Annotated in this window: 42 protein-coding genes; 29 read left to right on the top strand and 13 right to left on the bottom strand. The window is 74.3% G+C overall.

Features of this window, described 5'->3' with window-relative positions; translation table 11 throughout:
• Positions 1 to 100 precede the first annotated feature (100 nt).
• On the bottom strand, positions 101 to 871 hold the full coding sequence (locus WIS52_RS31570) for a hypothetical protein (protein ID WP_349302097.1): 771 nt from the start codon (positions 869 to 871) through the stop codon (positions 101 to 103).
• 190 nt (positions 872 to 1,061) lie between these two features.
• Positions 1,062 to 1,472 (bottom strand): secondary thiamine-phosphate synthase enzyme YjbQ, encoded by a 411-nt coding sequence (locus WIS52_RS31565; protein ID WP_349302096.1) that lies wholly within the window; start codon positions 1,470 to 1,472, stop codon positions 1,062 to 1,064.
• 113 nt (positions 1,473 to 1,585) lie between these two features.
• Here WIS52_RS31565 and WIS52_RS31560 point away from each other — a divergent pair, with 113 nt between their 5' ends.
• Entirely contained in the window at positions 1,586 to 2,590 is a 1,005-nt protein-coding gene (locus WIS52_RS31560; RefSeq protein WP_349302098.1) for an aminotransferase class V-fold PLP-dependent enzyme, read from the top strand.
• Between the two features lie 166 nt (positions 2,591 to 2,756).
• On the opposite strand, the gene WIS52_RS31555 is transcribed toward WIS52_RS31560, so the two are convergent.
• The gene (locus WIS52_RS31555; RefSeq protein WP_349302095.1) at positions 2,757 to 3,230 is read right to left on the bottom strand and encodes a ferritin-like domain-containing protein; all 474 of its coding nucleotides are present in this window, start codon (positions 3,228 to 3,230) and stop codon (positions 2,757 to 2,759) included.
• A 25-nt stretch (positions 3,231 to 3,255) separates the two neighbouring features.
• Entirely contained in the window at positions 3,256 to 3,717 is a 462-nt protein-coding gene (locus WIS52_RS31550; RefSeq protein WP_349302094.1) for a hypothetical protein, read from the bottom strand.
• Positions 3,718 to 4,083: 366 nt separating this feature from the next.
• On the opposite strand from WIS52_RS31550, the gene rimP reads away from it, so the two are divergent.
• From rimP to WIS52_RS31505, 9 genes are all read left to right on the top strand, one after another.
• The gene (rimP, locus tag WIS52_RS31545) at positions 4,084 to 4,653 is read left to right on the top strand and encodes a ribosome maturation factor RimP (protein WP_349302093.1); all 570 of its coding nucleotides are present in this window, start codon (positions 4,084 to 4,086) and stop codon (positions 4,651 to 4,653) included.
• Positions 4,650 to 5,690: a transcription termination factor NusA gene (gene nusA / locus WIS52_RS31540; RefSeq protein WP_349302092.1), complete on the top strand. Its 1,041-nt coding sequence runs from the start codon at positions 4,650 to 4,652 to the stop codon at positions 5,688 to 5,690. The genes rimP and nusA overlap by 4 nt, the downstream gene beginning before the upstream one ends.
• 53 nt (positions 5,691 to 5,743) lie before the next feature.
• Entirely contained in the window at positions 5,744 to 6,121 is a 378-nt protein-coding gene (locus WIS52_RS31535; RefSeq protein WP_349302091.1) for a YlxR family protein, read from the top strand.
• A 96-nt stretch (positions 6,122 to 6,217) separates the two neighbouring features.
• Positions 6,218 to 9,247 (top strand): translation initiation factor IF-2, encoded by a 3,030-nt coding sequence (infB, locus tag WIS52_RS31530; RefSeq protein WP_349302090.1) that lies wholly within the window; start codon positions 6,218 to 6,220, stop codon positions 9,245 to 9,247.
• Between the two features lie 79 nt (positions 9,248 to 9,326).
• Positions 9,327 to 9,620 carry a DUF503 domain-containing protein gene (locus WIS52_RS31525; protein WP_349302089.1) on the top strand — a complete coding sequence of 98 codons (294 nt, stop codon included), beginning with the start codon at positions 9,327 to 9,329 and terminating at the stop codon, positions 9,618 to 9,620.
• Between the two features lie 92 nt (positions 9,621 to 9,712).
• The gene (gene rbfA, locus WIS52_RS31520) at positions 9,713 to 10,159 is read left to right on the top strand and encodes a 30S ribosome-binding factor RbfA (protein ID WP_349302088.1); all 447 of its coding nucleotides are present in this window, start codon (positions 9,713 to 9,715) and stop codon (positions 10,157 to 10,159) included.
• Positions 10,156 to 11,190, top strand: a complete 1,035-nt coding sequence (locus WIS52_RS31515) for a DHH family phosphoesterase (RefSeq protein WP_349302087.1) — start codon at positions 10,156 to 10,158, stop codon at positions 11,188 to 11,190. Before rbfA ends, WIS52_RS31515 begins: the two co-directional genes overlap by 4 nt.
• Before the next feature lie 129 nt (positions 11,191 to 11,319).
• Complete coding sequence (locus WIS52_RS31510; protein WP_349302086.1) at positions 11,320 to 11,940, top strand: class I SAM-dependent methyltransferase; 621 nt, start codon at positions 11,320 to 11,322, stop codon at positions 11,938 to 11,940.
• Positions 11,941 to 11,948: 8 nt separating this feature from the next.
• Positions 11,949 to 13,319, top strand: a complete 1,371-nt coding sequence (locus WIS52_RS31505; protein WP_349302085.1) for an MATE family efflux transporter — start codon at positions 11,949 to 11,951, stop codon at positions 13,317 to 13,319.
• Positions 13,320 to 13,493: 174 nt separating this feature from the next.
• Here the strand turns inward: WIS52_RS31505 and WIS52_RS31500 are convergent, their stop codons facing one another.
• Positions 13,494 to 15,362 (bottom strand): sensor histidine kinase, encoded by a 1,869-nt coding sequence (locus tag WIS52_RS31500; RefSeq protein WP_349302084.1) that lies wholly within the window; start codon positions 15,360 to 15,362, stop codon positions 13,494 to 13,496.
• A gap of 98 nt (positions 15,363 to 15,460) precedes the next feature.
• On the bottom strand, positions 15,461 to 16,915 hold the full coding sequence (locus tag WIS52_RS31495) for a cation:dicarboxylate symporter family transporter (protein WP_349302083.1): 1,455 nt from the start codon (positions 16,913 to 16,915) through the stop codon (positions 15,461 to 15,463).
• 118 nt (positions 16,916 to 17,033) lie between these two features.
• Here WIS52_RS31495 and WIS52_RS31490 point away from each other — a divergent pair, with 118 nt between their 5' ends.
• The 8 genes from WIS52_RS31490 (at position 17,034) to WIS52_RS31455 (ending at position 25,809) form a co-directional block, all read left to right on the top strand.
• A complete protein-coding gene (locus WIS52_RS31490) occupies positions 17,034 to 17,693 on the top strand; it encodes a response regulator transcription factor (protein WP_349302082.1) in 660 nt (219 codons plus the stop codon).
• Between the two features lie 4 nt (positions 17,694 to 17,697).
• Entirely contained in the window at positions 17,698 to 18,600 is a 903-nt protein-coding gene (gene truB / locus WIS52_RS31485) for a tRNA pseudouridine(55) synthase TruB (protein ID WP_349302081.1), read from the top strand.
• 29 nt (positions 18,601 to 18,629) lie between these two features.
• Positions 18,630 to 19,646, top strand: a complete 1,017-nt coding sequence (locus tag WIS52_RS31480; protein WP_349302080.1) for a bifunctional riboflavin kinase/FAD synthetase — start codon at positions 18,630 to 18,632, stop codon at positions 19,644 to 19,646.
• Positions 19,647 to 19,710: 64 nt separating this feature from the next.
• A complete protein-coding gene (locus WIS52_RS31475) occupies positions 19,711 to 20,454 on the top strand; it encodes a helix-turn-helix domain-containing protein (RefSeq protein ID WP_349302079.1) in 744 nt (247 codons plus the stop codon).
• A gap of 250 nt (positions 20,455 to 20,704) precedes the next feature.
• The gene (locus tag WIS52_RS31470) at positions 20,705 to 21,262 is read left to right on the top strand and encodes a 2'-5' RNA ligase family protein (protein ID WP_349302078.1); all 558 of its coding nucleotides are present in this window, start codon (positions 20,705 to 20,707) and stop codon (positions 21,260 to 21,262) included.
• 379 nt (positions 21,263 to 21,641) lie between these two features.
• Entirely contained in the window at positions 21,642 to 21,911 is a 270-nt protein-coding gene (rpsO, locus tag WIS52_RS31465) for a 30S ribosomal protein S15 (protein ID WP_349302077.1), read from the top strand.
• 251 nt (positions 21,912 to 22,162) lie between these two features.
• A complete protein-coding gene (locus WIS52_RS31460) occupies positions 22,163 to 24,436 on the top strand; it encodes a polyribonucleotide nucleotidyltransferase (protein WP_349302076.1) in 2,274 nt (757 codons plus the stop codon).
• 62 nt (positions 24,437 to 24,498) lie between these two features.
• Positions 24,499 to 25,809, top strand: coding sequence for a M16 family metallopeptidase (locus WIS52_RS31455; RefSeq protein ID WP_349302075.1), 1,311 nt, complete (start codon positions 24,499 to 24,501; stop codon positions 25,807 to 25,809).
• 96 nt (positions 25,810 to 25,905) lie between these two features.
• Here WIS52_RS31455 and WIS52_RS31450 read toward each other — a convergent pair whose 3' ends face one another.
• Genes WIS52_RS31450 through WIS52_RS31435 form a run of 4 tightly spaced genes read right to left on the bottom strand, consistent with a single transcriptional unit; the run spans position 25,906 to position 31,649 of the window.
• Entirely contained in the window at positions 25,906 to 27,597 is a 1,692-nt protein-coding gene (locus WIS52_RS31450; protein ID WP_349302074.1) for an ABC transporter family substrate-binding protein, read from the bottom strand.
• 44 nt (positions 27,598 to 27,641) lie between these two features.
• Complete coding sequence (locus WIS52_RS31445) at positions 27,642 to 29,717, bottom strand: ABC transporter ATP-binding protein (protein WP_349302073.1); 2,076 nt, start codon at positions 29,715 to 29,717, stop codon at positions 27,642 to 27,644.
• Positions 29,714 to 30,655 carry an ABC transporter permease gene (locus tag WIS52_RS31440; protein ID WP_349302072.1) on the bottom strand — a complete coding sequence of 314 codons (942 nt, stop codon included), beginning with the start codon at positions 30,653 to 30,655 and terminating at the stop codon, positions 29,714 to 29,716. Before WIS52_RS31440 ends, WIS52_RS31445 begins: the two co-directional genes overlap by 4 nt.
• Before the next feature lies 1 nt (position 30,656).
• Positions 30,657 to 31,649 (bottom strand): ABC transporter permease, encoded by a 993-nt coding sequence (locus WIS52_RS31435; protein WP_349302071.1) that lies wholly within the window; start codon positions 31,647 to 31,649, stop codon positions 30,657 to 30,659.
• 239 nt (positions 31,650 to 31,888) lie between these two features.
• On the opposite strand from WIS52_RS31435, the gene WIS52_RS31430 reads away from it, so the two are divergent.
• From WIS52_RS31430 to dapB, 5 genes are read left to right on the top strand one after another with little or no spacing between them, the layout of a single operon-like run.
• Positions 31,889 to 32,368 (top strand): DUF456 domain-containing protein, encoded by a 480-nt coding sequence (locus WIS52_RS31430; RefSeq protein WP_349302070.1) that lies wholly within the window; start codon positions 31,889 to 31,891, stop codon positions 32,366 to 32,368.
• A gap of 48 nt (positions 32,369 to 32,416) precedes the next feature.
• Complete coding sequence (locus tag WIS52_RS31425; RefSeq protein WP_349302069.1) at positions 32,417 to 32,764, top strand: PadR family transcriptional regulator; 348 nt, start codon at positions 32,417 to 32,419, stop codon at positions 32,762 to 32,764.
• A 29-nt stretch (positions 32,765 to 32,793) separates the two neighbouring features.
• Positions 32,794 to 32,952, top strand: coding sequence for a hypothetical protein (locus tag WIS52_RS31420; RefSeq protein ID WP_349302068.1), 159 nt, complete (start codon positions 32,794 to 32,796; stop codon positions 32,950 to 32,952).
• Positions 32,949 to 33,509, top strand: a complete 561-nt coding sequence (locus WIS52_RS31415) for an HAAS signaling domain-containing protein (RefSeq protein ID WP_349302067.1) — start codon at positions 32,949 to 32,951, stop codon at positions 33,507 to 33,509. Before WIS52_RS31420 ends, WIS52_RS31415 begins: the two co-directional genes overlap by 4 nt.
• A 39-nt stretch (positions 33,510 to 33,548) precedes the next feature.
• Positions 33,549 to 34,298 (top strand): 4-hydroxy-tetrahydrodipicolinate reductase, encoded by a 750-nt coding sequence (gene dapB / locus WIS52_RS31410; protein ID WP_349302066.1) that lies wholly within the window; start codon positions 33,549 to 33,551, stop codon positions 34,296 to 34,298.
• Here the strand turns inward: dapB and WIS52_RS31405 are convergent.
• A complete protein-coding gene (locus WIS52_RS31405; RefSeq protein WP_349302065.1) occupies positions 34,295 to 34,825 on the bottom strand; it encodes a GNAT family N-acetyltransferase in 531 nt (176 codons plus the stop codon). The two genes, dapB and WIS52_RS31405, sit on opposite strands and share 4 nt — an antisense overlap.
• Before the next feature lie 105 nt (positions 34,826 to 34,930).
• Between WIS52_RS31405 and WIS52_RS31400 the strand changes: the two genes are divergently transcribed.
• Positions 34,931 to 35,857 (top strand): intradiol ring-cleavage dioxygenase, encoded by a 927-nt coding sequence (locus tag WIS52_RS31400; protein ID WP_349302064.1) that lies wholly within the window; start codon positions 34,931 to 34,933, stop codon positions 35,855 to 35,857.
• A 461-nt stretch (positions 35,858 to 36,318) separates the two neighbouring features.
• Positions 36,319 to 37,581, top strand: coding sequence for a winged helix-turn-helix domain-containing protein (locus WIS52_RS31395; RefSeq protein WP_349302063.1), 1,263 nt, complete (start codon positions 36,319 to 36,321; stop codon positions 37,579 to 37,581).
• A 66-nt stretch (positions 37,582 to 37,647) separates the two neighbouring features.
• On the opposite strand, the gene WIS52_RS31390 is transcribed toward WIS52_RS31395, so the two are convergent.
• Positions 37,648 to 38,910, bottom strand: a complete 1,263-nt coding sequence (locus WIS52_RS31390) for a DUF4097 family beta strand repeat-containing protein (protein ID WP_349302062.1) — start codon at positions 38,908 to 38,910, stop codon at positions 37,648 to 37,650.
• Positions 38,907 to 39,506, bottom strand: coding sequence for a toxin-antitoxin system HicB family antitoxin (locus WIS52_RS31385; protein ID WP_349302061.1), 600 nt, complete (start codon positions 39,504 to 39,506; stop codon positions 38,907 to 38,909). Before WIS52_RS31385 ends, WIS52_RS31390 begins: the two co-directional genes overlap by 4 nt.
• A 110-nt stretch (positions 39,507 to 39,616) precedes the next feature.
• On the opposite strand from WIS52_RS31385, the gene WIS52_RS31380 reads away from it, so the two are divergent.
• From WIS52_RS31380 to thyX, 4 genes are read left to right on the top strand one after another with little or no spacing between them, the layout of a single operon-like run.
• A complete protein-coding gene (locus WIS52_RS31380) occupies positions 39,617 to 40,576 on the top strand; it encodes an MBL fold metallo-hydrolase (protein ID WP_349302060.1) in 960 nt (319 codons plus the stop codon).
• A 5-nt stretch (positions 40,577 to 40,581) separates the two neighbouring features.
• Positions 40,582 to 42,303 carry an FAD-dependent monooxygenase gene (locus tag WIS52_RS31375; RefSeq protein WP_349302059.1) on the top strand — a complete coding sequence of 574 codons (1,722 nt, stop codon included), beginning with the start codon at positions 40,582 to 40,584 and terminating at the stop codon, positions 42,301 to 42,303.
• Positions 42,278 to 43,477 (top strand): homogentisate 1,2-dioxygenase, encoded by a 1,200-nt coding sequence (locus WIS52_RS31370; RefSeq protein WP_349302058.1) that lies wholly within the window; start codon positions 42,278 to 42,280, stop codon positions 43,475 to 43,477. Before WIS52_RS31375 ends, WIS52_RS31370 begins: the two co-directional genes overlap by 26 nt.
• Positions 43,478 to 43,524: 47 nt before the next feature.
• Positions 43,525 to 44,277: an FAD-dependent thymidylate synthase gene (thyX, locus tag WIS52_RS31365; RefSeq protein ID WP_349302057.1), complete on the top strand. Its 753-nt coding sequence runs from the start codon at positions 43,525 to 43,527 to the stop codon at positions 44,275 to 44,277.
• Positions 44,278 to 44,367 lie beyond the last annotated feature (90 nt).

Genomic DNA, 44,367 nt, shown 5'->3' with positions numbered 1-44,367 from the left:
CCCCATCTGGAACCCCACTCATGACGCTTTAGTTCGGCCATACCGAACTAAAGCGTCATGAGTCGCAGGTGGGGTGGGGGTGCCGGGCCGCCGACGGGGGTCAGTCGGCCGGCGGTGGGACGGCGGAGGTCGCCAGGTCGGTCAGGTCCTCGCGGGGGAGGGCGTCGCCCGGCCCACCGCCGACGTCGGCCGCGACGACGAGCATCGCCACCCCCGTCGACCCGTCCTGCGCCTCCGTGCGCGGCACCGCGAGCACCCCGACCGACCCGTCGGTGGCGCGGCAGCCGGTGACGCCCTCGGCGGTCCCGTCGGTGCGCACGGTCGCCTCGATCCAGATGCCCTGTTCGGCGTCCTCCGCGCCCGGCCGCGGGACCGGTGCCCCGACGGCGACCTGCGGGTTCGCGCCCGCGTAGGCGGACTCACCGGCGCCGCGGGCGAACGCCTGCGCCGCGTCCTCCACGGTGGTCCCGTCGGGGACGGCGACCAGCGCGGCCGCGGCGACCCCGCGCGGCGCGGCCTCCGTGGGGCACTGCCCGGCCACGAACGGCGGCGCCTCGGCCAGCCGGGTGAAGGGCACCCCGAACACGTCGAGCGGGGGAGCCTGGGTGGTCGCGGCCGTCCAGCCGCCGGGCGGGGTGAGGGCGAACGCCTCGCTCGCCGCGGGTGCCGCGTCCGCCCCGGCCGCCGGATCGGCGGTACCGGTCCCACGGGCGGTGAGCGCGGCGACGGTCCCGGCCACCAGCAGCACGACGACCGCCGCGGCCAGCGCGGGGCGCCGGTAGCGGTCCACGGGGCGGGCGGGCTCGTCCGGGCGGGGCTGCGGGGAGGCGCCCGGACGGCGGTCCGGCGACGTCCGGCCGGGGGAGATCACCGGCGCAGCCTACGTCCGGCCACGAAACGGTCCGCGCACCGGACGGTGGGCGGGCCGCCCTCGTCGCCCGGCGGTCGGCACCCGTTCCGGTCCTCGCCGCCTCACGCCGGCCCGGACGGACCGTCGGGTGCGGGGGGCCGGGCGCCGTCGCACGGCTGCCCGCGGTGAGCACCGCGGGCGGGGAAGCGGGTCAGCCCGGCAGCAGGGACAGCCGCACCGACCGGGTCGGGTTGTCCACATTGGTGTCGACCAGGCAGATCGACTGCCAGGTCCCCAGTGCGGGCCGGCCGCCGAGCACCGGCACCGTCGTCGACGGCGGTACGAACGCCGGCAGCACGTGATCACGACCGTGCCCGGCACTGCCGTGCCGGTGGTGCCACCGGTCGTCGGCGGGCAGCAGCTCGCGCAGCCGCGCCAGCAGGTCGGAGTCGCTGCCGGCGCCCGTCTCGATGATCGCGATGCCGGCCGTGGCGTGCGGGACGAACACGTTCAGCAGACCGTCTCCGGCGTCCGATTCGGACAGGAAGCGCTCGATCGCGTTCGTCAGGTCGACGACCGACTCCTCGGACCCGGTGCGGATCTCGATCAGCTCGCTGTGCACGGACGCCGACCCTAGGCCCGCAGCTAGGGTCGGGCAGCGTGGGAGCGACGGTGACGGCTTTCGGGTGGGATCTTCCCTCGCGGCCGGGTTATCTGAACACGGCGAGTATCGGGGTGCCGCCGTTGCGCGCCTCCGAGGCCGTGACCCGGGCGGTGACGGACTGGGCCGCGGCCCGGGCGTCGCCCCGGGACTACGACGACGCGGTCGAGACCGCCCGCGCCGGGTTCGCGGCGATCACCGGTGTCCCGGTGTCCGATGTGGCCCAGGGCGCCACGGTGTCCGGCCTGGTCGGACCGCTCGCCGCCGCCGTGCCGGACGGCACCCGGGTGCTCGTCGCGACTGGCGAGTTCTCCAGCGTCACCCGCCCGTTCGCGATGCAGGCCCACCGCGGGGTGCGGATCACCGAGGTCGGGCTCGACGAGCTCGCGGCGCACGCCGGCGGGCACGACCTCGTCGCGGTGTCGGTGGTGCAGTCGCTCGACGGGCGGGTCGCCGACGTCGACGCGCTGTGCGCGGCCCGGGACCGGCACGGGGTCCGGCTGCTGTTCGACGTCACCCAGGCCGCCGGCTGGCTCCCGCTGCGCCTGGACCGGGCCGACGCCGTCGTCGGCGCCGGGTACAAGTGGCTGCTCTGCCCGCGCGGCGTCGCCTGGCTGGCCCAGCGGGCGTCCTGGGTGGACGGTCCGCCCGGCGCCGGGTGCTGGCCGGACGTCGTCCGGCACGGCGCAGGCTGGTACGGCACCGCCGACCGCTGGGGCGACGGTCTCTACACCCCGGACCCGCCCGGCCGACCCGGTCCGGCCGGCGGCGAGGAGGCCCCGGTGTGGTTCTCGCACGTCGGCGCGGCCGTCAGCGTGCCGTGGCTGGCCTCGCTCGACGCCGACGCGGTGCGCGCGCACTGTGTGGGCCTCGCCGACGGGCTCCGCGAACGTCTCGGGATGCCGCCCGCCGGGTCGGCGATCGTGTCGGTCCCGGCGTCCGCGGTGCCGGACGCGGCCGACCGGCTCGCCGCGGCGGGGATCTCCGCGGCCGTCCGGGGTGGGGCGGTCCGGCTGTCGTTCCACCTCGCCACCACCGCCGACGACGTCGAGGCCGCGGCCGTCGCTCTGCGTCCGTGACCCGGCACGGCCCTGCCGCCGCGATCACCCCGACGTCGCGCGCCCCGGCCGGTGATCACCAGCCGGGTGCCGATCCGTGCCGGGGACGGCACCGGCCGGCACCCGGCGGACGATCATCGACCGGACGCGCGCCGGGCCGGGCCGGGTGTCGCCCCGGCCGTCGGGCTCAGTCGCGTCCCGGGAACACCGGGACGATCGGCGAGCGCTCGGTGACGGTGCGCCAGTAGGCGAGGCGGCCGGTCGCCTCGGTCATCGCGCGCAGCCCCGCCTCGCGCAGCGGGGCCTGCGACGAGCGCTCCAGCACCGAGCGCCAGGCGGCGATGGTGTCGGTCTCGGCGGAGACCAGCAGCGCGCCGGCCGACACGGCGTCGACCACCGGCTGCGGAGCCTGGTAGGCCGGTTGCGCCGAGACCGGCCGCTGACCGACCTCGGTGAGGGTCTGCGCGATCTGGCCGCGCAGGGTGGTGTGCGCCTCGACGTCCTGCCGGGCCTGCCGGGCCCACTCCACGGGCACGAACGCCAGCGCGAGCGAGTAGGCCCACAGCGCGGCGTGCTCACCGGCCAGCGCCCGCTGCAGCGCCTCCACGGTCACCGCCGGTACGACGGGCTCGTCGTCCGGCTCCTGCATGCGCAGTGTCATCGCCCGCCCGCCCCACTCGGCCCGGTCACGCCAGCACCGTCGCGTAGGTCGCGCAGCAGGCGGCGATCTCGGCCACCAGCCCGATCTGCAGCGCCGGGGCGTTACCGGCCACCTCGGTCGCGGTCCGGGCCGACGCGGCGACGGCGTCTCGGATCGCGACGACGTCGGCCGCCGGCGGCGTGGCCGGGGGCACGACCTCCTCGGGGGCGCGCCCGCCGGCCGAGTCCAGCGCCCTGGCGTGCTCGATCCGGGCCGCGCGCAGCGGCTCGAGCCGCTCGGCCAGCCCCGGGTCGGCGGTCACGGCGGCGACCACCATCGCCGCGTCCATCCGGGCCGCGTCGGACATCGCGAGCAACGCGTCGTCCACGGCGCCGGGCTGGTCGGTCGCGGCCGTGCAGGCGCCGAGCAGCGGGGGGAGGACGACGGCGGCAGCCCCGGCAGCCAGCGCCCGGCGGCGGCTGAGCGCGAAGCCTGCGGAGCCGCGCATCGACACTGCGGCGAAGCCTGCGGAGCCGCGTGTCGGCGCTGCCGCGAAGCCTGCGGAGCCGCGCATCGACACTGCGGCTGCGCCCGGCAGGCGTGGCGATACCGCGTGCATCCGGTCCCTCACGACCGGTCATGCTGCCAGCCCGCCCCGCGGGCCCCGTCACCGACCGGTGCGCGGTGCGGCCGGAGGGCGGGTACCGCCGCCGACCGGATCCCGGGTGAACGCGCTAGGCTCGTCGGCCGTCCCCGTCGTCGACCCGTTGCCGTTTGTCGCCCGTCGCGACGCACGGCACCGCACCCGTGCCGCGGGAGCGGTTCCGGGGTCGCCGGGCGGGGCGAGCACGCGACGAACGAGGAGAGTCACCCCATGCGCAGTCCGGACCCCGTGCAGCTGGCCGACCAGCTGCGCGGTGTGCTCGAGCCGGTGGTCCACGGAGCCGGGCTGGAGATCGACGCAGTGGAGGTGCGCACCGCCGGACGGCGGCACGCGGTGAAGCTCGTCGTCGACCTGCCCGAGACGTCGACGGCGGCCGGGATCGACCTGGACGACATCGCCCGGCTCTCGCGGACCGCCGCGGCCGAGCTCGACCCGCACGAGCACCTCATCGAGGGCTCCTACACCCTCGAGGTCACCTCGCCGGGCGTGGACCGCCCGCTCACCACCCCGCGGCACTGGCGGCGCAACCACCTGCGCCTGGCGCGGATCCGGTTCACCGACGGCGACACCGTCGAGGCCCGGATCGGCGACGCCTCCGAGGACCGCGTGGTCGTCGCCGTCCCGGGCAAGAAGCAGCCGGAGCGCCGCGAGATCGCCTACACCGACGTCGAGCACGCCCAGGTGCAGGTCGAGTTCAAGGCCCCGCCGCAGAGCGAGGTCGACCTGCTGGCGGCGACCGACGGCACCGACAGCACCAGCGCGAACGAGGAGAACCGGTGAACGTCGACATCCCCGCGCTGCGGGCCATCGAGCGGGACAAGGAGATCCCGTTCGAGACGGTGCTGGAAGCGATCGAGACCGCTCTGCTCACCGCCTACAAGCACACCGAGGGCCACTTCTCCGACGCCCGTGTCGACATCGACCGCAAGAGCGGCGTCGTCCGGGTGCTGGCCCGCGACCCCTCCGACGCGGCCGAGGACGGCACGCCCGGCCCCGAGTTCGACGACACCCCGGAGGGCTTCGGCCGGATCGCGGCGACCACGGCCCGGCAGGTCATCGTGCAGCGGCTGCGGGACGCCGAGCACGAGCGCACCTACGGCGAGTTCGCGACCAAGGAGGGCGAGGTCGTCGCCGGCGTCGTCCAGCGTGACGCGCGCGCGAACGCCCGGGGCGTGGTGGTCGTCGAGCTCGGCGGCAGCGGCGGGATCGAGGCGGTGCTCCCGGCCGCCGAGCAGGTCCCCGGCGAGGTCTACCGGCACGGGGACCGCGTCCGCGCCTACGTCATCGGTGTGCACCGCGGCCCGCGCGGCACCTCGATCACGTTGTCGCGCACGCACCCGAACCTGGTCCGCAAGCTGTTCGCCCTGGAGGTCCCGGAGCTGGTCGACGGCTCGGTGGAGATCGTCTCGGTGGCCCGCGAGGCCGGGTTCCGCTCGAAGATCGCGGTGCGCTCGACCCGGTCCGGGCTCAACGCCAAGGGTGCCTGCATCGGCCCGATGGGTGCCCGGGTGCGCGGGGTGATGGGCGAGCTGGCCGGCGAGAAGATCGACATCATCGACTGGTCCGAGGACCCGGCCGAGTTCGTCGGCAACGCGCTGTCCCCGTCCAAGGTGGTCTCCGTCACGGTGCTCGACGAGAAGGCCCGGGTGGCCCGCGTCGTCGTCCCGGACTTCCAGCTGTCGCTGGCCATCGGCAAGGAGGGGCAGAACGCCCGCCTCGCCGCCCGGCTCACCGGCTGGAAGATCGATATCCGGAGCGACGCCGACCCGCACGACCCGGTCGGACCGGGTGGCGACCCGGTGGAGGTGTCGTCGTAGACGCGCACGACGACCGGGACGCGGACCGGCAGTGTGATCGGCCGGGCGAGGGAATGCCCGATCGGGGTCCTGCGCTACACTCGGTACCGGTCCGCGATCGCGGTCCGATGTCCGCGCGTCCCCGGTCGGTTCCGATCCGGACCTGCGTCGGGTGCCGGACCCGGGAACGGGCCGACCGACTGTTGCGGGTGGTCGCGGAGCACGGGAGTCTCCTCCCGGACCCACGCCGCCGCCGCCCCGGCCGGGGTGCGTGGTTGCACCCCGTGACGGGGTGCCTGGACACCGCCGAGCGCCGCTCGGCGTTCGCCCGGGCGTTGCGTCTCCGGGGTCGCCCCGGGACCGACGCCGTACGGCGATGGCTCCGGGATCAGCAGGACACGGGGAGCCTCTCCGTGTCGTCATCGGAAGAAAGCCAGGTCGACCAGTCATGAGCCAGCAGTGAAGATCGCACCATGAACGTGCTTCGACACTAGGTTCGAGGTCGAGCGGATCCTGCCGCCCGGCCTCCGGTCAGGATGAGGAGAGCAGTGGCAGGCAAGGCCCGCGTGCATGAGCTCGCGAAAGAGCTCGGTATCAGCAGCAAGCAGGTCCTGAGCAAGTTGCAGGACCTCGGGGAGTACGTGAAGTCTCCCTCCTCCACCGTCGAGGCCCCGGTCGTGCGCAAGCTGCGCGACTCGCTGGCCGACGGTGCGTCCGGCGGCGGCAACGGCCAGCGCCGCGGTTCCGGTGCTCCCGGCGGCGGTCGTCCGCGTGCCGGTGGAGCGGCGCCGCGCGGTGGCTCCGGTGCCCCGTCCCCCTCCCGCCCCACGCCGAAGCCCGGCCCGACGCCGGGTGCGTCGCCGTCCGGGCCCGCGCCCAAGCCGGGCCCGCGTCCCGGGCCCTCCGGCCCGGCGTCGCCCGCGCAGCCGGCCGCCGGTCGTCCGGAGGCTCCGAAGCCGGGGCCGGCCGCGCCGAAGCCCGCTCCGCAGCCGCAGGCGCCCGCCGCCGACGCCGGTACCTCGGCGGCGGCCGGCCCGGGTACCGCCGCGCCCAAGCCCGGACCGGCCGCACCGAAGCCGGGTCCGAAGCCGGCTCAGCCCGCCCCGCAGAACCGTCCCGCGCCCGGTCAGGGCGGTGGCGCTCCGCGCCCGGGTGGCGACGGTCCGCGTGGCCCGAGGCCCGGTCCGCGCCAGCCGCGGGTCGGCAACAACCCGTTCGGTGTCGGCCAGGGTTCCCCGAAGCCGGCGGCCCGCCCGGGCCCGCCGCCCCAGCAGGGTGGCGGTCAGCAGGGTGGTGGCGCGAGCGCGCCGGCCGCCCGCTCCGGTGAGGCCCCGCCGCGTCCGCCCCGTCCCGGTGGCGGTGCGCCCGGCGCCGGTGGCCCGCGCCCGAACCCGGGCAACATGCCGCCGCGTCCGAACCCGGGCATGATGCCCGCCCGTCCGGCGGCCGGCCGTCCCGGCGCCGGTGGCGGTGGCCGTGGTGGCCCCGGCGGCGGTCGTGGTGGCCCCGGCGGTGGCCGTGGTGGCCCCGGTGGCGGCGGTCGTCCCGGTGGTGGCGGCGGCGGTTTCCGTCCCGGTGGCGGCGGCCCCGGTGGCCCGCCCCCGGCCGGCGGTTTCCGCGGTCGTCCCGGTGGTGGTGGTCGTCCCGGTGGTCGCGGCGGTGCCGCGGGTGCCTTCGGCCGTCCCGGCGGACCGGCCCGTCGTGGCCGCAAGTCGAAGCGGCAGAAGCGCCAGGAGTACGACGCCATGGCCGCGCCGTCGGTGGGCGGCGTCCGCCTGCCCAAGGGCAACGGCGAGACGATCCGGCTGCCGCGTGGCGCGTCGCTGACCGACTTCGCGGAGAAGATCAACGCCAACCCGGCCTCGCTGGTACAGGTGTTGTTCCACCTCGGCGAGATGGTCACGGCGACCGCGTCGGTCTCCGACGAGGTCCTGGAGCTGCTCGGCCAGGAGATGAACTACCGGGTCCAGGTCGTGTCCCCCGAGGAGGAGGACCGCGAGCTGCTCGAGTCGTTCGACATCGAGTTCGGCGACCTCGGCGACGAGGACGCCCTGATGGCCCGGCCGCCGGTCGTGACCATCATGGGTCACGTCGACCACGGTAAGACGCGGCTGCTGGACACCATTCGCAAGGCGAACGTCCGCGAGGGCGAGGCCGGCGGCATCACCCAGCACATCGGCGCCTACCAGGTCCCCGCCGAGCTCGAGGGCGTCGAGCGGAACATCACGTTCATCGACACCCCGGGTCACGAGGCGTTCACCGCCATGCGTGCCCGCGGTGCGAAGTCCACCGACATCGCGGTGATCGTGGTGGCGGCGGACGACGGCGTGATGCCGCAGACCATCGAGTCGGTGAACCACGCCCAGGCGGCCGGTCTGCCGATCGTGGTCGCGGTCAACAAGATCGACGTCGAGGGTGCGAACCCGCAGAAGATCCGTCAGCAGCTCACCGAGTACAACCTGGTGGCCGAGGAGTACGGCGGCGACACGATGTTCGTCGACATCTCCGCCAAGCAGGGCACCAACATCGAGGGTCTGCTCGAGGCGATCCTGCTGACCGCGGACGCCTCGCTCGACCTGCGGGCCAACCCCGACATGGACGCCCAGGGCGTCACCATCGAGGGACACCTGGACCGCGGTCGCGGTCCGGTGGCCACGGTGCTGGTCCAGCGCGGCACGCTGCGGGTCGGTGACTCGGTCGTGGCCGGCGACGCCTCCGGACGTGTCCGGCGGATGGTCGACGAGCACGGCGCGGACGTCACCGAGGCGCTCCCGTCGCGTCCGGTGCAGGTCATCGGTCTGACCTCGGTGCCGGGTGCGGGCGACACGTTCCTCGTCGTCGACGAGGACCGGGTGGCCCGCCAGATCGCCGACCGGCGGCGCGCCCGCGAGCGGAACGCCGAGCTGGCGTCCCGTCGCAAGCGCGTCAGCCTGGAGGACCTGGACGCCGCGCTGAAGGAGACCAACACCCTCAACCTGATCATCAAGGGCGACAACTCGGGCACCGTGGAGGCGCTCGAGGAGGCCCTGATGAAGCTGGACGTGGGTGAGGAGGTCGACCTGCGGGTCATCCACCGCGGCGTCGGTGGGATCACCGAGGGCGACATCAACCTCGCCATCGCGGACAACGTCATCGTCATGGGCTTCAACGTCCGTGCCGAGGGCAAGGCCACGGAGCTGGCCAACCGCGAGGGCGTGGAGATCCGCTACTACTCGGTGATCTACGCGGCGATCGAGGAGATCGAGGCGGCCCTGAAGGGCATGCTGAAGCCGGAGTACGAGGAGGTCGAGCTGGGCCGCGCGGACGTCCGCGAGGTCTTCAAGTCCTCCAAGTTCGGCACGATCGCGGGTTGCCTGGTGCAGTCCGGGGAGATCCGCCGGAACGCCCGGGCGCGCCTGCTGCGCGACTCGCGGGTGGTCCACGAGAACCTCCCGATCTCGTCGCTGCGCCGGTTCAAGGACGACGTGGTCGAGGTCCGCGAGGGCTTCGAGTGCGGTCTGACGCTGGGCAGCTACTCCGACATCAAGGTCGACGACGTCATCGAGACGTTCGAGATGCGCGAGAAGCCGCGTAGCTGATGTCCCACGAGGCGGGGCGGCCGGAATTCCGGCCGCCCCGTTCTCGTCTGTGTCGTCGGTGTCGGATTCGGGAGGCGTGATGTACGTCGGGGCGCTGGAGTGCGACGTGCTGCTCGGTGACGTCTCGTCGCTCAAGCAGAAGCGCTCGGTGGTCCGCCCGTTGCTGGCCGAGCTGCGCCGGTTCGAGGTCGCCGTGGCCGAGGCCGGCCACCAGGACCTGTACCGCCGCGCGCTGATCGGCGTCAGCTGTGTCTCCGCCGACGCCGGGCACGTCCGGACCGTCCTGGAGCGCTGCGAGCGCCTGGTCGCCGCCCGCCCCGAGCTGGACCTGCTGTCGGCCCGCACCCGCCTCTTCGGCCCCGACGACGAGTAACCCCCTCCGGGCCCTCCGGGCTCCGGGAGCGATCGAACCCAGGTCCGGTCTTGCTTAGACTCGGGCCGGTAAGTCGGTGGAAGGAGCACGACATGGTCGACCACGCGCGCGCACGCAAGCTCGCCAAGCGGATCTCGCAGATCGTCGCCGAAGCCCTCGAGCACGAGGTCAAGGACCCGCGGCTGGCGATGGTGACGATCACCGACACCCGGGTCACCGGCGACCTGCGGGAGGCCACCGTCTACTACACGGTGATGGGGGCCTCGCTCGAGGAGGCGCCGGACACCGCCGGAGCCGCCGCCGCGCTGTCCAGTGCCTCCGGGGTGCTGCGCAGCCGGGTCGGGCAGCAGACCGGCGTCCGGCACACCCCGAGCCTGGCGTTCGTCCTGGACCAGGTCCCGGACGAGGCACGCCGGATGGAGGAGCTGCTGGCGCAGACCCGGGCGTCGGACGCGGAGGTGGCGCGGCTGGCCGCGTCGGCGTCCCCGGCGGGGGAGGCGGACCCGTACCGCACCCCGCGGGACGACGAGTCCGAGTGAGTTCCTCGCACGTCCCCGGCCCCGGCCCGGTCGATCCGGCCGGGGCCGCGGCATTGCTACGGCAGGCCCGCGACGCCCTGGTCGTCGGGCACGTCCGCCCGGACGCCGACGCCGCCGGCAGCGCGATCGCGATCGCCACCGCGCTGCGCCGGTCCGGGATCGACGCCGTGGTCTCCTTCGGCGGGCCGGAGCCGGTCCCGTCGTCGTTGTCGGTGCTCGACCCGGACGGCCTGGTCGTGCCGTCCGCGGACGCGCCGGCGGCCCCGGACCTGCTGGTCTGCTGCGACATCTCCTCGGCACGGCGGCTGGGCGACCTGGCCGGCCGGCTCGACACGGCGTCGGTGTCGCTGGCGATCGACCACCACGTGTCGTTCACCCCGTTCAGCACCCACCAGCTGGTCGACGCGACCGCGCCGGCCACCGTCGTGCTGGTCCGGGCGGTGCTGGCCGAGTTCGGCGTCGCGCTGGACCCGGTGCTGGCGCGCGCGCTGTTCGCCGGGCTCTACACCGACACGGGCGGGTTCCGGCGGGGCGGCGCGGACGCGCTGCGGCTGGCCGCCGAGCTGGTCGACGCCGGCGCGGACCCGGCATCGTTGCTGCGCCGGCTGTCCGGGACCCGGCCGTTCGCCTGGCTCGCCGCGCAGGCCGAGGTGCTGGCCGCAGCCCACTTCGAGCCCGACGTCGCCGCCGGGGCCGGGCTGGTGTGGGCCACCGTGGACGTCGCCACCGCGACCCGGTTCCGGGACGAGGCGGTCACCCTGGTCGGCCAGCTGACGGCGACGGCCGGCGACGGCGTCGCGGCACTGCTCACCGAGGTCGCCCCGGGGGACTGGTCGGTGTCGTTGCGCGGCACGGGGACCCCGGACCTGTCGCGGGTCGCGACCGCGCTCGGCGGCGGCGGCCATCCGGGCGCCGCCGGGTTCGAGCGCGCCGGGACCCGGGACTCGTTGCTGGGGCTCCTGCGGGCCGAGCTCGCCTCGGTGACCGCCGGTGCCGCCGCCCCGCCGTCGTCACGAACGGACCGTTCGTGAAGCCGGCCGGTACGAAGGGTCCGTTCGTGGCGGTGGGACCGGAGGCCCGGGGCGGTCGGGGCGATCGGGCCGGTCCGGTGTGACCCGTCCGGGGGCCGTAGCGTGTCCGGTGATCACAGGAGGTGTGTCGTGAGTTCCGAGTCCACTCCGGGTCCCGGGGACGATCGGGCGTGGCGGGAGTTCCTCGGTGCATGGGTGCGCAACCCGCTGCGGGTGGGCGCCGTCTGGCCGAGCTCGACGCGGTTGTCCGAGAAGCTCGCCCGGATCGCGCCACGGCACGGAGCACCCGTCGTCGTCGAGATGGGGCCGGGAACCGGCGCGGTCACCGCGCAGGTGGCGGCGCGGTTGCCACCGGAGGGCCGGCACCTGGCCGTCGAGCTGGACCCGGCGATGGCCCGCTACCTGCAGCGCACCCACCCGGGCGTCGAGGTGATCAACGGTGACTGCCGCAAGCTGACCGAGCTGCTCGCCGAGCGGGACGTCCGCACCGTCGACGCGGTCATCTCCGGCCTGCCGTGGTCGCTGTTCGACCGCGGGACCCAGCGGGAGATCCTCGGCCAGGTCGTCGGTGCGGTCGGGGAGACCGGCGCGTTCGCCACCTTCGCCTACTCGCACACCATGCCGATGCCCTCGGCCCGGCGGTTCAAGGCGACCCTGCAGGAGACGTTCGACGAGGTCGTCGTGACCAGGACGGTGTGGCGCAACATGCCGCCGGCCTACTGCTACCTCTGCCGCCGCCCGCGCGCCTGAGCCGGCCGGTGCCGAGGAGCACCCGTACCCCGGGCGGGGCCCGGGACATCGCGCGGCTGGCGGTGCCGGCGCTGCCGGTGCTGGCGGCCGAGCCGCTGTACCTGCTGGTGGACACCGCCGTCGTCGGACGGCTGGGGGCAGTCCCGCTGGCCGGCCTGGCCGTCGCGGGGGTGCTGTTCGCGCAGGTCACCACCCAGCTGACGTTCCTGTCCTACGGGACGACGGCGCGTGCGGCCCGGTTCCACGGCGCGGGCCGCCGGTCGGCGGCGGTCACCGAGGGGATGCAGGCGACCTGGCTGGCGGTCGTGGTCGGGCTGGCCGTGCTCGGGCTGGGGCAGCTGCTGGCCGCCCCGGTCGCCCGTGTGCTGGCGGGCAGCGGGGAGATCGCCGACGGCGCCGTCGGATGGCTGCGGATCGCGTTGTTCGGCGCCCCGATGGTGCTGATCACGCTCGCCGGCAACGGCTGGATGCGTGGCGTGCAGGACACCGTCCGCCCGATGCGCTACGTGCTGGCCGGCAACGCGCTGTCCGCCCTGATGTGCCCGTTCCTGGTGCACGGTGCGGGCGACTGGGACGGCTGGGGGCTGGAGGGCTCGGCCGTCGCCAACGTCGCGGCGCAGACCGTGTCGGCGACGTTCTTCCTGCGGGCGCTGGCCGTGGAACGGCGGCGGGCGCCCGCGTCCGACCCGATCCGGCTCGCCCCGGACACCGCGGTGCTGCGCGCGCAGACGACGATGGGCCGCGACCTGGTGATCCGCTCGCTCGGCTTCCAGGCCTGCTTCCTGTCCGCGACGGCGGTGGCCGCCCGGTTCGGCGCCCCGTCGGTGGCCGCGCACCAGATCGTCCTGCAGCTGTGGGTGTTCCAGACCCTGGTGCTCGACGCCGTCGCGATCGCCGCGCAGGCCCTCGTCGGCTCCGCGCTCGGGGCCGCCCGGTCGGACGGCCCGGAGGGCACCGCGCACGCCCGCGCCGTGGCGGCCCGGGTGACCCGCTACGGCCTGGTGCTGGGCTGCCTGTTCGCGATCGTGTACGCGGCCCTGTTCCCGGTACTGCCGGGGGTGTTCACCGCCGACCTCGCCGTGCTCGCGACGATCCCGGTCGCCTGGTGGTTCTTCACCGCGCTCCAGCCGGTCGCCGGGGTGGTCTTCGCGCTCGACGGCGTGCTGCTCGGCGCGGGGGACGCGGCCTTCCTGCGCACGACGACGCTGCTCGCCGCGATCGGCGGGTTCCTGCCGATGATCTGGCTGTCGCTCGTGTTCGGCTGGGGGCTGGCCGGGATCTGGACCGGGCTCGCCGCGTTCATGCTGGTGCGCCTCGTGGCCGTCGGCCTGCGCGCCCGCTCGGGCCGCTGGGCGGTCCCCGGCGCGGTGCGCCCCTGAGCCGGCCTCCGTCTCCGCCGACGGGTACGTGAGCGCTGTTCCGGGAGCTGCCGGCGACTCTCCTGTACCCCTCGGCGCCGGCGCGCCGGGCGGAGGGCGGCCGGTGTCGGCCGAGGGCATGTGAGGGCGTCGTCAGGGCTCGGGGACGGCGCTGTGGTGCCGCTCGTCCGGCGATCAGGGCGTGGCCGGCGGGGCCGGGGCGTCCGGGGCCGGGGCGTCCGGGGCCGGGAGCGGGAGGCGCACGGTGAAGACCGTGCCGGTGCCGTCGTCGCGCGGGCCGACGGCCACCGTTCCGCCGAGCCGCCGCGCGATCCGGTCGACCAGGGCCAGCCCGATGCCGCGGGGGCGGCCACCGGGCGTCGCCCGGGTGCTGAAGCCGAACGTGAACAGCTCGCGGGCGGTCTCCTCGCCGACGCCGGGCCCGCTGTCGGCCACCTCCAGCACGACGTCCCCGCTCTCGCAGCGCACCGTCACGGCGACCGCGCGCTCGGGGCCGCGCGGGCCCCCGGCGCCGTTCCCGCTCGCGCGACCCGCCGGGGTGTCGTCCGCGCGACCCGCCACGGCCTCGATCGCGTTGTCCACCAGGTTCCCGGCGAGCGAGACCAGGTCGTCGGCGGCGAACGGGAGCCGCAGGTCGGGCAGGCAGCGCTCGTCGCAGGCGTCGACGACGGTGAACGCGACGTCGTTCTCGGCGGCCGCCCACGCCTTGTCCGCGAGCAGCGCGGCGAGCACCGGGTCGGCGACCTCGGACACCACCCGCGAGCCCGGACCCCGGGTGCGGTCGAGGGCGGCGCTGCCGGCGGCCGCCGCGTCGGAGGTGTCGCCCAGCTCGATCAGGGTGAGCACGGTCTGCAGGCGGTTCGCGAACTCGTGTGCCTGGCCGGACAGCGCCGCGACCCGGTCCCGGGCGTCGTCGCGCTCGCGCAGCGCCCCGGCCAGCTCGGTCCGGTCGCGCAGCGTGAAGACCCGGGTGTCGGGGCCCGCCGCGGGACCGGCGGCCCGGCTGTTGACCAGCAGCACCCGCTCCCCGGCCAGCGCCGGCTCGTCGTGCAGGTCCTCGCGCAGGCCGCGGGCCAGCACGGCGCCCACCGCGGGATCGACGCCGAGCCCGGACAGCGGACGGCCCGGTGCGGCGGGATCGAGGTCGCCGCCGGGAGACGGGACACCGACACCGGCCGGCAGGACCGCCCCCGGCGAGGCCGGGCCGGAGCCGCCCGCCCGACCGTGCCCCCCGGGCCCGGCCCCGGCGGTACCCGCCGGGGATCCGGCCCGCCCGGGCGCAAGCAGGCGTCGTGCCTCGGCGTTGACCACCACCAGCCGGCCGCTGCCGTCGACGACCAGCAGTCCCTCGCCGACCGCGTGCAGCACGGCGTCGTGGTGGGTGTAGGCGGCGGTGATCTCCTCGGGCTCCAGTCCGAGGGTCTGCCGGCGCAGCCGCCGGGCCAGCAGCGCGGCGAGCCCCAGCCCGATCAGCAGCGCCCCCGCGGCCGCGGCCAGGATCGCCGGCAGCCACCGGAACACGAGGTCGCTGATCCGGGTCTCCAGCACCCCGACCGAGACGACGCCGGCGACGCGACCGTCCAGCACCACCGGGGTGACCGTGCGGATCGACTGTCCCAGCGTGCCGGTGTAGATCTCGGTGGAGGTCTCGCCGGCCAGCGCGGGCGCGATGTTGCCCTGGTAGATCCCGCCGATCTCGGCCGGGTTGTAGTGGCTCCAGCGCACGCCCTGCGGCGACATGACCACGATGAAGCTCGTGCCGGTCGCGACCCGGGTGCGCTCGGCGACCGGCTGCAGCCGCGCCGACAGGGTGGCGACGTCGCCGCCGGAGCGGATCGCGTCGACGACCTCGGGGTCCGACGCCAGGTTCACCGCGGTGGCCCGGGTGAGCCGGCCCGCGGCGTCGTGCTCGAGCTCCCCGGCGCCGTAGAAGGCCAGACCGGTCAGCCCGCCGACGGTGAGCAGCACCGTCACGACCTGTAGCACGAACAGCTGCCGGACCAGGCTCGACCGGCGGCGGAGGATGAGCAGGGGCCGGCGCACGGTCCCACCCTGCCACCGGGGGAGTGGCGGGGTGGGCCGTGCGCCGGCCGGTGGGGGCCGCGGGGGCGCGACCGTCACGAGGGGGGAGGCCGGCCGGGTCAGGACCCGGCGCCGACCTTCTCGCGACGGGCGACCTCGTCGGCCTCGGCGGTCGGCTCGTCGCCGGCGGCGGGAGCGGAGCCGTGGGCGGCCTCCATGTCGGCGTCGACCAGCGTCGGGTCGTCGAGCACCGCGGCGAGCCGCTCGCGGTCGAGCTCGCCGTTCCAGCGGGCGACGACCAGGGTGGCGACGACGTTGCCGATCGCGTTGGTCAGCGCCCGGCCCTCGGACATCATCCGGTCGATCCCGACGATCAGCGCCAGGCCGACCACGATCGCCTCGGGGGTGAAGAACTCCCCGCCGAAGGCCTGCAGCGACGCGGCCAGGGTGACCAGACCGGCACCCGTGACACCGGCGGCGCCCTTCGAGGTCAGCACCATCAGCAGGGCGAGCGCGATCTGCGCGCCGATCGGCAGCACCTCGCCACCGGCCTGGATGATGAACAGCGCACCCAGGGTCAGGTAGATGCAGGTGCCGTCGAGGTTGAACGAGTACCCGGTCGGGATGACCATGCCGACGGTCTGCTTGGACGCACCGGCCGACTGCAGCTTGGTCAGGAAGCGCGGCAGCACCGACTCCGACGACGACGTGCCGACGATGATCAGCAGCTCGTCCTTGATCAGCCGGATGACCTTGAAGACGTTGAACCCGGCGGCCCAGGAGACGGCACCCAGCACGACGAGGACGAACACCGCGCAGGTGCCCCAGAACACGCCCATCAGCGACAGCAGGTTGGTCAGCGACGCGGACCCGAACTGGCCGACGGTGTAGGCCATGCCGCCGAACGCGGCGACCGGCGCCGCCCACATGATGATCTTGATGATCCCGAAGATCACCTGGGCGATCGACTCGATGCCGGAGACCAGGCGGGTGCGCAGGCCGTCGTTCAGCGACGAGATCGCGCAGGCGGTGAGGATCGCCAGCACCAGCACCTGCAGCACGGAGTTCTCGACGAACGGGCCGAAGAAGCTGTGCGGGAGCAGCGAGTCCTGGATGAAGGGGATCAGGCCGGACTCGCTGCCGCCGGTCGCTGCCTGCTCACCGGCCTTCTCGACGTCGGCCGGGTTGGGCGCGCCCTCGAAGCCGGCTCCCGGCTGGAAGACGTTGCCCGCGACCAGCCCCATCGTCAGGGCGATCACGGTCATCACCAGGAAGTAGCCCAGCGCCCGCAGCGCGAGCCCGCCGGCCCGGGCGAGGTTGCCGAGCGAGGCGATGCCCACCACCACGGTGCAGAAGATGACCGGCCCGACGATCACCTTGATCATCTGGACGAACGTGTCGGCGAGCCACTTGGTCTGTCCGGCGAATCCGGGGGCGAACAGCCCGACCAGGATCCCGGAGGCGATACCGATGAGCACCCAGAACCAGAGCTGGGTGTAGACCTTCTTCTTCCGCCGGACCGGGGTGTGCGTCCCGTTCCCGGACGATCCGTCAGCTCCTGCGACCTCGGCCATGCCCGTCCTCCTCGACGTGTTGCGGTGCGAGAACGATGGGGCGTCGTCGTTCGGGCGAGCAATGATCCGGGGGTCGGGCTTGAGGAAGCCTTGAGGAAACCGACTACCCTCACTCGGCGTGCAGGTATTGCTCGTCGAGGACGATCCGGTCCTCGGTGACGCGTTGCGGCGCACGCTGGTGAAGCACGGCTACCCGACCGAGCTGGTCGGCAGCGGCACCGCCGCGCTGGCGGCGGTCGCGGAGCGGGAGCCGGACGTCGTGCTGCTGGACATGGGCCTGCCCGACCGCGACGGCCTCGGCGTCTGCCGGGAGATCCGGGAGCGCTCCCGGGTGCCGATCATCGCCATCACCGGCCGCGGGGACGTCGCGGCGCGGGTGCAGGGGCTGCGTTCCGGAGCGGACGACTACCTGGTCAAGCCGGTCTCGACCGACGAGCTGCTGGCCCGGATCGACGCGGTGCTGCGCCGCGCGACCGGCGCCGCGATGTCGCCGACCGTGACCGTCGGCGACGTCGTCGTGGATCTGGACCGGCGGTCGGTCACCGCCGCCGGGGACCCGGTCGGGCTGACCCGCAAGGAGTTCGACCTGCTGGCCGCGCTCGCCCGCCGGGAGGGCGCCGTGCTGCCGCGCGCCGAGCTGCTGGAGCAGGTGTGGGGGGTCGCCGACGCCTCCGCCGCGCGCACCCTGGAGGCGCACGTCGCGTCGCTGCGCTCCAAGCTGGGGGAACGCGAGGTCGTGGTCACGGTGCGGGGGGTCGGGTACCGCCTGGCACGCTAGGCGCGTGCCACCCCGTCAGCCCCCGCCGCCGCCCGGACTCGTGATCGTCGACAAGGACCGCGGACCGACCAGCCACGACGTCGTCGGGAGGCTGCGCCGGATCATGGGCACCCGCAAGGTCGGCCACGCCGGGACCCTGGACCCGATGGCGACCGGCGTCCTGGTGATCGGCATCGAGCGGGCCACCAAGCTGCTCGGGCACCTGTCGCTGGACACCAAGGCCTACACCGCGACGGTGCGGCTCGGCGCCGCGACCGACACCGACGACGCCGAGGGCACGCCGGTCGGCGCACCCGCCGACACCTCCCGGATCGACGACGAGGCCGTCCGCGCCGCGATGGCGCCGCTGACCGGCGACATCGAGCAGGTGCCCAGCGCGGTGTCCGCCGTCAAGATCGACGGGAAGCGGGCCTACCAGCGGGTGCGCGACGGCGAGACCGTCGAGATCCCGGCCCGGCCGGTGACGGTGTCGGCGTTCGACCTTCACGCCCTGCGGCGCTCGGAGGACGGGTTCCTGGACCTCGACGTCGTCGTGGAGTGCTCGTCGGGGACCTACGTGCGCGCGCTGGCCCGCGACCTCGGCGCCGCGCTCGGCGTCGGCGGGCACTTGACCGCGTTGCGGCGCACCCGGGTCGGCCCCTTCACCCTCGCCCACGCCCGGACGGTCGAGCAGCTCGCGGAGTCGCCGGGACTGTCGCTGGACCTGGCCGGCGCGGTCGCGACCGCGTTCCCCCGCCGGGATCTCGGTGTCGACGACGCGGCGGCCGTGCGCTACGGCAAGTCGCTGCCCGCCGCCGGGATCGGCGGCACCTACGGGGTGTTCGGCCCGGACGGTGCGGCGCTGGCGCTGATGGCCGACCGCGGGGAGGCGGCGCGCCCGGTGGTGGTGCTCGCCCCGGCGGGCTGATCGGGGCGCCGCCTGCGTAGGCTCGCGCCGTGCAGCGCTGGCGTGGTCTGGAGGCCGTCCCGCCCGGCTGGGGCCGGTGCGTCGTCACCATCGGGGTGTTCGACGGCGTGCACCGCGGGCACCGCATGCTGATCGACCGCGCGGTGCGGCGCGCCCGTGAACGGGGACTGCCGGCCGTCGTCGTGACGTTCGACCCGCACCCCGCCGAACTGATCCGTCCCGGCACGCACCCGGCCCGGCTGTCGACGCTGGACCGGCGCGCGGAGCTGATCGCCGACGCCGGCGCGGACGTGTTCTGCGTCATCCCCTTCACCGAGCAGCTGTCCACGATGGAGCCCGCCGGGTTCGCGCACGAGATCCTGGTCGACCGGCTGCACGCGGCCGAGGTCGTCGTCGGCAGCAACTTCACCTTCGGTCACCGCGCGGCCGGCGACGTGACGGTGCTGGCCGAGCTCGGCCGCCGGTTCGGGTTCACCACCGAGGCGCTCGACCTGATGTCCGACGACGGCGCCGACGGGAGCCTGGGGTCGGTCACCTTCTCCTCGACCTACATCCGGTCCTGCATCGACGCCGGTGCCGTCCGCGACGCGGCGCACGCGCTGGGCCGCTGGCACCGGGTGGACGGCGTGATCGTGCACGGCCACAAGCGCGGCCGGGACCTCGGGTTCCCGACCGCGAACGTCGCGTGCCCGCCCTACACCGCGATCCCGGCCGACGGCGTCTACGCCGGCTGGTTCGGCATCGGTGACCGCCGGTTGAAGGCGGCGATCTCGGTCGGCACGAACCCGACGTTCGCCGGCCGGGTCCGGACCGTCGAGGCCTACGTCCTCGACGTCGACGAGGACTTCTACGGGCACGAGGTCCGGGTCGAGTTCGTCGCCCGGCTGCGTGGGCAGGAGCACTACGACGGCGTCGAGCCGCTGATCGCGCAGATGCACCGCGACGTCGACCGCACCCGGGAGATCCTCACCGCATCCGGTTCCGCGTCGGGCCCCGATGACGAGCCCGACGGCGCCGCTCGCGCGCTGCCGGACGGCTCCGACTGAGTGGAAACCCCCACTCCGCGCCGAACCCGCCCGGCGGGACGGGGTGCGGTTCGACGATCGCAAGATGACAGATCCCGCCGGTCCCGCCGCGGTCACCGGGTCGACCGCACCCGCCGGCCCCGCTGCACCTGCTGACCCGGCCGCACCTGCTGCACCCACCGATCCGGCTGCGGAGGCCGGCGCGCCCGCACCCGCGGGCCCGACGGCACGTGCTGATCCGGCCGTCCGGGCCGGGGCCGCGCCGGCAGGCGACCCGGTGGCGGAGAACCGCAGGCGCCAGCGCGAGCTCTACGGCGAGCCGCTGGGGGAGCGGGTGCGCCGGCTGACCTCCGGGCTGGGGATCACCCAGGCCCGGCTGGCGTCGGCGCTCGGACTGAGCCCGGCGATGCTGAGCCAGCTCGCCGGCGCGCGCCGGGTGAAGATCGGCGATCCGGCGGTGCTCGGCCGGCTGCTGGCGCTCGACCGGCGGGTGCGACGCGGTCCCGTCCCGGCCGGTGACGTCGAGTCGCTGCTCGACGGGGTGCGCTCGGGATCGACGCCGTGGGGGCCGGGTGCGGTGTGCGGGTGCGGAGCGGCCTCGTCCGGTCCGCAGGTGCCGGCGCCGCGTCCCGCGGACGGTGTTCGCGTCCTCGCGGTGCCGGTCCGGCCCACGCCGGGTTGGGCGGGCCGCCAGGAGCGGGCCGCCGCTGCCGACGACGCGTTGCGCGGGGTGAGCGCGCCGGCCCGCCTGGTCGCCGCCGCCGCGGTGCTCGCGCCGTCGTTCCCGGAGGTCGCCGAGGTGCTCCGGCGCGCCGCCGCCCGCCGCTGACCCGGCTCGCCCGATGGCGATCGTGAGCCGGGTTCCGGTTGGTGCCGCGGATGGCACCGCCCGGAACCCGGCCGACGATCACCGCCGACGGTGGGACCGTGCGGCCCGGCCCGCCGACTGTGATCACTGGCCGGGTTCCGGCAGGTGCCATCCGCGGCACCTGGGGGAACCCGTACGACGATCACGAGAGGGTTGCCTGCGGCGGCACCGACGGAGTCGTCGGGCGCGGTCGTCGGGCACGATGAGCCGTGTGGAGGAGGGGGACCCGGTCCGGTTGTTCACCGCGTTGTGGCCGACCCCGGAGGCCGACGCCGCCCTCACCGCCGCGCTCGCGGCGTCCCCGCCCTGGCACCCGGACGGCGAGTGGCGGCCCGTCCCGCCGGAACGCCGGCACGTGACGCTGTGTTTCCACGGCCTCGACCGGATCGGCCCACGTGCCCGGGCGCTGGACGACGCACTCGCCGGAACCCCGCTGCCACGCCTGCGGCTCGCTGGGCTGGGCACCTTCCCCGGAGTGCTCTGGGCCGGGGTGCGGGACGATCCGCCCGGTGCGCTGGCCCGGCTGGCCGTGGCGGCGGGGGCGGACCCCGCGGGGTTCCGGGCGCACCTCACGCTGGCCCGTCGCGCACGCGGCGCCCGGGGGCGTCCGGAGTTCGCCGAGGGTGCGGCGCTGCCGGCCGGGCCGTGGTGGCGGCCCGGGGCGGTGCTGCTGGTCCGCAGCGACCTCGGTCCCGCGGGGCCGGACCACACCCCCGTGCACCGGGTCTCGCCGGGACCGTCGACCCGGCGTCGCCTCGGCGAGCGGTGATCATCAGCCGGGTCCCGTACGGTGCCGGCGGTGGCACCGGCCGGCACCCGGACGATGATCACTGACCGACGGCCGGGGCCGGGGCGGTGGTGACCGGTGCCGGTGCCCGGCCGCACGCGTCCGCCGTGCCACCGTTCCCGGGTGCGCACCGCACGGGTTCCGGCCGCTGCCACGGACGGTGCCGGGCGGGCCCGCGCCCCGGGTCGGCGGCGGTCACGGACCGTGCCGCTGGTACCGTTTCACACCGGGTCCGGCTGCAGTTCGCGGCGGCCGAGACCGACCACCTGCCGCTCCACCGGTTCGTGCGCTCCGGCGCGCGTTCCCCGGGAGTCCGAGCGGCACGGCCCCGCGGACCGTCGCAATTGATGAAGGAGATGCAGTGGCACTGACCACCGCCGAGAAGAAGACCACGCTCGAGACCTACGGCGTGCACGAGACCGACACCGGGTCCCCCGAGGCCCAGGTCGCGCTGCTGACCCAGCGCATCGTCGGCCTGACCGAGCACCTCAAGCAGCACAAGCACGACCACCACAGCCGGCGGGGCCTGCTGCTGCTGGTCGGTCGTCGTCGCCGGCTGCTCAAGTACCTGCGTGCGGTCGACGTGGCGCGCTACCGCGCCCTGATCGAGAAGCTGGGTCTGCGCCGCTGACCCGCCGCGACCCGGTACCGGAGCTACTCCGGTGCCGGGTCGCCCCGCATCGGGCACACGGCCCGGTGCAGCACAACTGAATCGGCCCACCGCGGCCGGCGTAGGGACATCCGCCGGTCCTCGGTAGTGGTTCCCGGGACGAGCGTCCCGGGGGCTTCGATCGAAGACCGGCTCGGCAGGGGATCCCCGGGCGTCGACGGTGGTGCGGCACGAGAGCCATCACTGTCGAGTTCGAGGAGAACTTTCCACCTATGACCGATCAGATCGTCACCAGCGAGGACGGCGTGCACGAGAGCACCGCCGTCATCGACAACGGCGCCTACGGCACCCGCACCGTCCGGTTCGAGACCGGCCGGCTCGCGCGCCAGGCCGCCGGGTCCGTCGTCGCCTACCTGGACGACGAGACCATGCTGCTGTCCGCCACGACCGCCTCGAAGCGGCCGAAGGACCAGTTCGACTTCTTCCCGCTCACCGTCGACGTCGAGGAGCGGATGTACGCCGCGGGCCGGATCCCCGGCTCGTTCTTCCGTCGTGAGGGCCGTCCGGGCACCGACGCGATCCTGACCTGCCGGCTGATCGACCGCCCGCTGCGCCCGTCGTTCGTCGACGGTCTGCGCAACGAGATCCAGGTCGTCGTGACGGTCATGTCGCTCGACCCGAAGGACCCCTACGACGTCGTCGCGATCAACGCCGCGTCCGCGTCCACCCAGCTCGCGGGCCTGCCGTTCTCCGGCCCGGTCGGCGGCGTCCGCGTCGCGCTGATCGCCAACGAGGCCGGCACCGACACCCAGTGGGTGGCGTTCCCGACCCACGACCAGCTCGAGCGCGCCGCGTTCGACATGGTCGTCGCGGGCCGCACCGTCGGTGACGACGTCGCGATCATGATGGTCGAGGCCGAGGCCACCGACAAGACGATCGACCTGGTCGCCGGCGGCGCGAACGCCCCGACCGAGGAGGTCGTCGCGGACGGGCTGGAGGCGGCGAAGCCGTTCATCCGCAGCCTGTGCCTCGCGCAGCAGGCGCTGGCCGACGTCGCGGCCAAGCCGACCGCCGACTACCCGGTGTTCCCGGCCTACCAGGCCGACGCGTTCGACGCGGTCTCCGAGGCCGTCGAGCAGGAGCTGGCCCAGGCGCTGACCATCGCCGGCAAGCAGGAGCGCGAGGCGAAGACCGACGAGGTCAAGGCCTCGGTGCTGGAGAAGCTGGGCGAGCGCTTCACCGGGCGCGAGGCCGAGCTCGGCAACGCGTTCCGCGCGCTGAACAAGAAGCTGATCCGCCGCCGGATCCTGACCGACCAGGTCCGGATCGACGGCCGCGGGCTCACCGACATCCGGCCGCTGTCCGCCGAGGTCGAGGTCGTCCCGCGGGCGCACGGCTCGGCGCTGTTCGAGCGCGGCGAGACCCAGATCATGGGTGTCACCACGCTGAACATGCTGCGCATGGAGCAGACGATCGACTCGCTCGGTCCGGAGACCTCCAAGCGCTACCTGCACCACTACAACTTCCCGCCGTACTCGACCGGTGAGACCGGCCGGGTCGGTTCGCCGAAGCGCCGCGAGATCGGCCACGGCGCGCTCGCCGAGCGGGCGCTGCTCCCGGTCCTGCCGAACCGCGAGGAGTTCCCCTACGCGATCCGCCAGGTCTCCGAGGCGCTGGGCTCGAACGGCTCGACCTCGATGGGCTCGGTCTGCGCGTCGACGATGTCGCTGCTCAACGCCGGCGTGCCGCTGAAGGCGCCGGTCGCGGGCATCGCGATGGGCCTGGTCTCCGACGAGGTCGACGGCCAGACCCGCTACGTGGCGCTGACCGACATCCTGGGCGCGGAGGACGCGTTCGGCGACATGGACTTCAAGGTCGCCGGCACCAAGGAGTTCGTCACCGCGCTGCAGCTCGACACCAAGCTCGACGGCATCCCCTCCGAGGTGCTGGCCGCCGCGCTGAACCAGGCCAAGGACGCCCGCCTGACCATCCTCGAGGTGATCGGCGAGGCCATCGACGGCCCGGACGAGATGTCGAAGTACGCGCCGCGGGTCACCGCGGTGAAGGTCCCGGTCGACAAGATCGGCGAGGTCATCGGCCCGAAGGGCAAGATGATCAACTCGATCACCGAGAAGACCGGTGCGGACATCTCGATCGAGGACGACGGCACGATCTACGTCGGCGCGAACGACGGCCCCTCCGCGGAGGAGGCGATCGGCATGATCAACGCGATCGCCAACCCGCAGCTGCCCAAGGTCGGCGAGCGGTTCCTGGGTACGGTGGTCAAGGCCGCCGCGTTCGGCGCCTTCGTCTCGCTGGTCCCCGGCAAGGACGGCCTGATCCACATCTCGAAGCTCGGCAACGGGAAGCGGATCGGCAAGGTCGAGGACGTCTGCAAGGTCGGCGACAAGATCCGCGTCGAGGTCACCGACATCGACAACCGCGGCAAGATCAGCCTGGTTCCGGTCCAGGAGGGCGGCGAGGAGTCCGCCCCCGAGGGTGTGGACGCCGAGGCCGCCCCGGCCGAGGCCGCCAACCCGAGCTGACCTTGGCTCTGGAGAACGACCACGCAGCGGCGGCTCGGGACTCGTCCCGGGCCGCCGCCCGTGTGTCCGCACCCGACACCTTCCCCGAGACGGTCCGCCGCAGCGATCTCCCCGGCGGGGTCCGGCTGGTCACCGAGGCCGTCCCCGGGGTCCGCTCGGTGGCGCTCGGCATCTGGATCGGTATCGGCTCGATCGACGAGGTCGGCACCCAGGCCGGCGCCGCGCACTTCCTGGAACACCTGCTGTTCAAGGGCACCCGGCGGCGGACGGCGGCCGGGATCGCCGAGGAGATGGACGCGGTCGGTGGTGAGCTCAACGCCTTCACGGCCAAGGAGCACACCTGCTACTACGCGCACGTCCTGGACACCGACGTCGCGCTCGCGGTGGACCTGCTCTCCGACGTGGTGACCGACGCCGAGCTGGCGCACACCGACGTCGAGCTGGAGCGGGGCGTCGTGCTCGAGGAGATCTCGATGCGCGACGACGACCCGGAGGACCTGCTCGGCGACCTGTTCGACCAGACCCTGTTCGGGGACCATCCGCTGGGCCGCCCGGTGATCGGCACCGAGGACTCGGTCCGGGCGATGAGCCGGGACACCCTGCACACGTTCTGGCGGGGCGAGTACACGACGCCGCGGATGGTCGTCGCGGCGGCCGGGAACCTGGACCACGCGCAGCTGGCCGACCTGGTCGCCACCGCGCTCGGTCCGGCCGCGCACCGGCACGACGGGGCCCGCGCGGTCCCGCCGCGTGCCGCGACCGGCGTCCGGCCGGCGCGCTCCGGGGCGCTGGCCCTCGAGACCGACGACTCCGAGCAGGCACACGTGATGCTCGGCGTCCCGACCGCGGGCCGGCAGGCCCCGGGGCGCCCGGTGCTGGCCGTGCTCAACTCCGCCCTGGGCGGAGGCCTGTCGTCGCGGCTGTTCCAGCAGGTCCGCGAGCAGCGCGGGCTGGCCTATCAGGTCTACTCGTCGACGGTCCGCTACGCCGACGCCGGCTCGCTCTCGGTCTACGCCGGGTGCGCGCCGGAGCGGCTCGGTGAGGTCGTCGCCGTCGTGCGGGACGTGCTGGGTGAGGTCGCCGCGCACGGCCTGACCGACGCCGAGGTGGCCCGGGCGAAGGGCTCGCTGCGCGGGGGACTGGTGCTGGGCAGCGAGGACACCGCGTCGAGGATGAACCGGCTCGGCCGCGCCGAGCTGGACCACGGGAGGCAGCGGTCCCTGGCCGAGAGCCTGGCGAGGATCGAGTCCGTGACCCCGGACGAGACCGCCACCCTGGCCGCCGAACTCCTCGACCAGTCCCTCACAGCGTCCGTCGTAGGCCCCTACGAAGAGCCCGACGACCTCCCCGCCCCCGTCCGCGACCTGGCCTGACGGCCCCTCCGGGGCCCCACTCATGACGCTTTAGTTCGGTATCACCGAACTAAAGCGTCATGAGTCAGCGGTGGTGGGGGTGGTGAGAAGCCGCCGTCAGGCGCCCTCCTCCACGAAGCCGACGGTCTCCGGCAGCGGGAACTCGAAGATCGCGGACCCGAAGTTCGCCACGTTCGGCTGGGTCACCCAGATCTCCGGTCCGCCGTAGGTCGGCAGCAGGCCGTAGGTCTCGAACGCGGCCCGCTCGGCCTCGTTGGCCGCGGTGATCTGCTCCTCGGCGGTCGGCAGGGTGTTCACCGCCCGCATCTGCTCGTCGAGCTCCGGGGTGCCGGTGCCCGAGAGGTTGAGGTTGCTGTCCGAGCAGAAGAGCTGGCACATGTTCGACACGCCGAACGGGTTCGACGACCGGAAGCCCAGCGGCACGATGTCGAAGTTGCGCTCGGCCATCACGGACGAGAACTCCGACGCCGGGACCTGGGTGACCTGCAGGTCGATGCCGACCTCGCGGAGCATCGCCACCATCGCGCCGGCCCGGGCCCGCTGGGTCGGGGAGTCCCCGGTCTGGGTGTAGCCGACGCTCAGCGTCTCGCCGTCCTTGGCGCGGATGCCGTCCTCGCCGGCGACCCAGCCCGCGGCCTCCAGCTCCTGCCCGGCGGCCTCCGGGTCGTACTGCACGACCTGGCCGAAGTTGTCCTCGTAACCCTCCTGGTAGGTCTCCAGGGTCATCGAGCCGGCCGGCTCCTCGCTGTAGTCGAGACCTTGGAACTCGATCTCGAGCATCTGCGGCCGGTCCACCGCCATCATGATCGCCTTGCGGACGGCGATGTCACCGAGGTTCGGCGCCTCCGCGTTGAGCATGAACATGTAGGTGGCCGGGACCGCGGAGGTGCGGATGTCGGCGTCCGGGGTGTCCCGTGCCTGCGCCATGTCCTCGGCGTTGCGCACCTCGGCGGCGTCGATCTGACCGTTGCGGAATGCGTTCACCGCGGCGGTCGGCTCGATCTGCACCAGCGTGCGGGAGTCGAGCTTGCCGGGCTTGCCCCACCAGTTCGGGTTGCGCTCGAAGGTGATCGTGCGGTTGTTCTGGTCGAAGTTCGCGACCGTGTAGGGCCCGGCGCCCCACTGCTCGTTCGGGGTGTTGAGGTAGCCCTGGTTGAACGTCTCCGGGTTCGCCGCGGCCGGGTGCAGGATCTCCTTGAACGGGGCGTCCCACCACACGAAGACGCCGTCGTAGGTGACGACGACCTCCTTGTCGTCGGCGCCGGCCTCGACCGAGGTGATCCGGTCGTAGTACTCGGTGGAGTTGTTGATGAACTCCTCGTTGGTCCCGTTGTTCGCCTGCCAGGTGGCCTCGAAGGCCCGCCAGTCGATCGGGGTGCCGTCGTTGAACACGGCCTCGGGGTTGAGCGTGTAGGTGACGACGGTGTTGCCGTCGACCTCCTCGGTGCCCGCGTCGACGATGTAGTCCGGGTTGAGCTGGGTCTCACCCGTCGGGCTGTAGTTGATCAGGATCGGGTTGTACCACATCCACGCCAGGCGGGTGTCCGTCGTCATGTCGCCCTGGAAGATGTTGAACTGCGGGTTCAGGTCGCTGCGGAACGGTGTGGTGAGGGTGCCGCCCTCGGCCACGTCCTCGTAGGCGGTCTGGTTGTAGGCAGGCGCGGTGGACAGGCCCTCGCCGGTCTGCTGCTCACCCGTCGTCCCACCCCCGCCGCCACAGGCCGCGAGGCCGAGAGCGAGGACGGCGACGGTCGCGGTCAGCGCCCCCCGTCGGATCGGTCTGCGCATGTCTCTCCTTCTCTCGGCCCCGGGGAAGTCGGGGCACGGCAAAGTCACCGGAAGTGGCAGGCGTTGCGGTGGTCGGAGTCGCCCTCGGCCGCGCCGTCCTTGATCGTCAGCAGCGGGATCTCCCCGCGGCAGGTGCCCCGCTCGTGCTCGCTCAACGTGCGTGCCAGCGGACAACGGCCGAGGAACGAGCACCCCGACGGCTCGTCGGTCGGCGTCGGCAGGTCGCCGGAGAGCACCACCCGTTCCCGGGTGCGCTCGGCGACCGGGTCGGGCACCGGGATCGCCGACAGCAGCGCCTGGGTGTAGGGGTGCTGCGGGTTGCCGAACACCTCCTCGACGGCGCCGGACTCGACGATCCGGCCCAGGTACATCACCGCGACCCGGTCGGCGACGTGCCGCACCACCGACAGGTCGTGCGCGACGAACAGGTAGCTCAGCCCCAGCTCGCGCTTGAGCTCGTGCAGCAGGTTCAGCACCCCGGCCTGCACCGAGACGTCCAATGCGGACACCGGCTCGTCCAGCACCAGCAGCGACGGCTCGGTCGCCAGCGCCCGTGCGATGCCGATCCGCTGCCGCTGCCCGCCGGAGAACGCGGCCGGGAACCGGTCGGTGTGGTCGGGGTCCAGGCCCACCAGGCGGATCAGCTCGTCGACCCGGTCGGAGATCGCGGACCGGTCGGTCCAACCGGCCGCGTGCAGCGGCTCGGCCAGGATGTCGGCGACGGTCATCCGCGGGTCGAGGGCGCCCATCGGGTCCTGGAAGACGATCTGCAGCTGCGTCCGCAGCGCCGCCCGGGCGGCCCGGTCCCGCGCCGTCGCGACGTCGGTGCCGCCGATCGCGACCGTCCCACCCTCCGGCGGGACCAGGTTCATGATCTCCAGCAGGGTGGTCGTCTTCCCGCAGCCCGACTCGCCGACCAGGCCGAGGGTCTCGCCGCGGCGGATGTCCAGCGAGACGTCGGAGACCGCGTGCACGGTGCCGACCCGGCGGCGGAACAGCGAGCCCTTCATCAGCGGGAACGTCTTGCGCAGGCCCTCCACGGTCAGCACGGGCTCGCGGGTGAGGCGTCCGGCCGGGGAGGCGTGGTCCACCTCCGGCACGTCCGGCACGCCGAAGACCGGCTCCCCGCCGAGCGCGCCGTCGACGATCTCCCCGGTGCGCACGCAGGCGGCCGCGTGCCCGGCCCGGTCCGAGAGCGGGACCAGCGGCGGTTCGTCGCCGCGGCAGGCGTCGACGGCGATCGGGCAGCGGGGCAGGAACGGGCAGCCCGGCGGCAGGTCCACCGGCGTCGGCGGTACACCGGGGACGGGGACGAGCGGGCGCCGCTCGACGCTGTCCACCCGCGGCACGGCGCCGAGCAGGCCGATCGTGTACGGCATCCGCGGCGCGGCGAACAGCTCGTCGACCGGAGCGGTCTCCACCGGGCGTCCGGCGTACATGACCAGCACGTCGTCGCAGGTACCGGCCACCACCCCGAGATCGTGCGTGATCAGGACGACGGCGGCGCCGGTCTCCTCCCTCGCCACCTTCAGCACATCGAGGACCTGGGCCTGGACGGTGACGTCCAGCGCCGTCGTCGGCTCGTCGGCGATGATCACCTTGGGGTCGTTGGCGATCGCCATCGCGATCATGACGCGCTGCCGCATGCCGCCGGAGAACTCGTGCGGGAACGACCGCACCCGGCGTTGCGGGTCCGGGATGCCGACGAGCTCGAGCAGCTCGACGGCGCTCGTGCGGGCGGCGGCCTTCGAGATGCTGCGGTGGATCTGCATCGCCTCGACCAGCTGGTCGCCGACCGAGAAGATCGGGGTGAGCGAGGACAGCGGGTCCTGGAAGATCATCCCGATGTCGTCGCCGCGGATCCCCGACATCGGCCCGTCACCGAGGCCGAGCAGCTCGTGGCCGTCCAGGGTGACCGAGCCGGACACCGCGGCGGTCTCGGGCAGCAGGCCCATCACCGCCATCGACGTGACCGACTTGCCGGAGCCGGACTCGCCGACGATGCCCAGCGTGCGCCCGGGGTACAGGTCGAAGCCGACCCCGCGCACCGCGGCCACCCGGCCGGCCTCGGACGGGAACGCGACCTGCAGGTCGCGCACGGACAGCACGGGTGAGCTCATGCCCGGCCTCCGGAGTTCGAGGTCGGGTCCAGCGCGTCGCGCAGGCCGTCGCCGATCAGCGCGATGGAGATCGTGAGGAACAGCAGCAGGACGGTCGGCGCCCAGAACACCCACGGCAGGGTGGTCATCGAGTTGCCGCCCTCGGCGAGCAGCACGCCGAGCGACACGTCCGGGATCTGGATGCCGAGCCCGAGGTAGGACAGTGCCGTCTCGGCCTGCACCGTCACCACGAGCTGGATCGTGAAGGACACGATCAGCATCGAGCTGATGTTGGGGATGATGTGCCGGGACACGATCCGCCATCCGGGCACGCCCATGTAGCGGGCGGCCGCGACGTACTCCCGCTCGCGCAGGCTGGTCGCGATGGTCCAGGTGATGCGGGCGGTCGTCATCCAGGAGACCGCGGCGAGGGCGACGGCGAGCACCCGCCAGTCGCCGCCCGCGCTCTGCGTGAGCAGGGCCAGCACCAGGAACGTCGGGATCACCAGCAGGAAGTGGATCAGTCCGATCAGCGCGCGCTCGCCGCGCAGGCCCAGCCGGCCGCCGAACCCGCCCATGTAGGCGGCGCCGGCACCGATGGCGGCGGCGACCAGCGTGGTGACCACGGAGACGAAGGCCGCGATGAGCATCGACCGGCGCAGGCCGTGCACGGCCTGGGCGTAGACGTCGTTGCCGCCCGCCGTCGTCCCCAGCGGGTGCTCGGCCGAGGGGGCCTGGGAAAGCGCGGTGAAGTCGACGTCGGTGTAGTCGTAGGCCCAGAAGGCGTCGCCGAGCAGCGCGAACAGCGTGAGCAGGGTGAGAACGACCAGGCCGGCCATCGCCGCGGTGTTGCGGCGGAACCGGCGCCAGATCAGCGCGGCCCGGCTGGTGCGCCGCCGGGTGGCGACCGGCGCGTCGACGCCGACGGCCGGGGTGAGGTCGGGGATTCCGGTGCTCATGTCAGCGCACCCGCACTCTCGGGTCCAGGGCGACGACGGCGATGTCGGCGAGGATCGCGCCGATCGCGGTCATCACCGCGGCGAACGCCGCCGCGGCGACGACGCCGTGGATGTCGTTGGTGAGGATCGTCCGGACCGTGTAGTCGCCCATGCCCTGCCAGGAGAACACCCGCTCGGTGATGATCGTCCCGGTGAACAGCGCCGGGATCGCGAACGCGACCTGGGTGGCGATGGGGATCAGTGAGGTGCGCAGGCCGTGCCGGCGGATCGCCCGGTTCCGGGTGAGTCCCTTGGCCCGCGCGGTGCGCACGAAGTCGGAGTTCACGACGTCGAGCAGCATCGAGCGCTGCAGCAGGTAGTAGGTGACGTAGCCGACCAGGATCAGCACGAAGGTCGGCGGAACCAGGTACTGCAGCCGGTCGACCAGCACCGGCCAGAAGCCTTCGACGCCCGGGGTCTGTGCCCCGGCGACGTAGAACAGCGTGTTCCCGAACGCCCGGTTCACCGAGATCACCAGGCCGATGACCAGCAGCCCGATCACCGGGGTCGGGGTGTTCAGCAGGACCACCGAGACGCCCTGCGCGATCCGGTCACCGGGCTTGTACTGGCGTGCCGCCGAGTAGACCCCGAGCCCGACGCCGATGAGCACCGACAGCACCAGCGCGGTGACCGCGAGCTGGGCCGAGACCCCGACCCGGAACGCGACCTGGGCGTTCACCTCGTCGCCGATCGGGCTGGCGCCCCAGTCCCAGCGGGTGACGATCCCGGTGATCCACGTCCACCAGCGCTCGAACACCGAGACCGTCGGGTCCAGGTTCCACTGGGCCAGCGAGCGGGCGATCTGCTCGTCGCTGGGCTGCGGGCGCAGCCCCAGGTAGTTCGCCCGCGGGTCGAGGAAGGCGTTGGCGAGGAAGTACGTCAGGTTCGTCGCGACGACGATCATCGCGAGCCAGCCGACGCCCCTGCGCAGGACGTAGCGAAGCACCGTGCTCACTTTCTCCGCCGCCGCGTCCGGTGGTGACCGGGTACGTCAGGACGGGGCCTTCCCGCGTGGTGGGGCGGCGGGTCTCATGTCGATCCGGACACAGCGGACAGTGGCACGCTGGTACCAGAAATCGGTAGACCCAGATCACCTCGTTTACCCATTTGTGATGATGCGCTCCGCGCTCGTGAGTGGTTGTCGCGGTCCAGGCCGCGATGACCACTCACGAGCGCGTAGCGCATCCTGTGGTCATGGAATGGCTCGCGGTGCTCGCCGGACTGATGATCGCGATCGGCCTGGCCGGGATCGTGCTCCCGGTCCTGCCCGGCCCGATCCTGATCGTCGGCGGAGTGGCGGTGTGGGCCGTCCCGCGCGGGGACGCCGTCGGCTGGTGGGTGCTGGGGATCGTGGTCGCCGTGACGGTCGCCGGGCAGGTCGCGAAGTACCTGCTCCCGGGGCGCCGGCTGAAGGCCTCCGGGGTGCCGACCCGGACGCTGTTCGCCGGCCTGGTGCTCGGCGTCGTCGGGTTCTTCGTCGTCCCGGTGGTCGGGCTGTTTCTGGGCTTCGTGCTGGGGGTCTGGCTGGCCGAGCTGGTCCGGCTGCCGGACGCGGCCACCGCCCGGCGCTCGGCGAAGGAGGCACTGACGGCGGTCGGCTGGAGCATCCTCATCGAGCTCGCGGCGGGGATGCTCGCCGTCGCCGTGTGGATCGGTGGACTGATCGCCGCCTGACGTGCGGCCGGTTGGTGGATCGAGGCCGTCACAGGTACCTTGCGATGCATGGAACCCGGCCGTGCACGGAAGTCGATGAGCGAGCTGCGCCGCGGCACCGTCGCCTTCTGCGTGCTGGCCCTGCTCGACGTGCGCGAGCGCTACGCGGTCGAGCTGGTCTCCGAGCTGGCCGCCAGCGACACCCTCGCCGCCGGCCAGGGGACGATCTACCCGTTGCTGTCCCGGTTGCGTTCCGACGGGCTGGTCAGCACGACCTGGCAGGAGTCCCCGTCCGGACCGCCGCGCCGCTACTACCGGCTCACCGACTCCGGGGCCGCCGCGCTGGTTGCGTTCCGGCAGGAGTGGTCCCGGTTCCGCGACGCCGTGGACGGCCTGCTGCTGGAGGGACGCATATGACGGCACACACCACGACGACGGGACGACGCGTGACCACCCCGACCCCCACCGGCGATCTCGTCGACCGCTTGCCGGTCCGGCTGCGCTACGCGACGGCCGACCTACCCGAGCGTGCCCGGGCCGAGACCTCGGGGTCCCCGCTGATGCTGTTCCTGGCCGCGGTGCGGCGCCGGGCGGTGATCGCGTGACCGGCGAGCCCACCCCCGCTCACGAGCTGGTCGCCCGCTACCTGCTGCGGCTGAGCTCGGCGACCGCCGACCTGCCCGGCGCCCAGCGCGACGAGCTGATCGGTGACATCACCGCGCACCTGGCCGAGGCCGTGCCGCCCGGTTCGGACGAGCTGACCGCACGACGCGTACTGGACGCACTGGGCGCGCCGGAGCAGATCGCGGCCGCGGCGCGCGCGGAGACGGAGCCCGCCCGGCCCGGCCCCGCCCCGACCCGGACCCACGACCTGATCGCCCTGCTGCTGCTGATGCTGGGCGGGTTCGTCGTCCCGATTCTCGGCTGGGTCGCCGGGGTGGTGATGCTCTGGAACAGCCCGCGCTGGTCCGATGAGGACAAGTGGCTGGGGACGCTGGTCTGGCCCGGCGTGATCGCCGTGGGGATCGCGGCACTCCTCGCCGGCGGCTCCATCCCGCTGGTGATCGGTCCGGCCGGTCTCGCCGTCCTGGCGTGGACGTTCTGGCGGCTGTTCGTCCGGAGCCGCGACGCACTGGGCGGGAGTGCCGGGGCGGCTGCCTAGACTCGGCGCCCGAGTACGACGAGACAGGAGGGTGTGCCGGTGAGTCAGACGATCCGGGTGGCGGTACTCGGTGCGAAGGGCCGGATGGGCAGCGAGGTCTGCCGGGCCGTGCAGGAGGCGCCGGACACCGAGCTGGTCGCCGCCCTCGACGCCGGCGACGACCTGTCCGCACTGGACGGTGCCGACGTCGCCGTCGACTTCACCCACCCCGGCGCGGCCCTGGACAACGTGCGCGAGTGCGTCACCCGCGGGGTCGCCCCGGTCGTCGGGACCAGCGGGTTCGACGCCGCCAAGTTCGACGAGGTCCGGGCGATCCTCGACGCGCACGGCTCGGGCAGCGTGCTCGTCGCGCCCAACTTCGGGGTCGGTGCGGTGCTGATGATGCACTTCGCCGCGCAGGCGGCCCGCTTCTTCGACTCGGTGGAGATCGTCGAGCTGCACCACCCGGGCAAGGTCGACGCCCCGTCCGGGACCGCCGCGCGCACCGCGTCCGTGGTCGCCGCCGCCCGCGCCGAGGCCGGGCTCGGGCCGGTCCCGGACGCCACCACCACCGACCCGGACGGCGCCCGCGGCGCGGTCGTCGACGGCGTCCACGTGCACGCCGTGCGGATGCCGGGGATGGTCGCCCACCAGGAGGTGATCCTGGGGACCGACGGCGAGGTGTTCACCATGCGGCACGACTCGATGAACCGGGCGTCGTTCATGCCCGGGGTGCTGCTGGCGGTGCGCGCGGTGCGCGTGCGGCCCGGCCTCACGATCGGCCTCGAGCCGCTGCTCGGCCTCGGTTAGTCGACCAGCGTGAGGTCCAGGGTCCCGGTGACCCGGACCTCGCGGACGGTTCCGGTGCCGGTGTCGAGGGTGCGGACGGCGCCGTCGGGCTGCCAGCCGGCGCGCGCGTAGAACGCCCGGGACGCCGCGTCGCCCTCCGGGACCCACGCCCGGCCGGTCTCCGATCCCGCCTCGCGCAGGGCCGCGGCGGCGGCGGCGAGCAGCCGCCCGCCGTGCCCGCGCCGGCCCCACCGGGGCTCCACCAGCAGCGTCGTGACCTCCGCGATCGACAGGCCGTCGGCACCCGCGTAGTACGCGGCGGCGCAGAAGCCCACGGTCTCGGCGCCCTCGGCGGCGACGAACACGTGGAAGCCGTCGCCGGCGTGCACCGCGTCGGTCCAGTGGGTGCGGGCGGCGTCGGACTCCAGCCCGTCGAGCGCCTCGGCGGGGACCAGCCCGGCGTAGGCGGTGCGCCAGGTGCGGGCCTGGATCCCCACGATCGCGTCGACGTCGTCGTCGGTGGCGGGGCGGACGGTCGCGGTGGCCATGCCGCCATACCTACCCTGCCGGTCGCGGGGCCCGCACACCGGCTCACAGCAGGCGCACAGCCGGACCAGGGTGGAGGCACAGATCGTGGGACGAACCTCGTGGACGTGAACGAACGACGCCCCACCTACCAGGGACGCTCCTTACCGCGTCCGGACGACGAACTGGTCGATCAGGGACTCGCCTTCGACGTCGGGACCCTGCTCAGCCGCCGCCGGGTGCTGACCGTGCTCGGCCTCGGCGCCGTGACCGCGGGGCTCGCCGCGTGTGGGACCGGGTCCGGGACCACCACCTCCGAGGGCGAGATCCCGGACGAGACCGCCGGCCCCTATCCCGGCGACGGGTCGAACGGCCCGAACGTCCTGTCCGAGAGCGGCATCGTCCGCAGCGACATCCGGTCGAGCTTCGGCACCGGCAGCGCGACGGCTGCCGGAGTCCCGACGACCCTGGAACTGACGATCACCGACCTGGCGAACGGGGGCACGCCGTTCGCCGGGACCGCGGTCTACGTCTGGCACTGCGACCGGGACGGCGACTACTCGATGTACTCCTCGGGCCTGGAGTCGGAGAACTACCTGCGCGGCGTGCAGATCGCCGACGACGCCGGGACGGTCCGCTTCACCAGCGTCTTCCCGGCCTGCTACGAGGGGCGCTGGCCGCACGTCCACTTCGAGGTCTACCCGGACCAGGCCTCGATCACCGACGCGTCGAACGCGATCGCCACCTCGCAGCTCGCGCTGCCCCAGGACGCGTGCGAGGCCGTCTACGCGACCGACGGCTACCAGGCGTCCCCGGCGAAGCTCGCCCGGCTCACCCTGCAGACCGACGGGATCTTCGGCGACGACGGCGGCGCGTCCCAGCTGGCGACCGTCACCGGCGACGTGAGCTCCGGCTACACCGTCGCGCTCACGGCGGCCGTCGACACCCGCACCGAGCCGAGTGGCGGGGACATGGGCGGGGGCCCGGGTGGCGGGGCACCTCCGGAGGGTGGTCCGGGTGGGGGAGGCCCGGGCGCTCCGCCGTCCGGTGGCTGATGCGGCGGCTCCTGCCGGCGCCGGCGTGCCCGGCGATCGCCGGGCAGGTTCCGGTCGGTGCCACATCCGGCACGGGCCGGAACCGGCCCGATGATCACCGGGGTCCGGGGTCCGGGGTCCGGGGTCCGGGGTCCGGGTCCGGGTCATGGGCCGGGGCCGGGGTCGGCCGGGTCGAGCTGGGCGGGTCGAGCTGGGCGGGTTGAGCCGGGCGGGTTGAGCCGGCGCGGCTGATCGTCGTCCCGGCTCCGGCAGGTGCCATGCCCGGCACCGGGTGGAACCCGATCGACGATCACGAGGCCGGCTGCGGCCGGCGCCGATGGATGATCGCCGTCCCGGTTCCGGGAGGTGCCGTGGCCGGCACCGGGCGGAACCGGTTCGGTGATCATCGGCTGTGAGCGCACCCCCTCCCGGGCGCGCGGGTGAGGCCGGGACTGTCGGTGCCCCGTGGCAGCATCCCGGACGTGCGGACGATCTCGGCGGACGTGGCGCGGCGGACCTTCCTCGCGGCCCAGGGCTTCACCGACCCCCGGCCGTCGGGCCCGGCGACCCGCCGGCACCTGCAGCGGGTGCTGGACCGGGTCAAGCTGCTCCAGCTGGACTCGGTGAACGTCGCGGTGCGCGCGCACTACATGCCGCTGTTCAGCCGGCTCGGCGCCTATCCGGCGGCGCTGCTCGACGAGGCGGCCTGGTCGCCGTCGGCCCGCCGGCCGCGGCTGCTCGCCGAGACCTGGGCGCACGAGGCCAGCCTGGTCCCGGTCGCCGACTGGCCGCTGCTGAGCCACGAGACGCTCCCGCGGCGCTGGTGGAAGCACTACGGCCCGCTGCTGGAGAAGCACCCGTCGCTGGCCGGGGACATCCGTGACGTCGTCGCCGAGAGCGGGCCGATCGGCGCCGGGGCGATCGAGAAGGCCCTCGCGCCGAACGCGCGGGCCGGGACCGTGCGGCCGCGCCCGCCGGGAGCGACCTGGTGGGAGCGGTCCGAAGTCAAGCGGGTCTGCGAGTACCTGTTCGCGGTCGGCGAGCTCGCCGTCGGCACCCGCCGGCACTTCGAGCGGCGCTACGACCTGCCCGAACGCGTGCTCCCCGCCGAGGTGCTCGCCGCCCCGGCCCCCGACCCCGCCGACGCGGCCCGTGCCCTGGTCGCGCGTTCCGCGTCCGCGCTGGGCGTGGCCACCGAGACCGACCTGCGCGACTACTACCGGCTCGGTCCCGAACGCACCCGGACCGCGATCGCCGAACTCCTCGACGCCGGCGCGCTGGAGCCGGTCGCGGTGCGCGGGTGGGCGAAGCCCGCCTACCGCGACCCGGCCGCCCGGGTGCCGCGCGCGGTGACCGGCCGGGCACTGCTGTGCCCGTTCGACCCGCTGGTCTGGGAACGCGAGCGCACCGAGCGGATGTTCGGGTTCCGCTACCGCATCGAGATCTACGTCCCCGAGCCGAAGCGCGAGTACGGCTACTACGTCTTCCCGTTCCTGCTCGACGGCGAGCTCGCCGGCCGGGTCGACCTCAAGGCCGACCGGGCCGCCGGAGTGCTCCGCGTCCCGGGCGCCTTCACCGAACCGGGCACCGCGATCCCGGAGCCGCGGCTCGCCGCCGAGCTGGCCGCGGAACTGCAGCACATGGCCCGCTGGCTGGAGCTCGACGGCGTCGAGGTGGGGGAGCGGGGCAACCTCGCCGCCGCCCTGCGCGCAGCCGTGCGCACCCAGCCGGAACCGGACTCATGACGCTTGAGTCCGGTCATGCCGGACTGAAGCGTCATGAGTCGGGCCGCCGGAGGCGGAACGGCACAGTCAGGCGACGCTCGCGGCGCGGGTGACGAGCACGTCCCCGCTGCCGGTGCGCCCGGAGAGCCGCAGGCCCGGGGTGCCGGGCGGGGCGTCGTAGCGGACGTCGAGCTCGCTGCGGGCGCGCCCGGAGCCGGTGGACAGGTCCAGGACCGCGGCGACGCCCGAGTGCACGCCGACGCGGACGGTCCCCGACCCGGTGCTGAGCCGCACGTCGCCGGAGACGGCGTCGGCGAGCACGACGTCGCCGGACCCGCTGCGCACCTCCAGGTCCCCGGTGAGCTCGCCGAGCCGCACGTCACCGCTGCCGGTGCGGACCTGCGACGGCCCGCCGAGCGCGCCGACCTCGACCTCGCCGGTGCCGGTGCGCAGCTGCGCCCGCCCGCCGCAGGACCCCAGGTCGACCGCACCGGAGCCGGTGGTGACGTCGGCGTCGCCGGTCACCTCGGCCAGCCGCGCCGAGCCGGATCCGGTGCGCAGCGCCGCCCAGGACGCCCGCCCGGTCACCTCGACGCCGGCCGCACCGGTCCGCACGGCCGTGCGCGATCCGGCCGGGGCCGACACCGTCACGGTCAGCGGCACCGCACCGAGCGTCTGGTCCTCCGGGCTGCGCACCACCAGCCGCCGGGACGCCGGCGACCAGTCGATCGCCACGGCCGCGACGGCGTCCGCGCTGGGGTCGCCGTGCTGCTCCCAGCCGGCGCCCGCGATCGGGTCGAACCCGCGGCCGGACCATCCCGCGCCGGGGGCCGAGCCACCGGTCATCGACGTGCCGATCCAGTCGAGGAGCCCCCCGAGCCCGCCGGCCCACGGCGCGGCGCCGCGGTCGGCACGGACCTCGACCCGGACCTCGTCGAGGTCCTCGACCAGGTCGACGCGGACCCGGCCACCGCCGATGGTGATCTCCAGTTCGGCGGGGGCGGGGGAGGGCCAGTGCTCGCGGCGGCTCGTGGCGTCACCGGCGCCGGTGCCGGCCGGGCCGCTCCCCGTGCCGCCCTGAGGTGCCGTGCCCCCGCCGTCCGGGCCCGGGGCGCCGCCCGGAACCGCACCGCCGGTCCCCGGCGCGCCGCCCGCTGTCGTGCCGCCCGCAGCCGTGCCACCGGCGGGCGGGCCGCCGGCCGACGGGCCGTCCGGAGTGCCGCCGGACGCCTCGGTGCCCGCGGGCCCCCCGGAGCCCGCGGGCCCCCCGGAGCCGGCTGAGCCACCGGGACCCTGGCCGCCGGAACCCGGCACCGGGCCGGTCTCGTCGTCGTCACGTGGCACGGTCATCCCTGCACCCACCCTCGGAGGTTCCGTCCGTCGCGCGGGTCGTGTCCGCGGGACCGGCCCTCGGCGGCCCCGGCGAGCGCGCCCTGCACCGCCTGGGACACCCAGGTGTTCAGCGAGACGCCCTGGGACTGGGCGGCCTTCTCGGCCTGCGCCTTGATCTGCTCGACGATCCGTAGCGTCACCCGGCTGATGTCACCGGCGTCACCGCCGAACGGCGAGCCGGGGCCACCACCGAACGGCGAGCCGGGGCCTCCGGCGCCCGGGAACGGGAACCCGGACGGGCCGCCGGTGGGCCCGGGCTCCGCCGGCGCGGGCGGTGGCCCGGGAACGGGCGGGGGACCGGCGTCGACGGACGGGGCGCCCGAGACCGACACCCGCACCTCCCGGCCGTGCAGCCGCACCTCGACCGACCGGTCGCCGAGCGCGGCGGTCGCCTCGGAGGCGAGATCGGACAGCGCGTTCATGATCGCCAGGCGGGCCGCGGGCTCGATCGCGGATCCGAGCAGCGCCGCGGTCCGGCGCGACTGCTCGTCCCCGGCCGCCGCGGCGGCGGCGAGGTCATCGCGGAGCTGCGCGACGTACGGAGTCAGGTCCATGACGCCACTATGGCGTCACGACTGGCGTCATCGCAACGTCGCGGTGTCACGACTAGGCTCGTCGGCTCCAGACCTGTCCGGCAACGACGCCCACGACAAGGACCCCCACCATGGCCAAGCCCTTCGCCTCCTCCGCCGACACCGCCGTGAAGGAGCAGACCCTCGAGGTGCTCGCGGACGGCGTCTACGCCCTCACCGCGGACGGTGACCCGAACGTCGGCGCGATCGAGGGGGAGGACTTCCTCGTCTGCTTCGAGGCCCTGGCGACCCCCGTCGCGGCCCGGCGCTGGCTGGCCCGGCTGCGCGAACACACCGACAAGCCGGTCCGCCATCTCGTCCTCAGTCACTACCACGCCGTGCGGGTGCTGGGAGCCAGCGCGTTCGGTGCGGAGTCGGTGGTCGCGCACGAGACGACCAGGGCGCTGATCGCCGAGCGCGGGGAGCAGGACTGGGCCAGCGAGTTCGCGCGGATGCCGCGACTGGCCGAGGCCGCCGACTCGGTACCCGGGCTGACCTGGCCGACGATCACCTTCGCCGACCGGATGACCATCGACCTCGGCGGCGACCGCGGTGAGCTGGTGCTGGCCCATCACGGCCGCGGGCACACCGAGGGCGATCTCGTCGCGTGGCTGCCCCGGCACCGGATCCTGTTCGCCGGGGACCTCGTCGAGGCGCAGGCCGCGCTCTACACCGGCGACGCGTTCCACCGGGAGTGGGCGAGCGGCACCCTCGACGCCGTCGCGGCGTACGGCGCCGAGCAACTCGTCGGCGGACGCGGGGCGGTCAGCCGGGGACGGTCCGAGGTGGACGCCGCGATCGCGCAGACCCGGCACTTCCTGCAGGTGATGATCTCCGAGGTCGGCGCGGTGCGGCGCCGCGGCGGCACGCTGCGCGAGGCGTTCGAGGCCACGCACGCCGCACTCGTCGACGACTACGGGCACTGGCCGATCTTCGAGCACTGCCTGCCGTTCGACGTCTCCCGGCTCTGGGACGAGCTGTCCGGAGTGGAGCGTCCGGTGATCTGGACCGCCGAGCGAGACCGGGAGGTGTGGGCGCAGCTGCAGGGCTGAGGACGGTGTCGCCGACCATCGACGACCGGCCGGTGCTGGTCCTCGGCGCCGGGCCGGTCGGGCTGACCACCGCGTTGCTGCTCGCCCGCTGGGGCGTACCCGCGGTCGTACTGGACGCGCGCACCGCACGGGACGCCGTCGGCTCGAAGGCGATCTGCCAGCAGCGTGACGTGCTCGACGTCTGGGAGGCGGTCGGCGCCGGCCGCCGGATCGCCGACGAGGGCGTCACCTGGACCAGCGCGCGCACGTTCCACCGCGGCGCCGAGCTGTTCCGCCAGGAACTCGCCGACCCGGGCCGCTCCGCGTTCCCGCCGTTCGTCAACATCGCCCAGTCCCGCACCGAGGAGATCCTCGACGAGCACGTCGCGGCCGCGCCGCTGGTCGAGCTGCGCTGGGGACACCGGGCGACGGGCATCACCCAGGACGACGACGGCGTCGCCGTCACCCTCGACGGCGGCGGCCGCGTCACCGGTTCGCACCTGGTCGTGTGCACCGGGGCGCGCAGCGGCGAGCTGCGCGCGGCGCTCGGTGTCGGGTTCGGCGGACGTTCCTTCGACGACCGCTTCCTGATCTGCGACGTGCGCGCCGATCTCGCGGGGTTCGCCTCCGAGCGCCGGTTCCACTTCGACCCCGAGTGGAACCCGGGCAGGCAGGTGCTCGTCCACCCGTGCCCGGACTCGACGTTCCGCATCGACTGGCAGGTCCCGGACGGCTACGACCTCGACGCCGAGACCGCCTCCGGTGCGCTCGACGCCCGGATCCGCCACGTCCTCGGGGACACCGGGTACGACATCGTCTGGACCTCGGTCTACCGGTTCCACTCCCGGGTCGCCGACCGGATGCGGTGCGGGCGGGTGCTGCTCGCCGGCGACGCCGCGCACCTGCTCTCGCCGTTCGGCGCGCGCGGGCTGAATTCGGGCGTCGCGGACGCCGAGAACGCGGCCTGGAAGATCGCCTGGGTGCGGCGTGGCCACGCGCCCGAGGTGCTCCTGGAGAGCTACCACGACGAGCGGCACGCGGCGGCGACCGAGAACCTCGCCGTCACCGGCGCGACGATGGACTTCCTGGTGCCGCGGACACCCGCGCAGGCGGCCCGGCGCCGCGACGTCCTCACCCGGGCCGCGACCGACCCGGGGGCCCGCGCGCAGGTCGACTCGGGACGGCTCAGCGAGCCGTTCTGGTACGTCGACTCGCCCCTGACCACGCCCGATCCGGCGCGACCGTTCGCCGGGCGCCCACCCCGCGGGCAGAACCCGCCGGCCGGACCGGGCGTCCTGGTCCCGGACACCCCGGTCGTCCTCACGGACGGGACGACGACCCGGCTGCGCGCGCTGGCCCGCGACGGGTTCCTGCTGCTGACGGCTCCCGGCATCGACCCGGGTGATGCGCGCGCCGCGGCCGCTGGGCTCCCGGTGGGCCCGGTCCGGGTCCTGGCGATGGCCCGGCCGCCGGGTGCGCCGCCCGGTCCGGACGTCACTTCCGGGCTCGTGGCGGGGCCGCGAGCCGACGCCGGCCCGGGTCCCGTCGAGAGCCCCGACCACGCGGCACTCGCGGACCTTCTCGGCGCCCGCCCCGGCGAGGTGTGGGTCGTCCGGCCGGACGCGCACGTCGCCGCCGTCCTGCACCACCCCTCCCGCGACGACGTCGCGGCCGCACTCGCCCGTGCCACCGCGCGGGAGCCCACCGCTGAAGGAGACGACCATGGCGTACTACCGGCGAGCGGGTGACGTCCCGCCGAAGCGGCACACCCAGCACCGCACCCCGGGCGGCGCGCTCTACCGCGAGGAGCTGATGGGGGAGGAGGGGTTCTCGTCGGACTCGTCGCTGCTCTACCACGTCGGGGTGCCCTCGGCGATCGTCGACGCGAGCCCGTGGGACCTGCCCGACCAGCGGCTCACCGAGAACCGGCCGCTGCTGCCGCGCCACCTGCGGCTGCACGATCTCGGCTCGGGCGACTGGAAGGCCGTGGACGCGGTCACCGGGCGCCGGCTGGTGCTGGGCAACGCCGACGTCCGGATCTCCTACGTGGTGGCCGGCGAGACCAGCCCGCTCTACCGCAACGCCGTCGGCGACGAGTGCGTCTACGTCGAGTCCGGCAGCGCGACCGTCGAGACAGTGTTCGGTCCGCTCGTCGCGGGGGCCGGCGACTACGTGATCCTGCCCCGCTCGACCACGCACCGGTGGGTGCCGTCCGGGGCGGAGCCGCTGCGGCTCTACGCGATCGAGGCGACCTCGCACATCGCGCCGCCGGCCCGCTACCTGTCCCGGTACGGGCAGCTGCTCGAGCACGCGCCGTACTGCGAACGCGATCTGCACGGTCCCGGAGACCCGGTGGTCGTCGAGGAGGCCGACGTCGAGGTGCTGGTCAAGCACCGCGGCGGGCAGCACGGCGTCACCGGGACCCGCTATGTCGTCCCGGCCCACCCGTTCGACGTCGTCGGCTGGGACGGCTGCCTGTACCCCTACACCTTCGACGTCGCCGACTTCGAGCCGGTCACCGGCCGGGTGCACCAGCCGCCGCCGGTGCACCAGGTCTTCGCAGGCGAGAACTTCGTGATCTGCAACTTCGTGCCCCGCAAGGTCGACTACCACCCGCTGGCGGTGCCGGTGCCCTATTACCACTCCAATGTGGACTCCGACGAGGTGATGTTCTACTGCGGCGGCGACTACGAGGCGCGCAAGGGATCCGGGATCGCGCAGGGCTCGATCTCGTTGCACCCGGGCGGGCACAGCCACGGGCCGCAACCCGGCGCTGTCGAGCGGGCGCTCGGCGCGGAGTACTTCGACGAGCTCGCCGTCATGGTCGACACCTTCCGGCCGCTGGGCCTCGGCGAGGGCGGGCGCGCGTCGGAGGACCCGGGCTACGCCTGGACCTGGGCCGGGCGCGGACCCGGCGGCTGAGCGGGGGCGGTCCGGGGGCGGGAACCGGGCCCTCTACCCTCGTCGGCATGCCGGAGACCGTGCCGCTGACCGTGCAACTCGTCGCCAAGACCGAGTTCCTCCCCCCGGCCGACGTCCCGTGGTCGACCGACGCCGACGGCGGCCAGGCGCTCGCCGAGTTCGCCGGCCGGGCCTGTTACCAGTCCTGGGGCAAGCCGAACCCGCGGACCGCCACGAACGCCGGCTACCTGCGGCACATCCTGGAGGTCGGGCACCTGTCGGTGCTCGAGCACGGGTCGGTCAGCTTCTACCTGACCGGGATCTCCCGGTCGCTCACCCACGAGCTGATCCGGCACCGGCACTTCTCCTACTCCCAGCTGTCGCAGCGCTACGTCCCGGAGCGGGACGCGGCGATGGTCGAGCCGGACGTGATCGCCGACGACCCGGAGCTGCACGCGCTGTTCTCCCAGGCCACCGCGGACGCGGTGAAGTCCTACGAGCAGCTGCTCGAGGGCCTGGAGAAGCGGTTCGCCGACGTGCCGAACGGGACCCTGCGCCGCAAGCAGGCCCGCCAGGCCGCCCGCTCGGTGCTGCCGAACGCCACCGAGACGAAGATCGTGGTGACCGGCAACTACCGCGCCTGGCGGCACTTCGTCGCGATGCGGGCCTCCGAGCACGCCGACGTCGAGATCCGCGAGCTCGCCGTCGCCTGCCTGCGCGAGCTGCAGGCCGCGGTGCCGAACGTCTTCGCCGACTTCGAGATCCAGAAGCTCGAGGACGGCACCGAGATCGCCTCCAGCCCGCTGGTCACCGAGGGCTGAGCAGCCCGGCCCCGGCCTCCGGCCTCCGGCAGTCGACTCATGACGCTTTAGTTCGGTCATGCCGGACCACAGCGTCATGAGTCGGGGGTG

The sequence above is a fragment of the Pseudonocardia nematodicida genome, from assembly GCF_040105385.1.
Classification (GTDB): Bacteria; Actinomycetota; Actinomycetes; order Mycobacteriales; family Pseudonocardiaceae; genus Pseudonocardia; species Pseudonocardia nematodicida.
The sequence above is the reverse complement of the archived record's forward strand: the minus strand, read 5'-3'. Positions and strand labels throughout refer to the sequence as shown.

Excerpts from the sequence above, each read along its gene's own strand:
- WIS52_RS31440 (WP_349302072.1), bottom strand. The coding sequence starts at position 30,655 with ATGAGCACCGGAATCCCCGACCTCACCCCGGCCGTCGGCGTCGACGCG.
- thyX (WP_349302057.1), top strand. The coding sequence starts at position 43,525 with ATGCCGGAGACCGTGCCGCTGACCGTGCAACTCGTCGCCAAGACCGAG.
- WIS52_RS31390 (WP_349302062.1), bottom strand. The coding sequence starts at position 38,910 with ATGACCGTGCCACGTGACGACGACGAGACCGGCCCGGTGCCGGGTTCC.
- WIS52_RS31380 (WP_349302060.1), top strand. The coding sequence starts at position 39,617 with ATGGCCAAGCCCTTCGCCTCCTCCGCCGACACCGCCGTGAAGGAGCAG.
- WIS52_RS31550 (WP_349302094.1), bottom strand. The coding sequence starts at position 3,717 with ATGCGCGGCTCCGCAGGCTTCGCGCTCAGCCGCCGCCGGGCGCTGGCT.
- WIS52_RS31445 (WP_349302073.1), bottom strand. The coding sequence starts at position 29,717 with ATGAGCTCACCCGTGCTGTCCGTGCGCGACCTGCAGGTCGCGTTCCCG.
- WIS52_RS31425 (WP_349302069.1), top strand. The coding sequence starts at position 32,417 with ATGGAACCCGGCCGTGCACGGAAGTCGATGAGCGAGCTGCGCCGCGGC.
- WIS52_RS31385 (WP_349302061.1), bottom strand. The coding sequence starts at position 39,506 with ATGGACCTGACTCCGTACGTCGCGCAGCTCCGCGATGACCTCGCCGCC.
- rimP (WP_349302093.1), top strand. The coding sequence starts at position 4,084 with ATGCGCAGTCCGGACCCCGTGCAGCTGGCCGACCAGCTGCGCGGTGTG.
- WIS52_RS31555 (WP_349302095.1), bottom strand. The coding sequence starts at position 3,230 with ATGACACTGCGCATGCAGGAGCCGGACGACGAGCCCGTCGTACCGGCG.
- WIS52_RS31460 (WP_349302076.1), top strand. The coding sequence starts at position 22,163 with ATGACCGATCAGATCGTCACCAGCGAGGACGGCGTGCACGAGAGCACC.
- WIS52_RS31370 (WP_349302058.1), top strand. The coding sequence starts at position 42,278 with ATGGCGTACTACCGGCGAGCGGGTGACGTCCCGCCGAAGCGGCACACC.
- WIS52_RS31475 (WP_349302079.1), top strand. The coding sequence starts at position 19,711 with ATGACAGATCCCGCCGGTCCCGCCGCGGTCACCGGGTCGACCGCACCC.
- WIS52_RS31535 (WP_349302091.1), top strand. The coding sequence starts at position 5,744 with ATGCCCGATCGGGGTCCTGCGCTACACTCGGTACCGGTCCGCGATCGC.
- WIS52_RS31525 (WP_349302089.1), top strand. The coding sequence starts at position 9,327 with ATGTACGTCGGGGCGCTGGAGTGCGACGTGCTGCTCGGTGACGTCTCG.
- rbfA (WP_349302088.1), top strand. The coding sequence starts at position 9,713 with ATGGTCGACCACGCGCGCGCACGCAAGCTCGCCAAGCGGATCTCGCAG.
- WIS52_RS31430 (WP_349302070.1), top strand. The coding sequence starts at position 31,889 with ATGGAATGGCTCGCGGTGCTCGCCGGACTGATGATCGCGATCGGCCTG.
- WIS52_RS31450 (WP_349302074.1), bottom strand. The coding sequence starts at position 27,597 with ATGCGCAGACCGATCCGACGGGGGGCGCTGACCGCGACCGTCGCCGTC.
- WIS52_RS31405 (WP_349302065.1), bottom strand. The coding sequence starts at position 34,825 with ATGGCCACCGCGACCGTCCGCCCCGCCACCGACGACGACGTCGACGCG.
- WIS52_RS31495 (WP_349302083.1), bottom strand. The coding sequence starts at position 16,915 with ATGGCCGAGGTCGCAGGAGCTGACGGATCGTCCGGGAACGGGACGCAC.